Below are 49,871 nucleotides of genomic sequence, written 5' to 3'. Positions count from 1 at the left end.
TTCTATGGAAAAGACAATTGGATAACAAAATAGTGGGCGATATTCACCAGGTAGATTTCTATAAAAACAAAAAACTACAGTATTTATTTACAACTGAAACTCACCTTCAACTGATTGATAGATTGGGTCGAAATACAGCTAATTATCCTATTCGCTTAAGCGCAAAAGCAAGTTCTGGAATAAGTTTATATCAAAAAAGTAAAACAGATACACGTATTTTTGTAGGAACAGAAAAGAATCATATTTTTGGTTTCAACCTCAGAGGAGAACCAATGTCTGGCTGGAGCCCACAGGAAATTAGCGGAAATTTGAATTTCCCTATTCGCTATTTTGTACGCTCAAATAAAACCCAGTTTTTTGGTGTGTCCGATAAGGGCAATTTTTATCGATGGGATTTAAAAGGAAATAAAATAAATAAGAAAATTTACCTGCAAACAAAATTCAGCAATCCTTTGCAAATGCGATTTGGTGTCGACAATGACGACTCCTATCTTATATCAATTGACACTTCAGGAAACACTTTTTTTATCAGCATGACTGATGCAGTTGAGGTGCAACGATTCGGCAATTTTAGTCAAGAGGTGTTTTTTGATTATGTCGATTTGAATGCAGACAAAGAAAAAGATTTAATTTTTGTTGATCAAAGTTCATTTCTTGTATTCTCTAAAGAAGGAGAAATTCTATATTCACTTTCCTTGGAAGCTCCTGCTACATTCCATCCCAAACTGTTAAAAATTGAAGACCACTATCAACTTGCCTACGTAAATAAGGGAATGAATAAGTTATATATGTCGGATCTCAATGGTGTTCCAGAGCGAAATTTTCCGGTAGAATGCAATACGCCCTTCACATTTTTCGATATGAATGGAGATGGTAAACTGGAGCTGATAGCTGGAAAAGACAACAAAATTTATCTATCACGCTTTTAATGTAAAACATGAATATTTCTGATTTAAAAAAAAGCATAGAAGCAAGCTGGGAAAACAGAAGCTTATTGAATAATGAAAAAAGCAAAGAAGATATTCTCTCAGTTATCGAACTATTGGATAAAGGTAAACTGCGTGTGGCAGAACCCAATGCAGACGGTTGGATCGTAAATGAGTGGATCAAAAAAGCTGTTATTCTCTACTTCCCAATTTCAAAAATGTCATCTTCACATGCCGGCCCAATGGAATTCCATGATAAAATTCCATTAAAATCGAATTATGCTGAATTAGGAATACGGGTGGTGCCTCATGCTGTTGCTCGATATGGTGCCTATATTTCAGCAGGTGTAATACTTATGCCATCTTATGTGAATATTGGTGCTTTTGTTGACGAAGGTAGCATGATAGATACCTGGGCCACTGTTGGTTCTTGTGCTCAAATAGGAAAGAATGTTCATCTCAGTGGAGGTGTTGGAATTGGTGGTGTTTTGGAACCTGTTCAAGCAGCTCCGGTTATTATTGAAGATGGCTGCTTTATTGGTTCGCGAAGCATAGTTGTAGAAGGAGTTCATATTGAAAAAGAAGCAGTGCTTGGAGCCAATGTTGTTATTACAAAATCGACAAAAATTATTGATGTAAGTGGAGATAAACCTATTGAGTTGAAAGGTAGAATTCCTGCCAGATCAGTAGTTATCCCAGGCTCTTATCCCAAAAAATTTCCTGCAGGAGAATATCAGGTGCAATGTGCTTTGATCATCGGCAAACGAAAAGCCTCAACTGATTTAAAAACTTCTTTGAATGATGCATTGAGGGAGTTTGGGGTGGCTGTATAAATTGCTTTTAAAACTCACAGGAACTTTTAGCATACCAATCCTAGCTCAAGTTTGCAAATTCTGCCTTTGTTGGTATTATCACCAACAAAATGATAATCTAGAAAACCGTTGGTGATAACACCAACTGAGGCGTAAAAGGCTAAACCTGTGTGGTCTGAAAGTATAAAAACCAATCCTAGCTAAAGTTTGCAAATGGGCGAATAATGAATAAACCAAAATTGCAGATAAATAAAAGGTTTAAGTTGCAAACTTAAACCAGAGTTGAGTGAGAACTTTTAGCATGGGAAACCTATTGACCGCGGTTGTCGACAAAGTTTTAATCTCAATCCTTTTGCCCTTGTTGGTGTTATCACCAACAAAATGACAATCCAGAAAACCGTTGGTGATAACACCAACTGAGGCGTATACACTAATTTAGTTTGCTTTTCAGGTATTTGGCTGTATATGAATCTTTATTTCCAATCAATTTTTCAGGAGGTCCTTGATAAACCAAATAGCCACCTTCTTCTCCACCTTCCTTGCCTAGATCAATGAGATAGTCGGCATTCTTAATAATTTCCAGATTGTGCTCTATTATTAATATAGTATGACCAATGTCTAAAAGAGCATTGAAAGAATTCAGCAATTTATTGATGTCGTGCCAGTGCAATCCAGTAGTTGGTTCATCGAAAATAAACAATGAAGGATCAGCTTTTTTCAATCCTTTAGCCAGAAAACTGGCCAGTTTTAATCGTTGTGCCTCACCACCACTTAATGTGGAAGTGGGTTGCCCAAGTTGAAGATAATCCAATCCAACCTGCACTAAAGGTTCGAGCCCACTGATAATGGCTTTTTGATCAGCAAAAAACTCCATTCCCTCACTGATAGTCATATTAAGTATATCGCTGATATTTTTACCATTATACATGACATCTAAAATATCGTCCTTATAGCGTTTGCCTTTACACTCTTCACAAATCAGGTTCATATCAGCCACAAATTGCATTTCAACAACTATTTTCCCATCACCCTTACACTCCTCGCATCTTCCACCATCTACATTGAAAGAAAAATAAGCAGGTGTGTAGCCGTTTATTTTTGAAAGTTGCTGCGAAGACATCAACTCCCTGATATGATCAAAAATCTTTAAATAAGTGATTGCATTAGATCTACGCGATCTGTCAATACTATCCTGAGATACAAATTCAATATTTCTTATTTTATCAAAGCGTCCACTAATTTCTTTACAATTAACAGCATCGGGTTTTAATGATTCTCCAATATTCTTTAGGCTTTCAAACAAAACCTCCTTGACCAATGTTGTTTTTCCTGAACCAGAAACTCCGGTCACCACACTTATGGCTTGCAAAGGGATTTTTACATCAATATTTTTTAGATTGTATTGAGATGCGCCTGTTATTTCTATAAAATGTTCAAAGTCTGTGATTTTCTTTCTTATTGGAATTTTCAATTCCCCATTTAGGTATTGAGCTGTTATACCGCTACCTTCCTTTTTTATTTTTTCATGATTTCCCTGAAAAATAATATTACCACCAAACCTTCCAGCATGTGGCCCTAAATCAATTATTTCGTCAGCAGCCCGAATAATATCTTCATCATGCTCAACCACAACAACTGTATTTCCCAAATCTCTCAGGCCAATTAATACTTGAATTAACTGGGCTGTATCTTTAGGATGCAAACCAATACTTGGCTCATCTAAAATGTATAAACTTCCCGTTAAATTACTACCTAAAGAATAAATCAATTGTATTCGTTGTGTTTCTCCTCCACTCAAAGAGCGAGATGTGCGATTCAGCGACAAATAACCTAAACCCACATTGACCATCATGTTCAAACGCAAATTAATCTCACGTAGTAATCGCTCAGCAATAGGATTTTTAAGATTTTCCTTGGAAAACTGATCAAAGAATTCCTTTAAATCGCTAACGGGTAATTGCAACAATTCTCCGATGTGTTTCCCTCCAATTTTTACATAGGTAGCTTCTTTTCGGAGGCGCGTACCTTTACAGGATTTACAACGTGTTCTTCCTTTAAAACGTGATAAGAAAATTCGGTAATGAACTTTGTAGGTATTGCTTTCGAGGTAGTTGAAAAAATCATAAATACCTTCCGTTTCATCAAACCCATCCCATAAAAGGTCTTTTTCCTTTTCGGTTAACTCCTGATAAGGTTTAAATATTGGAAAATTCACTTTATCTGCAGAGCGAATAAAGTCTTTTTTCCATTTACTCATTTTCTCACCTTCCCAACAAATAACTGCTCCATCATATAATGAAAGCTGCTTGTTCAGAATTACTTTGTTCTCATCAATGCCAAGTATTTCGCCAAATCCTCCACATTCATCACAAGCACCGTAAGGGCTATTATATGAAAAAAGATCAGGAGTTGGTTCTTCGAATATGATTCCATCTGCTTCAAACTGATTGGAGAAACTGTATTTTTCACTTCCATTCAGTTGCACCAAACATCGTCCGTGCCCTTCGTGCAAAGCCGTTTGAACTGAATCAGAAACTCGTAAATTAATATCCTTGTCGCTAATATCTAAAATCAAACGATCAATTAAAATAAAAGCATTTGATTCTAATGCATCTAATAAATCTGGCTTGATTGTTTTTTCCTCCAAGCTGGATAATATATCTTCAATATCATAATCTTCACTGGAAATTACTATTCTTGAGAATCCTTTTTGAAGAAGAATACCAAGCTCTTCCGGCCAAAGTCTATCTTCTTTTAATTTCAATTCCGCTAAAATACGTATTTGAGAATCCTTTTTCTGCTTAACCAGAAAATCAACAATGTCATCAACACGTTGCCGTTTTACCTCTTTTCCAGAAACAGGAGAATAGGTTTTCCCCAAACGGGCATAAAGCAATTTGAGATAGTGAAACATCTCAGTTACAGTACCTACAGTCGATCGAGAATTCGATGTAGATCTTTTTTGTTCAATGGCAATAGCTGGGGGCAATCCCTTAATATAGTCTATTAAAGGTTTTCTTATTTTTCCCAAAAACTGACGAATGTAGGCCGACAAACTTTCGACATACCTTCTTCGACCCTCTTCGTATAATGTTTCAAATGCTAAAGATGATTTTCCGGAACCAGATACTCCTGTAACAACAACCAATTTTCCGTGGGGTATTGCCAAATCAATATTCTTGAGATTATTTTGATGACCATTCTTAAGTAATAAATAGGATTTATGACTTAAACCTTCTAAATCTCTGGTATTCTTATATGTTTCAACTATTTTTTGCGGCATAATTTCGAACAGCAAATTTAACAAAGCTTCAGCAAACCAACAGTATATGCTTTGCGCGAATTAATTACTTTTTAAATGAATTAATCACTTCCTGCAACACCCTAACTTTTTCAGAACTAAACATTTAGAGCCTGTTAATATGTTCACAAAACATAATATAAAACTAAAAAGAAAACTGCAGGGGAAAAGCAGTGAAACACTTGTTTAGTGGAGCTAAACAAATTTATTGACAAAAGTCTTGGTTTCCGTTAATTAATGTTGTATATTGGTAGTCTAAATTAGTATTTAATAACCTCTAAATTTCACCATTCGAACAACCTCTACACTAAGTAACACATAGTTTTTTCACACCTAAAACTGTAGAGGTATGCGTAAAGCCATTATTAGTGACGAAATGCTCATTCAAAACTATTTGAATGGAGATGAGAATTGTTTAAGACAAATTATTAATCGTCACCAGAGCAAATTATTTTCCTACATTTTATTTCTTATCAAGGATCGTGCATTGGCGGAAGATGTTTTTCAAGACACCTTTGTTAAAGTGATTAATACCCTGAAAAGCGGGAAATACAAAGAAGAAGGCAAGTTTTACCAATGGGTTGTGCGCATTGCCAGAAACTTGGTTATTGATCATTTTAGGAAGGTCAAGAAAATGCCACTGATTACTGATAGCAGTGGAAACGATTTGATGGCATCTTTAAAAATTGTTCAGTATAATCGTGAAGATGAGATCATTCATGACGAAACAATAAGCGTTTTGAAAAAGCTTATTCAAAGTCTGCCAAAAGAACAAAAGGAAGTTTTGATTTTACGACATTATGCTGATTTGAGTTTCAAGGAAATATCCGATTTAACCAATGTAAGCATCAATACTTCATTGGGAAGAATGCGTTACGCATTGCTGAATCTGAGGAAAATGTTGGTTAAACACAATATCAATATATAGTTTTCTGTACTGCCGATATGTTAGGGTAGGCCAGTTATCTTCCACTCATCAACGCTTATTATTTTCATACATAGGTTCAAACTGTCATTTTGCAATTTGCAATCATTAAGTGATTTCTTCTATCTTCGTATTAGCCAAAGGGTTTAATTATGAAGTATATTCCAGAATCAGAGCTTATTCTTAATGATGACAGAAGTGTTTATCATTTAAATCTCAAGCCTGAAGATATTGCTGATACCATTATTTTAGTTGGAGATAAAGACAGGGTTCCGCTTATTAGCCGGTTTTTTGATCGTATAGAAATCAAAAAAAATAAGCGTGAGTTCTACACACATACAGGTTTTTACAAAGGCAAAAGAATAAGCGTAGTTTCTACAGGAATTGGACCCGATAACATTGACATTGTACTGAACGAATTAGATGCTCTTGTTAATGTAGATTTGGAAAATCGGACACTTAAAGAAAAACTAACATCACTGAATTTTATTCGAATTGGCACTTGCGGAACATTGCATGCCGAAATTCCAGTTAACTCATTTATAGTATCTGATTATGGTTTAGGATTTGATAATTTGCTGAAGTTTTACCAAGGAAAATATACGACTGATGAAAAACGTATTTATGATAAATTGAAGGCACATTTACATCAGCATGAAAGCAAAATCTCTTTTTACCTATATGCATGCTCTAAGGAACTTCAAAAACGTTTTGAGAACGACTTTTACCATGGCATAACCATTACAGCTCCTGGGTTTTTCGGCCCGCAGGGACGAAGCGTGCGTGCCCCATTAGCCTATCCTGGCTTAAACGATTGTTTGGCAAAATTCCATTATGAGGATCAAAAAATTCTGAATTTTGAAATGGAAACCTCAGCTATTTATGGTTTGTCGAAACTATTGGGGCATCATGCCATTACAGTTGACTTGGTTTTGGCAAATCGAGCAACAGGTGTTGCTTCCATAAATTATTCTGATAGGATGGAAGAGTTGGCTGTTAAAGTGTTAGATATTGCTATTACACTTTAGTCTATTCTTTTAAACTATTTCACCTGAGTTCTATACAATAAATCTGAGATAGTTTAGTTTTAGCATTGCTAAATAAACTTGTCATGAATAAACTTATAGCTCTTTTTATTTTTCCATTGCTAACATTTATATTACTCTCTTGTGAACGTGAAGTTTATATTAGTAGATATACTAGCAATCAATCTTTTGATACAATTATTATCCAGCAGGGTCGTGCTTCAATACAAATTCCAAGTTTTAATACACTTTTGCACACTGAGGCACTACACTTAAACAGGTTTGTTTCAGAGGCTAAAGATTTTGATACAAATACTTACAATTTTGCTGCAATACAACCTTGGGAATGCTACAGTATTTATAGCAAAAGCGGGCGTTTGCTTATTAAAAAACTAAGTGATAGTGAGAATTGGGATATTGAGATGATTTCTGAAACAATATATAAATCCACTTTTATAATAACTGAAGCTGATTTACAATAAAAAAGCTAATATATTAACACCTTGTGATAGAAATTTTCTCCAGCAAAAGATCCCTTAATTATATAAATACCAGGGCGAAACTCAATTAAATTATAGGGCACTGAATTTTTGCCAATTCCACTTATTTTTTCTTCTTTCAGCAAAGCTCCCGAAACATCATAAACATTAAATAATAAATCAGATGAACCTCGGCTGTAATGTGTTTCGAATACAATTTGTCGTTGTGCCGGAGAACTTCTAATATCAACCCTTGAGTTCGAATTTAGCGAGTCATATTCGTTGATACAACCTGCATTCACCAAATTATCATAGCTTACCAATTCGGATCGATGCGTTTGAATAATTAAGCGCATTCTATCATTTTGTCCTGCTGTAAAAAGCTTCATACAAGCATCATAGGAATAATCCATAAAATCTTCAATCAATCGTGTATTATTGCATTGATTTGGGTGCGGACAGGAGTTTGTAGGATGTGAAAAAAAAGTGGATGAACAGTTTGGGGTATCAAAAATCCCATCATCATCTTTACAATCACCTTCCCCATTTTCATCGCCTCCCCACACATGCATCAGATCGAAATAATGTCCGACTTCGTGTGTACAGGTTCTACCCAGATTATTAAATCCTGTGCCTGTTCTCCCAAAATATTTATAGGTAATAACAATGCCATCACCATTAAAATCAGGCCCACCTGACTGAGTAGGACGATATGCATAGCCTAGCAATTTTGGATCTTTATCAATTGATTTTACAATCCAAAAATTTAGATATTTATGCGGATCCCAATAACTTAAATCTTTGGTCGACATTTCATCTTTAGAGTCTAAATCGGCATAACTTGACTGCAGCCGAACAATGCCTGAAGTTTTTAGGCCATTTGGATCTTTTGATGCAAGACAAAATCTAATTTTTGCATCCTCACCTCTTACATCAATATTGTGAGAACCATAATGTCCAAAATCTTCATTTAATACAGCAATCTGGCTTTTGATCATTTCATCAGAAATATTCTCTATACCACCATCATGAATAACATGAACCACACAGGGAATAATATAATAATCATCTTCGGCTAAGGAAGTACTATTTCTATAAATAGGGTTTCGTCCTTGAACAAAGCGACTTAAGTTGATTTTCGTCATCTCGTGAGTGAAACAACCTTTTTTTGAAAAACTATCGAATGGAATTTCTTGAGCAAATCCAGTCAAAAACAAGAACAAACTCAGAATCGACAAACGATATTTTAACATAAACTTATGCATGCAATAACTTGAAGTAGGCTAAATAAGCCATGAAACCTATAGCAGTTATCAATGCTTTTTCATCTGGATTAAAAGTGGCCGAATGAAGAGGAGATGTGTTCTTCATGTCTTTATTGAATACGCCTAATCGATAGAAAACTGCTGGTTTTTCTTTTGCAAAATAGGCAAAATCTTCGGCTGTCATTCGGAGGTCTAAATCTTCGACCTGCTCAACTCCCAAATAATCATAAGCTGCTTTTTTTACCTCTTCATATAAAAGCTCATTATTGAATAATGAAGGATAGCCATTTCGAATTTCAACTTCAACCGTAGCGCCCTGGGCTTCTGCAGTCTCAGTGGCAATACGTCTGATATGATCGTGTGCTTGCTTCCTCCATTTTTCATCAAAAGTTCTGAAAGTTCCATCTAGTTTCACTTCCTCAGGAATTACATTGTTTGCACCATCACCAATAAAACGCCCAATTGATATAACGGTAGGAATATTCGAAGGAGCCAAACTTTCACTTACTTGCTGAAGATTCAATACTAACTGAGAAGCAATTTTTATTGGATCGATAAGTTTCCAAGGCATGGCAGCATGCCCACCTTTCCCCTTAATTGTTATATAAATTTCATCGCTGGAAGCCATAAAAGGCCCTGCTTTTAGTCCGATTTTGCCACTTTCAAGCTCTGGCAAAACATGTTGTCCGAATATGAAATCTACATCAGGATTGCTCAACACCCCTGCCTCTATCATGGCTTTTGCACCACCAGGTATTTTTTCTTCTGCAGGTTGAAAAATGAGCTTCACACTTCCGTTCAACTCATCCTTTATTTGCATTAATATTTTTGCAGCACCTAATAAACTGGCCATATGCATATCGTGACCACAAGCATGCATAACACCGATATTGGTTGAGCAAAAATCAAAATCATTTTTTTCTTGAATAGGAAGAGCATCCATGTCAGCGCGTAATGCTATAATGTTCGACCTATTTTTACCTTCTATAAATCCAAGCAAACCATTTCCTGCAACCTTTTCAAATGGAATATTTAATTTCTTAAGTTCATTGGCAATGAAAGCATGGGTATTTACTTCATCAAAAGAAAGCTCCGGATTTGCATGTAAATATCTCCGCTGTTGAACAACTGCAGGAAAAAATGCATTTGCAAGTTGATTAATCTTTGATTTCATCTAAAGGATATTCTAATAATTCAGGCAGGTCAATTTTATCTACTACAATTAAAACTGCCTTAAACTTTTCATTCTCTCTTAATGATTCATAAAGCTTAATTGCTTCTGCTTTTGATCGAAAATTCCCAACTCTAACTTTAAAATAGGGTTGGATATAGCTTAAATAAGCTCTCTCCTCTCGATACTCAACCATAAAAGCAGCCTTAACCTGATTGGCAATCGTTCGTTTCGAACCGGAATAAATCTGAATGCGATAGCCATTGATTTGAGGCAAATCTTCATTTTCAACATAAATTCTTTGAACCAGTGTATCCAGCCTCACATCACGAAAAATAGCAACTTCACCTTTTTTAATGCCTTGAAAAGAATCAGTTTGGGCAGAGACAAATTGGGCTGCCAAAATAAATAACATTAGTAAAAGGGAACGGTTTATCATTTTCTTATTTTTAAGATTTAATGATTTGAATACCTGCAGATGTTCCTAATCGATCAGCACCAGCCTTTATTAATGCCTCAGCAAATTTTCTATCCCGAATTCCGCCTGAAGCCTTTAGCTTTATTTTAGCAGGCAAATTCTCTCTCATTAATTGAATATCTTCTACCGTGGCACCACCGTTGTACCCAGTGGATGTTTTAACATAATCAACTTCCACCTCAGCACATATTTCGCAAGCTTTAACAATTTCTTCTTTACTAAGGTATCCAGTTTCAATAATCACTTTCAATGGTTTTGCTTTAAGGCGACAAAATGTTGCGACACTCTCAATGCCATCTTTAACATGACTAAAATCACCACTTTTAAAAGCAGCTACATTCATAACCATATCAATTTCATCGGCTCCTTCTTCAATTGCCTTGCGGCTTTCCTCCACTTTTGCGGCTATCAAATTATAACCCAAGGGAAAACCAACAACAGTAATCACTTTAGGTTTCTTTTCAAGAAGCGCTGCACTAGCCGCTTTTACATAATAAGGTGGAACACAAACACCAGCAAAATCATTTTCAATTGCTTCTTCACAAAGTTTTTCAATATCTGCTTTTGTTGCATCAGCTTTAAGCAACGTATGCTCAATATATTGTGATATAGGTTTCTCTTCTTTATTCTCCATGGCAACTTTTGTATTTTTTCCCACTCCCACATGGGCATGGATCATTTCGACCCACTTTCTTTTCCACTCTAACCGGTACTTTCCTTTCTTCTGCATTGGTAGCTCCAACAGGTGGCTTAGTACCTTCAAAATCCTGAGGTCTCGATTCCTTTAAATTGCTTAATCCTGCTCCTCGTTTTGCTGTTCCTTCTGATACATCGTCAGGATCTTGTGTTAATATATCTCCTTTGAAAATCATTGGAAGAACTTCGCGACTAACTTTTCCCAAAACAGTTTCAAAGAGTTTAAAAGACTCCAGTTTGTAAATTAAGATTGGATCTTTCTGCTCATAAGTCACATTTTGAACACTTTGCTTCAGATCATCCAGTTCACGTAAATGTTCTTTCCAAAAATCATCAATAAGTGATAAGGTTGTCATTTTTTCAAATGACTTTAAAATTTCTTTTCCCTTCGACTTATAGGCTTTTTCCAGATCTACTAATACATCAACAGCTTTCTTTCCATCAGAAAAAGGAACCACAATATATTTAAGCACCTTGCCTCTGTCTTCATAAACTCTTTTTATAACAGGAAATGCTTTTTCTGCAATTGCATTAACCTTCCTGTTGTAAGCTTCCTTCAAATTTACAAATAGTTTGTCAGCTAATATATGCTGCTTCTCTTCTTTAAATTCATCTGCAGTAATTTGACTTTGAGTCGCAAAATAGCGAACAACATCTAAGCTGAATGAGTCAAAATCACCTTCATTTCTGTTCACATCAATAACGTCATCGCAAAAGTCCCTCAACATATTGTTAATGTCAACTTCCAGTCTGTCGCCATAAAGTGCATTTCTTCTACGTGTATAAATAACTTCACGTTGGCTGTTCATTACATCATCATACTCCAATAAACGTTTACGAATACCAAAGTTATTTTCTTCGACTTTCTTTTGAGCGCGTTCGATACTTTTCGATATCATGGAATGTTGAATGACATCACCATCTTTCAAGCCCAGTCGGTCCATGTATTTAGCAATTCGTTCCGAACCAAATAAACGCATTAAATTATCTTCCAAACTCACATAAAACTGTGATGAACCTGGATCCCCTTGTCGACCCGCACGACCTCGTAACTGCCGATCCGTTCTTCGTGAATCATGCCTTTCGGTTCCAATAATGGCTAAACCACCTGATGCAACAACTCCTTCGCGAAGTTTAATGTCAGTTCCCCTTCCTGCCATATTGGTCGCAATGGTTACAGCTCCTGCCTGTCCTGCTTCAGCAACAATATCAGCTTCACGTTGGTGCTGCTTGGCATTCAACACATTGTGTTTAATTTTTTTTCTGGTCAGAATTTTACTTAATAATTCTGAAATTTCTACGGAAGTTGTTCCCACTAAAATCGGCCTTCCAGCATTCACTAATTGCTCTATTTCGTCAACAACAGCATTGTATTTTTCGCGAACAGTTTTATATATCAAATCATCTTTATCATCACGAACAATCGGTCTGTTTGTTGGAATAACTACCACATCCAATTTATATATTTGCCAGAATTCACCTGCTTCGGTTTCAGCAGTACCTGTCATGCCACAAAGTTTGTGATACATCCTGAAATAATTCTGCAAGGTGATGGTTGCATAGGTTTGAGTCAGTTTCTCAATCTTAACATTTTCTTTAGCTTCTATAGCCTGATGCAATCCATCAGAATATCTCCTTCCTTCAAGAACACGTCCTGTTTGTTCATCAACAATCTTAATTCTATTCTCGCCAATAATATATTCTACATCCTTTTCAAAAAGTGTATACGCTTTTAGTAGTTGATTGATAACATGAATTCGTTCTGACTTAAGCGAAAATTCTTTTAAAAGCGTGTCCTTCTGGGATATCTTTTCATTATCGGGTAATTCAGAATCATCAATAGCCGAAATTTCAGCTCCTACATCTGGCAAAACAAAAAATGTAGGATCCTCGCCTTGAGAAGTAATTGTTTCAATTCCCATATCGGTAAGCTCAATGGAATTATTTTTCTCATCAATTACAAAATACAGTTCCTTGTCTATTTCAGGCATATGCTTTGATTGCTCTTGCATAAAATAATTTTCAACTTTCTGCATATAACTCCTAATCCCAGATTCACTTAAAAATTTGATAGTTGCTTTGTTTTTAGGTAGACCTCGAAACGCTCGCAACAGCATCATAGCTGGTTCGCTTGTTTCTTTATGATCCAAAGATTTAGATAGTGCAGATTTGGCAATATTCAAAGCTTTGTTTACATATTCCTTTTGGTACTTTAGCAGTTTTTCAACTCTTGGCTTTAGCTCTAAAAATGTTTCCTGATCTTTTTCAGTGTTTGAAGTAGGTCCTGAAATAATTAAGGGAGTACGAGCATCATCAACCAAAACAGAGTCAACCTCATCAACCATGGCATAATGGTGTTTGCGCTGAACTAAATCTTCTGGATTTCTGGCCATGTTATCTCTCAAATAATCAAAACCAAACTCGTTATTTGTTCCATAGGTAATATCAGCCAAATAAGCATTTCTTCTCTCTGACGAATTGGGTTTGTGATATTCTATGCAATCAACACGAATACCTAAAAATTCATATAAAGGCCCATTCCATTCACAGTCACGTCTGGCTAAATAATCATTCACCGTAACTATATGAACTCCCCGTCCTGAAAGTGCATTTAAGTATGCTGCTAAAGTAGATACCAGCGTTTTTCCTTCACCAGTTGCCATTTCAGCAATTTTACCTTCGTGAAGAACAACTCCTCCAATCAGCTGAACATCATAATGAACCATTTCCCATTTGATTAATCCACCTGCAGCATCCCACTCATTAGCATAAGTCGCCTGATCACCTTGTATCTTTACATAATCTTTAGAAACAGCTAATTCCTTATCCCTATCATTGGCTGTAACAACCAATTGTTTATTTTCTGTAAGCCTCTTGGAAACTTGCTTCATTGTGGCAAATGCCTCAGGAAGTACTTGCTTTAGTACTTTTTCAAGTTCCTCATTTCTTTCTTTTTCAAGCTTATCTATATTACGATACAATTCTTCCTTATCCTCTGGTTGCATATCCAGATCCGTATCAATTGAGTTCTTAATTGTACTAATTTTATCATCAATTGAATTCAGATGCTCTTGAATTTGATTTCTGAATTTCGTAGTATTCTCTCTTATCTCATCATCCGAATAGGAGTGGAATTTCTCATATGCCTCATTAATTTTAATTACTAAAGGCGTTGCTGACTTTACATCCCTGTCAGACTTGTTTCCAAACACTGAGGTTAGAACCTTGGCTAGAGTATTCGACATTGTAATTTTTTGATTCGCTGTATTTTAATAAAAACCATCATTTATAATGAAGCAAAATTAAACATTCTGTATTAACCTGAGCTCGATCATTAACAAGAATGCTGAATTGACAACAACTATACCATTAAAGCTGTTGTCATAGAAGCAAAATAGATAGGAATGACCTAAATTGCACCTGTTTTTGCATAAACAGATTCGTGAGAAAACTTATAAAATTATCATTTAGACATTACACAGGTCCATTTATAATTACCTTTTTTATAGCCCTGTTTGTTCTCGTAATGCAGTTTCTATGGAAATATGTTGACGAATTGGCAGGGAAAGGTCTGGAATGGTATATCATTGCAGAATTGCTTTTTTATGCTTCAGCTCACTTGGTTCCATTAGCTCTTCCTCTTGCTGTTTTACTCTCCTCCATCATGACCTTTGGCGGATTGGCAGAAAACAACGAGCTCATGGCATATAAATCCTCAGGCGTTTCACTGGTTCGCGTTATTTCGCCTCTTTTCTTCAGCATGCTTTTTATTGGGGCAGGTGCTTTTCTTTTTTCAAATTATACACTTCCTAATGCTAATTTAAAATTTGGCACCTTGCTGTATGATGTACAAGAAAAAAAACCCTCCTTTGACTTAAAAGATGGTCTTTTTTATAATGGAATAGATCAATACAATATTCGTGTTGGTCAAAAGGATAAAAATGGTGAAGATATTTATGATGTACTGATTTATGACCATACTACCGGATCGGAAAATTTAATTGTAATTCGAGCAGAGAAGGGAAAAATGAAACATAATGAGGAGGAAAATTTACTGAGTTTAACGCTATACAATGGACATCGTTATGAAGAAATCCGAACTTTAAAAAACTCACACCAAACATTACCTCATAGTCAGCTGGGTTTTGAAGAATATCAAATTGTTTTTGATCTATCATCTTTCAAATTCGACCGTTCGGATGTGCAATTGTTTAAAGGCAATTTTAAAATGCTCAATATGGGCGAATTAACGAATAAGCAAGATTCTGTAAGAATAGAGATGGAAGAGTTGAAGCCTAAAACCCGCGAATACCTAAGGCCATACCTTTATTTTCTGAAAGACAGCTCATTTATGGGAATTTCCGATGATAGCTTGATTATGAATATGGATAGTATGCTTGTTCAGTTTCAACTTAAAGATAAAGAATTGATTTATAGAAGAGCACTTGCAAATTCGAGAACTGCCAAGCATTTGGTGGGATCTCCTGCAAGTACCCTCAACGTTTTAAATGTTGCCATGGTTGGTTATCAAATTGAATGGCATAGAAAGATTATTCTATCAATTGTTATACTACTCTTGTTTCTAATTGGTGCTCCCATGGGGGCTATTATTCGAAAAGGGGGATTGGGCATGCCTACAGTAGTTTCCATTTTTCTTTTCATTTCTTTTCATGTTATTTCAATGACTGGTGAAAAGCTTTCCAAGCAATTAATTGTAGACCCTTGGTTTGGAATGTGGTTGCCTGTTTTTGTGCTTACACCTGTTGCTATTTTCCTAACCTTCAAGGCAAATTCAGATTCCGTTTTATTTAGCAATGAAAAATATGAACGTTTCATGGAATGGATTGCAAACAAATTAAAAATAAACAGTGACCAAATCTAAATTCCTTTAATTTTGCAAATTACAGATCGAATAATCTTTTACAAGTAATAAAATGAATATCCTTCAACTCTGCTTTCGAATGCCTTACCCATTGAAAGATGGCGGAGCTATTGCCATGTATAATTTGAGCAAAGGGCTTGCTGATACTGGCGTAAATTTGACATTACTTGTGCCGATCACAAATAAACATGATATAGATCTGAATAATTTACCAGAATCAATTCAAAAATTGGGTGAGTTTCATAGCCAGCGAATTAATAGTGATATTACGCTGATTGGTGCTTTTTTTAATTTTTTTACCAATAAGCCCTATTACCTTACTCGCTATTCCGATACAGCTTTTAAGTTCAAACTAAAAAACTTACTGAAAAGGAATTCCTATGATATAATTATCATTGAAAGTTTGAAGGTTAGTATGTACTTACCACTAATCAAACAATGCAGCAATGCTTTGGTTGTATTAAGATCGCATAATGTAGAGCACCTCATATGGCAACGGCTAGCCAGACAAACCAGCGGATTAAAAAAACTTTTCCTCAATGTGATGGTAAAGAGGTTGAAGAAATTTGAGATAGGTACACTTAATTCTTTTGATGCCATTGCACCAATTACGGATATGGATGGTGATTTTTTCAGAGACAATGGATGTAAAATCCCATTAATCACCACGCCTTCAGGAATCGATTTTGAACTTTTTAAAGCCGATCCTCAAAAAACAAAACCACAAACATTTTTTCATTTAGGAGCCCTCGATTGGCTCCCAAATCAGGAAGCTCTGGAATGGTTTTTAATGGATATATGGCCATTGATATATGCTGAATTTCCCACATTAACGTTTCAGGTTGCGGGTCGAAACATGCCCAAATCTTTTCTGGATAGCAAACACCCCGGAGTTAAAATCATTGGTGAAGTAGACGATGCTCATGCCTTTATCAAGGAAAATGAAGTTATGATAGTTCCGCTTATTTCGGGAAGTGGCATGCGTATAAAAGTAATTGAAGGAATGGCATTGGGTAAATGTATAATCTCAACTCAGGTTGGAGCCGAAGGAATTGCCTATGAGGATGGGAAAAATATACTGATTGCCGATAGTCCACAAGCTTTTCTTGAAAAAACAAGGTTGCTTCAAGCTGACAAATCACTGGCAGCAAAAATTGGAGCAGAAGCAATTAAATTGGTCCAAACTAAATACAATAACAAAGAGATAATCGAGAATTTTCTGTCAAAACTGCAACAAATTAAACCCATTAATAAGAAGCACAGCTAATTATGATTTGGGAAATTATTTTCATATTAAGCATTTTCTGTATTTTACAGTCCTACCTGTTTTACCCATGGATAATTGCATTTTTGGCTCGTAATAAAAAACAAAATGATCTTGTTTTTCAACCGAATGATATGGAATTACCTAGCGTTTCCATTTTATTGGCAGCTTACAATGAGGAATTAGTTATTGAAGAAAAAATTCGTAAAACATTTGAAAGCAATTACCCTATCGACAAAATTGAATTCCTGATAGGTTCAGATGCATCTACCGATAAAACCAATGAAATTATTAAAAGCTTTGAAGCAAACTATTCGAATTTAAAACTGTTTAAGTTCCCGGGACGAACAGGAAAATCATCTATCATAAACGAATTGGTTAAAAATGCAAGTAACGAAATTTTCATTTTAACAGATGCCAATGTGATTTTTGAAGAAGATACCATTTACCAATTAGTGAAGCATTATAAAAACAATGAGATATCGTTGGTTGGTGGTAATATTATTAATTCACGCTTCAGAAAAGACGGTATTTCCTTTCAGGAAGAAAAATATATCAGCCGCGAAAATTTGATTAAATATCAGGAAGGAATTCTGTGGGGTTCAATGATTGGCGCTTTTGGTGGTTGTTATTCCATTCGCCCGCAATATTATGCAGCTGTTCCTGCTCGTTTTTTCATGGATGATTTTTACATTACCATGAATGTAATCGAAAATAAAGGTGTTTGCATTAACGAGCTTCATGCCATTTGTTATGAAGATATCTCAAACAAAATCAAAGAAGAGTTTAGGCGGAAAGTGCGTATTTCAATTGGTAATTTTCAGAATCTTTTTCGTTATTGGAAGCTAATATGGCCCCTTTATTCTGGTGTTTCCTTTAGTTTTGTTTCTCACAAAATATTACGCTGGCTAGGCCCATTTTTTTTGCTACTTCTTTTAACCTCCAATGTCATGCTTTTTCAGAAAGGACTATTTTTTCAGATCAGCCTTTTTGGACAAATTATATTACTAATTATTCCATTAATGGATACTTTCTTGCGCAGTATTAATCTTCACTTAAATTTGTTGCGTTTTATAAGCCATTTCTATTTGATGAATTTGGCTTTATTGATTGGTTTTTTTAAGTTTATTAAAGGGGTTAAGTCGAATATATGGCAACCCACTCAAAGATATCAGTAAGATGTTAAACAAAGTAACAGAGGCAATAGAGGACATCAAGAAGGGAAAATTAATAATCGTTGTTGATGACGAGGACAGAGAAAATGAGGGAGACTTTGTTACAGCTGCCAGAAATGCTACCCCTGAACAAATTAATTTTATGGCTAAAGAAGGTCGAGGATTAATTTGTGCACCCTTAATCGAATCGCGAGCTGATGAATTAGGCTTGGAACTGATGGTAACCAATAATACTGCTTTACATGAAACTCCTTTTACCGTATCTATCGACCTAAATGGGCATGGATGTACAACCGGAATTTCTGCAGCTGATCGGTCTAAAACAATACAGGCATTAATTGCCCCGGAAACTAAACCTGAAGACTTTGGAAAACCCGGACATATATTTCCTTTGCGAGCAAAAGAAGGTGGCGTATTGCGTAGGTCAGGACATACAGAAGCAACTATTGATCTGGCTCGTTTAGCAGGTTTTGAGCCTGTCGGAGCTTTGGTCGAAATTTTAAATGACGATGGAACCATGGCAAGGCTTCCTCAGCTTTTTAAAATTGCTAAAAAGTTTGATCTCAAAATCATCTCGATAAAAGACCTAATTGCCTACCGATTATCTACTGAATCATTAATTGAACGATTGATTGATGTAGATTTACCTACTGAATTTGGCGATTTCGATGTTATTGCCTACAAACAATTAACAACAAACGAAGTTCATCTGGCATTGGTTAAAGGAAAATGGGAAGCAGACGAACCCATTATGGTTCGGGTTCACTCATCTTGTGTAACAGGAGATATTTTTGGATCATACCGCTGCGACTGCGGACCTCAGCTGCATAAAGCCATGCAAATGGTGGAAGATGATGGCAAAGGTGTTGTTATTTATATGAATCAGGAAGGGCGAGGAATTGGTTTGGTAAACAAACTAAAAGCTTATAAACTACAGGAAAACGGTTTTGATACTGTAGAGGCGAATCTTCATTTAGGCTTTCAACCTGATGAAAGAGATTATGGAGTAGGTGCTCAAATTTTACGCGACTTGAACGTAAATAATATTAAACTTATTTCGAATAATCCTGCGAAACGAATTGGCCTGCAAGGATATGGTCTTAATATTTCAGAACATATACCTTTAGAGATTGAGCCTAATGAATTCAACCAAAAATATCTGAAAACAAAAAAGGATAAAATGGGGCATGACCTGCATGCACAAGATTTAAAATAATTTCTAATCCCTGATACAGCGGACAGAATGGCCAGCAGTATTCATTATCCGCTGTCGATACACATTTCTTTCCTCATTTATCATGCATCTGTAATTTGCCCATTGCATAAGATCTAAATATGGAGTTGAAGTCCACCAAAACCCATAAAATCCAATATTCAAATAAGTTCCATAATACCCATCTCTTGTTCCTGAAGGAAGTGCTGTAAAACCGCTTTCATTATTTGAAAAGTTTGGGGTTTTCCAATGACTTAATCCTGACTCTTTAAGTTTAAAACCTGCCATTTTATTTCCATCAAGATAATCCACTAAAATTTGCCATTCAGCATCTGAAGCAACATGCCAACCTTCAGGGGCAATATTTCTAGAGTCATTTATTGCAAACCAATTGTATAAGCGCCCATAGATTGCGACATTATTTATATCATTATTGTAATTACAATATGCTGCAGAATTAAGATTCACCCAAAGGTGACTATCTGCTACATTCGGAATCGGATCACCATTTCTATATTTTGTGGTTCTTAAATTCTCAAGCATCCAAACTTGAGTTCCTATTGTTACATAGTTATAACTGTTCCCATCCACATCTGAGATACTGGTTGTAGAAAATGTAATTTCTTTTCCATAACCTGTTCCATTAATGTTGGTTGCAAATGCCCTTACATAATAGCTTGTATTTGGAATTAAACCTTTCAGTATACTGGAAAAACTTCCATCTCCACTTCCATTTGTTACAACACTATCCAGAATTGTTGGGTTTTGATTTTCACTCCAACAAACGCCACGAGCAATTATAAACTCACCTCCATTTGACAAAATACTGCCTCCACTAATTGCAGTTGTTGAAGTAATATTAGTAGTTTCACTTGTTTTCAGCCTTGGTATTCTGCCTTCTGTTTCGCAATTACTAAAAATAAGTATCTGGAAACAAAATAAAACAATGAATAAAACATATTGCACTTTATTATGCATACGAATTGCTATTTGAATTGATAGTCAAGTTAGCAAAATTTTTAAATATTTAGAGTGTTTTCAATCCATCTCTCAATTCCTGGATGGCAGTTGCCATATCCGATTTGCTTTCACCACCTGCAGCATTCAAATGTCCACCGCCATTAAAGTATTTTTTCGCCAGCTCATTTACAGGGAATTCATCTTTTGATCGAAACGATAATTTGATAAAGCCATCGTGCTCAACCAGCAAAACTGAGATGATGACATCCTTAATATTCATAGGGAAATTCACCAGATTTTCCGTATCTGAAGCCTTGGTTTTGAATTTTTCAAAATCTTCCTTGGATACGCTAATAAATGCTGCTTTATGTTCTTCGATAAATTCCATTTTTTCTGTCACACAATGCCCCCAAAAACGCAATCTCTTCTCACTGAAATTATCGTACACTTCTCTTTGTATCAGGCTATGTTCTATGCCTGATTCAAGTAATTTTGAGGCAATTTCAAACGTTCGTTTGGTCACCGAAGGGTAGCGAAAAGATCCACTATCAGAAATAATCGCTGCATATAGGCAAGTGCAAATAGTCTGATCCATTAACGAAGTTTCGTCAATGGCATTAATTAAATCAAATACAGCCTCACCAGCTGCACAATATTTTGTACTCCAAACTTCATAGGTGAAACTTGTATCTGGTTCGGGATGATGATCTATCATCAGTTTGGGTATTTCCAATTCAGCTAAATACTTACCCAAATCTGCATTCCTTTTTAAATCATTAAAATCTACAGCAATAATCAAATCTGTATTTTTTAAAAAGGTTTCAACGCTTCCTTTCTTATGTGGATATATCAGGGCATCTTCCACACCAGGAAACCACTTATGATAATCGGCAAAAATGGAAGGAAAAGTTAGCATTACATAATGACCTTTTTTTCTAAGAAAATGCATGAGAGCCAAAGAGGATCCGATGGCATCCCCATCAGGCCGAACATGAGTTGTAATTAGAATTTTGTGTTTCGTACTTAAAAAGTCTATAATGCGTGGGTCAATTATCATTCTTATTTCTTTTTTCCTCAAAAAATTCCTGCAATATCATTCTGCATTCATCTTGTCGAATACCGCTAATAACTTTTAGCTTGGGGTGAATTAATGAAGGTTTATACAGCCTATAACCTTTCTTGGGATCGTCTGCAGCAAATACAAGGCTTTCCAATTGTGCTGCATTAATAGCTGCTGCACACATCGCGCAAGGCTCTAGTGTAACATACAATCTGCAATCTTTCAGATATTTAGATCCCAAATAATTTGATGCTGCCGAAATAGCTATTATTTCAGCATGTGCAGTCACATCATGAAGTATTTCCGTTTGATTATGTCCCCTGCCAATAATTTTATTTTCGGCAACTATAATTGCACCAACAGGAACCTCTCCCTCTTCCAATGCTGCTTGGGCTTCCTCAAAAGCCTTTTTCATAAAATAATCATCATTGAAAGTCGAGGAGATCATATGTTTTAAATATTTCTTTACTAATTAATCATTAGGGTGAATTGTAAAGATAGACCTAAATTTGTTTTTATATAAAATAAATTCGAAGCATGACATTACGTGGCTCCATTATACTTATTTCAATCTTCTTTTTTTCGGGCTTACTACCTATTTCAATTCTGGCTCAAAATTATGCACAAAATAAGCAAATTCAAGAATCCATCCAGGAGATAATCCAGGAAAAATTACGAATTGAACCTGAACAAATAGAAACATTTGTTGAAGCCGAAAGGATTTGGGAAAATGGTCATTCTACTTTCAGACGCTCATTGGGAACCGAAACACAAGTAACAAATAATATTATTGCAGAATCAGAGGTTCATGCCGGACTCAATCCTACAGACTCTAATAACATTGTTCTTTGCCCCATTCGATTGATTCCATTTGGAGGATATACACTACCGATTTATTTCAGCAAAGATTTTGGTAAAAGCTGGAGTGAAAGCAATTTTGACCCTCGTCCGGATGTAAGCAATGCAACTGTTCTTGGTGGAGGAGATCCTGTATTCGCCTATGACGCTGGTGGAAAGTGTTATTATACATGGATAAGCTTATACCGAACCAGCACTACTTCTTATCATTGGGCATTACTTTGGGCTTATTCTGATGACGGAGGAGCTAACTGGCAAACAACCGACTCGAATTATATTTGTTTATCATCTGGAAATTCATTGGGAACCTTGCCCTTAATTTCTGACAAACAATGGATGGCAACCGATCAAAGTAATAGTGCCCATAAAGGTAATTTGTATGTTTCTTATTTACGGGCAAATATGCAGACGGGTAAAATCCGCATAGTTGTTCAACGTAAACAAGCCGACAGTAGCGAGTTTGATTTAAATCCCATTGAAATTTCAAATGGATCGTTTACAAGTGTGCAATTTGGTAATGTAGCAGTAGACCACAACGGCCATGTACATGTCACTTTTTGCGATGACAAACGATCTTTATGGCATAGCAAATCAACAGATGGAGGCGAAAGCTATAGCAGTCCCAAATTGATTACAAATTTCATGATGCCTGACGCAATTACCGGAGTAAAAAGTTCAGGATCAAGTCCTCGGATTTATCCAGCTCCTTACATGGCAGTTGATCAAGGCAAGTCTGCTCATGCAGGAAATATTTACATTACATGGACGGCTAAAGGAATTAATTCAGATGAAAACACGGGAAGTGATGTTTATTTTGCCCGATCCACTGATGCTGGTGTGTCGTGGACAGAGCCCAAGCTTTTAAATGATGACGATAAGCTTTCTCCAAAAGACCAGTTTTATTCAAATATATATGTTAATGAAGAGGGAGTTGTAGTAATAGGATGGTATGATGGCAGGCATTCTGTTTCAAATGTCCAAAATGAAATCACTCAATACTATTTAGCCTATTCTTTTGATGGGGGGCAAAGTTTTACAAGCAATTTTAACGTAAGCTCTGCCTTTACCAACTTTAGCACAGTTGGGAATAAAAATAATCAATTTGGTGTAGGGGAGTATAATCAGGTTTTAGCCACAAAGGGACATGCCATAGCTGTTTGGGCAGATGGCAGAAAAGGAGATGGAGATCTTGATATATATGTTGCTTTTGCCAAATTAGAAAAAGAACCTCAAAGCATAGCAGAAATCAGTCAAGTAGGTGGCAAATTTTCGCTAAAATCGATAAGTCCAAACCCTGCCAATCAAAATATTATAATTAATTACAGCCTTTACGAACAATCCAGAGTATCATTCACAATTCTATCAATAGAGGGGAAAATGGCCCTTCAAAAAGAAGAATTACTTAAAAATGCAAACGACCACAACTGCAATATTGACATTAAAAGTCTGCCTAGTGGTCAGTATATTTTTCTTTTTGATACTGAATTTGGAAGAATATCCCAAAAATTTATGATAAAGAGATAAATTTGCTCCCTCATTGTACATGTTTATTTTGGAATAATAATTGAAAAACAATAGAACTCACGTTCATGAAATGTGAATTCTACAAAATATCACTGAAAAACGAATATGAAAAAATTTGCATTTATTTTAGCCGGAATTATTTTCTACACTGGCTTGTACGCACAGTATAAAAAAATTGAATCCAACACTACTAAGGAAAACAATATTTTCGGATCATTCAGTATCCCTCATGAAAAGTATGAATTGGATAATGGAATGACCGTCATTATTAATGAAGATCATTCTGATCCTGTGGTAAGTCTTAATTTCTTACACAAAATTGGATCATCAGCCAGCTATGCTGACCGTACAGAAGTGATGTATTTGATTTCCTATTTGCTTTATGAAATGAATGAAAGTGTCAATTCTGATTTCTACACCGATTATGGTGGAAAATACGATTGGAATTTGGATATCGACAAAACAAATTGCAGACTTTCTGTTCCCTCCGATTTGTTCGAATCCGCACTTTCCAAAGAATCCAAAAGATTATTTGAGTTCATCCCTGGCGTTTCACAAGTCAGTTTGCAAAATGCCATTGAGGTAATTTTGCAGGAAGAGTTGAATAAACAATCCAATAATGGTTTTGAAAAAGCAGAAATATTTGCGAGAAAAGCACTTTACCCATTTGCCCATCCTTATTCCTGGCAAATAACAGGTAAAACTGAACAATATCAATCAGCTGCACTTACTGACATTAAGAAATTTTACTCCGAGTGGTTTGGTGCCAATAACTTGATTCTTTCTATTTCAGGAGATATTAATACTGAGGATGCCATTAAATTGGTTTCGAAATATTTCTCCAATTATCCTGCTACTTCATTTACATCCGACAAAGTTGGCAATCAAATAGATTTGCTTAATGGTGCTAATGTAGACCCACTAACAAAAAATCGTTATATCACTCATTTTAATGAAAATACAGAACTAAAAACGCCTTTTCTTCGAATGGTATATCCCAGTGTTTCAAAATACACAAACGAAAGTGTTGCCCTTAATATAGCCGCATTTATGCTGGATAATGAAAAAAATGGCAGCTTATCTAAGCTTTTATATTCAGCCAAGCTAGCCGAAGATGTTCATGTTTATCACAAAACCTATAAGCACGAGGGTGAATTTATTATAGAGGTTATTGCAAAACCAGGTGTTAGTCTGGCTGTTATTAAAGACACTATTGAATATACAATCCGACATACTTTCCAACTTCCTGAGCAAGAAATGGATCAAAAGCGCAGAGAGCAAAAAGATGGAGAAGTGATTGATATTGAAAAAATCAGAATGGATTTTGAAAATCGTCAATTTCAGCTGGATAGACGTATGCAATTACTCACTGCAGTTGAAATAGGTAAACTATTGTCTGGATTTGAATTAAGTGCTCACGAAGCAAAAACACTTGCAGATTATGAGTTTTATCTTGGAAACCCAAATAGCTTATCCAATGAGCTTTCCAGCATTCAAGCTATTAATCCAAGTTCAATTTTTGAAATTGCCAACCAATTTCTTGTTGATAAACCAGCTGTTGTCATTAGCGTTTTGCCAAAAGGTAAAGCTGAACTAAAAGCAGGTGTTGATAATCATAAAATTCATGAGTTAGAATCAATTGTGCAACCAACACTTGAAGAGGAAATTGCCAACATAAAAATACCAACTGCAAGTACATACAAGGCTAAATTAAATAAAGTAAAGGCATATCCTTTCCCAATTTATAAAGAAGTAACGCTTGAAAATGGACTTACGTACTTTGTCTCACCGGATTTAACAAGTCAGAATTTTAATCTGACCTTACGGGTTGACTTCAGTAATATTCGCACTTTACTTGAAAATCCAAAAACTGAAGAGATTATTCTCCATTCGATGTACTCCTATATGGAAACTCATATGAATGGGGATATTATGAATCAACTGATACATAGCAATACATCTTTCGACTTTAAATTCCTGAATAATCATTTGATCATCGAAGTAGAAACCTCACCAAACAACCTGAATGTTGTAAAAGAGATTTTACGTGAAATGTTTTTGTCAAATCATCCCATTCATGTAGATATGGAATCAATTGTTGATCAACTTTCCACTGAAAAACAATATTTGAAATTGAATCCTCATCATTTATTTTCAGATTTATTAATAAACAGAATGTTTCCAATGCAAGAAATGCAGAAGCAAGATTATATTACTGATAAAGATGAACTTATGGTAATGGTCCTACGCCTATCTGAAAGATATGTTTATCTTTTCGATCCCATAAACTCCAAGGTATTTATAACTGGAAATGCACCAGAAGGACAAATGAGTGACCTCATTGAAAACTTTAGACAATGGCAATCTGTTCCAACAGGAGATGTTGTAGCAAAAATTCAGGGCGACACTTTGCCTTTTGGGAAACAATTTTATTATTGCGATTTCAAAAGAAATGAAAAAGCAGATGTGTTGGTCAATTATCTAAATCTTCCTGTTGATGTCGATGAAAACACAAGGGCTAAATACTTTAATCATATATTAGGTAAACAAGATGGGCTGTTGAAAGAGTATTTGAAATTGAATTCTAACATCAGTGATTTTGGTTCATTTGAAAAAATTACCGGAAATGTACATTCTTATTATCTAAGTTTCCAGACTGATTACGATAGCGCTGCTAAAGTCATTAATGAACTTTTAAGTCATATTAATGCTCTGGCTACAACAAAATCTAATAAGAAAGATTTAAAACTGTGGACAGGACAATATCTTAGATTGGAAAATTGCAAATATGAATCAAATTCATCCAAAGCCTGTTTGTTAAACTCAATTAATACAGAGAACCTACCAAACGACTATTTTTCAAGTCGTATGAAAGTGGTCAAGAAAACCAAAGGAGGGAAACTTAAAAAATTCGTTTCAGCTACTATCAATCCTGATGAAATGCAGTTTCTGGTCATAGGCAATAAGGAAAAAATTATCAAACAATTTGACAAATCAGGTTTGGGTACAATGAAAGAAGTTTCCCTTTCAGGTAAGATAATTAACAATTAGGATATTTAATTTACAGCAAAATGGCAAAAAGCAAGCTTTTACTAATAATCACTCTTTTCCTTCTTACTTCTACAAGTGTGTTTTCACAAATGCAAGATCCGGTAAATTGGACATTTGAAATAAAAGCTATCGTCAACGATCAGTACGAATTGGTGATGACAGCTAAAATAGATGACAAATGGCATTTATATTCTCAAGATATTGCCAGTGACGATCCGGATGCAATCACTCCTGTTCCGACATCATTTAATTTCGATGATAATCCGGACATTGAGTTTATAGGCAAGGTCGAAGAAAGGTCTGAAGTGCATTCCGATTATGATGAAAACTTCGATATGATTTTGAAGTCGTTTATGCACAAAGCTGTTTTTGTACAAAAAATTAAGATTAAGAATGTTTCAAAAGTTACCGGCTATTTAGAATTTATGGCCTGTGACGATAAGCAATGTTTGTCACCCAAAGAAATTGATTTTGAATTTGATTTTAGCTTTCTTTCAGGGAAAGAAGAGGTTGCAAATACGGAAATTCCTGCAACTGAGCCCACTGAAGAAACCGATTGGGGATTTCTTCTGATAGCTTTCCTAGCAGGATTAGCAGCTATTGTTACTCCTTGTGTTTTCCCAATGATACCAATGACAGTTTCTTTTTTCATGCATGGTGAAGAGGAAAAGAAAAAAGGTATCAGAAAAGGATTATTATTTGGATTTTCAATCATTGCTATTTATACCATATTTGGTTCTGTAATGGCTGTTGTATTCGGTGCCGATTTTGGCAATTTCTTAAGCACACATTGGTTACCAAACATACTGTTTTTCCTGATTTTTGTCTTTTTTGCAGCCTCCTTTTTTGGGATGTTTGAAATTACCTTGCCCAATTGGATGATATCCAAGTCTGATCAAAAAGCAGATCAGGGTGGTTGGGCAGGTCCATTTTTTATGGCATTAACTACAGTATTAGTTTCATTTGCCTGTACAGGCCCCATTGTTGGCTCATTGGTATTTCAATCAGCAGGTGGTGAAATCTTAAAACCGATTATGGGTATGCTTGCATTTGGAATTGCATTCGCCCTACCTTTTACTTTGTTTGCCGTTTTCCCACATTGGTTGGCCAAATTACCTCAATCGGGTGGTTGGTTGAATAATGTGAAAGTAATATTGGGCTTTATTGAACTAGCCCTTGGATTAAAATTCTTATCTGTTGCCGATCAAACGTATCATTGGGGGCTTTTAGACCGCGAAATATATTTAGCTTTCTGGATTGTCATTTTCACTTTAATGGCGTTTTATCTGTTGGGAAAAATAAAATTTGCTCACGACTCTGATGTTCCTCACGTAGGAGTCCCCAAATTAATCATGGCCATTGCTACATTCACTTTTGTGGTGTATTTAGTGCCTGGAATGTTTGGCGCTCCACTAAAAGCACTATCAGGCTACCTGCCTCCACAACATACACATGATTTTGATCTGAATGAAATTATCCGAACCAATGCAGAAATGATTCTTTTAGAAGGAAAGGATGTCACGGAATTAGATAGCAAACAGGCCATGTGTGAAAAACCTAAATATGGAGATGACTTACACCTTCCACATGGACTTACAGGTTATTTCGAATATGAACAAGGGTTAATCTGCGCCAAAGAACAGGGGAAGCCTATTTTTATTGATTTCACCGGACATGGTTGTGTTAACTGTCGTGAAATGGAAGCCAGTGTATGGTCCGATCCCCGCGTTTTAAAATTGCTACGTGAAGAATTTGTTATCATTGCCTTATATGTTGACGATAAAACGATAAAACTGCCAGAAAACGAATGGTATAAGCCAGAAGGTAGCAAGCGTACAATTAAAAAACTTGGTAAGAAAAACACGGACTTTCAGCAAAGAAAATACGAGGTAAACTCTCAACCATATTATGTTATTTTAAATCACGAAGAAAAACAAATGGTTAAAGCACATTCTTACGACAAGAATGTTCAGCATTTTATTGACTTTTTAACAGAGGGTCTAAAGAAATTTAAATCACAGCAAATACCGGAATCTACTTTTTCATTTGAAAATTAAGATGGACGAAATCAAAAAGCAATTAGAAGAAGCCAGAAACTTATTAGATGCTTTTTTATCTAATCAGGATAATTTGAAAAATATTCAGTTAGCTGGTGAACTATTGGTCGATTGTATTAATAACGAAAACAAAATCATTTCTTGTGGCAATGGTGGCTCTATGGCTGATGCCATGCATTTTGCTGAAGAATTAACTGGCCGTTTCAGGGATGACAGAAATGCCATTGCTGCAGTGGCCATCTCTGACCCTGCTCACATTACTTGCGTGGCCAATGATTATGGCTTTGAGTACATTTTTTCCAGATACATTGAGGCAGTTGGTAAAAAAGGAGATGTACTTTTGGCTATAAGCACAAGCGGAAATTCGGCAAATGTGATTAATGCCATACAGGAAGCACAATCAAGAGGAATGAAAGTTATAGCGCTAACAGGAAAAGATGGTGGCGGCATGTCAGATATCTGTGATATTGAAATCAGGGTTGCCCATACAGGCTATTCCGACCGTATTCAAGAAATTCATATTAAGGTAATTCATCTACTGATCGACTATTTAGAGCGAAAGCTTTGGTTGTAAGCAGGTTCTTCTTATACACCATTGCTGAATAATATTTTCAGCATTCACTTATCTTTTTTAATACTTTTGTACAAAACTTAAGCTATGGCTAAAACGTCAACACCCAAAGGATTTAGGGATTTCAATCCGATGGAAACAAGCCGAAGAAACTATATTTTCAAAACGATTGAAAGCGTTTTCAAGCTCTATGGCTATCATTCTATCGAAACTCCGGCCATGGAAAACTTATCGACTCTGACTGGAAAATATGGAGAAGAAGGAGATAAATTACTTTTTAAGGTTTTGAATTCTGGCGATTATTTAGGCAAACTAAGTGATGTGGAATTAGCTTCAAAACAATCGAATAAGCTGACATCAAAAATAGCCGAAAAAGGTTTGCGTTATGATCTAACGGTTCCTTTTGCCCGTTATGTTGTCGAACATTTCAATGACATTACTTTTCCGTTTAAGCGTTATCAAATTCAACCTGTATGGCGTGCCGACAGACCTCAAAAAGGTCGTTACAGGGAATTCTACCAATGCGATGTAGATGTAATAGGCTCCAATTCATTACTGAACGAGGTAGAACTCATTCAAATTATTCATGATGTTTTTGCCAAACTTGGCATTTCAGTTAAAATCAAGCTGAATAATAGGAAAGTACTTCAGGGAATAATGGAAGCAATTGGAGAATCCGATAAATTCATTGACATTACAATTGCTATTGACAAGTTGGATAAAATTGGTATCGATAAAGTAGAGCAGGAGCTAATAGCAAAGGAGCTCAGTCAAACAGCAATTGACCAGCTTAAGGGTTTATTGACATCTGATGAGTCCTCAAACAAAAGCAAAATTGATATGCTCACGAACATAGCCGGCAAAACCGAAATAGGTGCCAAAGGTATTGCAGAAATACAGACAATTATTAATTCGCTGGAAAAGGTAAATTGCGACAAATTGCTTGAAATTGACCTGACACTTGCCCGTGGCCTTAATTATTATACGGGTGCCATTATTGAAGTTGCAGCCAATGATATCCAAATCGGCAGTATTTGTGGAGGAGGGCGCTATGATGACCTCACTGGTATTTTTGGACTGAAAGACATGTCAGGTGTGGGGATTTCATTTGGTGCTGATCGTATTTATGATGTATTGAATGAGTTGGATGCATTTCCTTCAGACCAAGTAGATGCCACCCAATTGTTGTTTGTGAATTTTGGCGAAAAAGAAGCTGAACATTGTTTGCCTTTATTGCAGCAGATTAGAAATGCAGGAATCAGGGCAGAGTTGTATCCCGACAATGCTAAAATGAAAAAGCAAATGAGCTATGCCGATAAGTTGAACATTCCTTATGTGGTGATTATTGGTGATGATGAAATGAAAAATGAGCTGTATTCTCTCAAAAACATGAAAACCGGAGAGCAGCAAAAACTGAATATTCAGGGCGTTATAAATGAAGTCAACGCATAAGGCTTATGTCGATTAAAGTGCTTGAACAATTCCTACCCGATTCAACTTTACCCTATATAGATGAGTTGCTTGACAAGCAGGGTATTTTGATAAAAATCACCAATCCCCGAAAAACCAGACATGGCTCGTTTAGAGCTGGACACAAAAATGTAAGACCAGTTATCCATATTTCAGGCGATTTGAATCCGTATGCCTTTTTGATAACACTCATCCACGAAATTGCTCATCTCAAAACATGGCAAATGCATGGACGAAAAGCAGCCCCACACGGAATTGAATGGAAAAATGTATTTTCTAACCTCATGTATCCTGTGCTTCAAAATGGCGTATTTCCTGACGAATTGAGGTTACACCTCATCAAGCATATGCAAAACCCAAAAGCATCAAGCAGTAGCGATACAGTTTTAAGCAGACTGTTAAAAGAATATGATGATAATCCGAATCAACTGCCTACAATTGAAGAAATTCCCATGGAAAGTGTATTTGAATGGAGAAATGGACGCTTGTTTCAAAAGAAAGAAAAACTCAGAAAACGCTATAAATGCATTGAATTGAAAACGAAAAAAATATATCTGTTTAATCCACTTGCAGAAGTTAAACCTGTTCGGACTTAAATTTGCAAATCAGCATAAGTATATGCCAAAACGCAAAACATCAAAATACCTATACCTGCTTGTTTTATCTCTGCTGATAAATGCTAGTCTTTTTGCTCAACCCATCAAGAAACTTAAAATTATTCAAGCCGATTATTTAGAAGGAATCGATAACAAATCCGGTAAACTTAAAAAACTAATTGGCAATGTTATTTTAGAGCACGAAGGAGCGCTGATGTATTGTGATAGTGCTTATCACTTTGAAAACAAAAATTACTTTGAAGCATATAATAATGTGCGAATTAATCAGGGAAGTGATTTTAACTTAACAGGACATTTTCTACATTATAATTTAGAAACCAAGCTGGCAGAAGTTGACCATAATGTGGTACTTTCTGATAAAGACATGACGCTCAGCACACCTCATCTTACCTATCATATGGAAAGTAAAATTGCGTCATATAGACTTGGTGCAACAATTGTGGATTCAGCAAATACACTCACCAGTAAGCAAGGATATTATTATTCCAACACCAAGGATATGTATTTTAAGCATGATGTGGTTTTAGTGAATCCAGATTTTACCATGCATACCGATTCATTGCGCTACAATGCCAATAATCGGGTGGCCACTTTTCTCGGACCCACCACTATTGATGGAGATGATTCAGAGGTATATTGCGAAGCAGGTTGGTATAACACCAATTCAAAGAAAGCAGAGTTTCGAAAAAACGCCTATGTTTTTAGCAATAGTCGAAAAATATATGGTGATAAACTTCTTTACAACGACAATACTGGAGATGCACATGCAGAAGGAATGGTTCGGATTATCGAAGAAAAAGATAATACTGAAATCAAAGGCAATCTTTCTTTTCATGACGAATTAAAAAATACTACATGGATTACAGATAGCGCACTATTCATAAAATATATGGATGACGACACCCTTTTCATGCATTCTGATACTTTAAAAATAATTAAAATACCAGCCACTGACGATAACATAATTGTGGCTTACTATAAAGTAAAATTATTCAGTACTAACTTCAAGCTTAAGTGCGATTCATTATCCTATCAAACGATTGATTCGTCTTTTCTGATTTATGTTGAACCAGTATTATGGTTTGATAGTTCACAAATCACAGGGGATTTTATTCAGATATATACGAGCAATCAAAATCTTGACAAAATGGATGTGAACGGCTCCTCATTTATGATTGAAATGGTTGATTCGAGTCGTTTTAATCAAATTAAAGGAAAAAATTTACAGGCCTACTTTCTGGAAAACAAGTTGGACAACATTTTTGTAAAAGGAAATGCAGAATCCCTCTATTACCTGCAGGATAGCGAGAAAAAATACATCGGACGAAACAACATTCAATCCAGTACCATCGACATAAAAATGAAAGACAATAAAATTGATGAAATACGATTTAATCTGCAACCGGAAGGAATTGTTCAGCCGGCTAAGAACATGGATAAAAATGATCCTCTGTTGAAAGATTTTCGTTGGAGGCAAAAAGAAAAACCAGTAAAATTTGAAGATATATTTAAACGAGACAATGGCTTAACAAATACAGTTGAATAACAAAATTGAATACAACTCGTTATTAATGACTGGCTATTACTATGAAATTTTTTATTAAAAATATCCTACTAATTATTTCCCTGATTGGAATAAATTTTTCCTCCTCGGGGCAAATTAAGTTTTCTAATTATAGTCATGATTTTGGAACATTATCGAATTGGAGTCAGACTCCTGCAATTTTTGAATACCAGAATGTAGGTACTCAGCCTGAAGCATTTCTGAACGCCATTCGATCGTCCAATGTGCATATTAAATATGCCACAAGCTTTATTCAACCAGGAGAAAAAGGGCAAGTACTTATTTATTTCGAACCATTAACTCTTGGACCCTTCAGCACAAAAATCAAATTATATGTAGGTTCTTCCACCAAAGCATTTGAATTTACAATTAGTGGAAAAGTCACTTCATATTTAGAATGCCCATCCGTGAATATGCCTGCCGATCCGGCCATGCTTTATCACGATCACAAAGGGATTGTAATTGACAGCAAAACAAAGGAAGCCATTCCTAATGCTCAAGTAAAATTCATTAGTTCAGATGGTGAAAAGTTTTCCGCAAAAGCAAACAAAGAGGGCCAGTTCAAAAAAAAGCTAAAACTGGGCATGTATCAAATAATTATTTCAGCAGAAGCTTACAACAACTTGGATGAATTGCTTTATTTAAACAAAAACTCAGCAGAATTGGTTTTTGAATTGGATCCGATTGGAACACAAAAAGAAATTGCTGAAACAACTATTGAAAAAGAAATAGAGCCACTTCATACCGAAGAAATAGATGAAATACAACTTCCAGAAGAAAAAAATACGGTAGAAGAAAAAGATAAAATTCGAATTGAATTTGAAAATGAGGAAATTGAAACTGAGGCGGTTCCCATCGAAATAATTGGCATTGTCCTTAATGAAATGGATTTAACTCCTATTGACAAAGCTTCTGTTATTTTAAAAAGCAAACAAGACCAAACACCATACTATTATAAAACCTATAAGGATGGTAAATTCTATAAAAATCTTGCCGCAGGAGTTTACTATGTTACTGTAAATGCTCCTAATTTCTTTCCGCTTATTGATACCATTGTTATTGAGTCAAATCAGGATATTATAAGCTTGAAAATGAAGCCTGAAAGTTTGCAACAAATTGTAATAGAAGAGGAGTTAAAACCTGCTAAACTTTTTGTTGCCGGCACTATTCTAAATGAAGAAAATAGGGAGCCCGTAAAAAGAGCATCAATAACATTAACACATGAGGATCAGGCAAAATACACCTATCTGACCATGAAAGATGGGAAATATCAAAAAACATTAATAGCTGGTACTTATTTTATTTCCATTCTTGCTGAAGGATATATTCCTTTTAATGATACAGTTCAAATTGAATATCCAACGCATGATCTGGATTTTTTAATGGAGAAAATATTTGTAGAAGAAAAACCAATTGCACTTATAGAAGAAGAAAAACCAATCGAAGCCATACTAGAAAATAACGAACCGATTGAAGAGGCTAAAGGAGTAGTTTTATCTCCTACGCATTATGCAGCAAATAATATTGTATTTCTGGTTGATGTTTCTTCTTCGATGAAGAAAAGAAACAAATTGGATAATTTGAAAACAGCTATGAAAAGGCTGACCGAAGTGCTTCGTGATATTGATCAACTATCCCTGATCAGTTATGCTTCCAAACCCACAACTATTTTTACGGAGTTACCTGCTGATGAAAAAGACACCATTTTTAAAAGCATTGATAGTTTGGCGGCAATGGGATTGACTCACGGGGTGAAGGGTTTAGAAAGAGCATACATTATTGCAGAACTTAACTACATTGAGGATGGCAATAACCAGGTGATTGTAGCAACTGATGGTGTGTTTAATAGTCCCGATCATTCTGAAATTGAATTGATAGCCCTAATCACAAAATACCGCCAAAAAGGAATCATTACTTCGGTCATAGGTTTTGGCAATGATGATAAAGCCATTAGAAGAATGAAGCGAATGGCTAGCCTTGGAAACGGAAACTTCATTCATATACTGGATGAAGAACAAGCACGAACGGTACTCATTGAGGAGATTAGAAAAAACTCCAGAAGAGGTTGAGCGTTTTGACGTCCGAATTTCTCCTGCAAAGAACATAAACCATCAGTCCATTACACTATTCTCTCATTTTTAGCGAATTAACAGATTTCCTCCAAATTGTTTTAATAACTTTGAAAAGAGTTTAAAAAATTTCTAATGAAATCATTTCTAAAACTACTGATAATACTTCCTATATTACTTTATTTTTTTTCTTGTTCTAACGATGAACTCGTTTTTGTAAAAAGCAATATCGAAGGAGAGTGGAGTCTGGTTTCGAAAGGAGATGGTTGGGGAGGTGAACTTAAAAAGGACTTTGACCTGATAACATTTACCTCCGAACAGAATTTTACGATTGTTCAATACAATAATACAATTTGCGCAGGAAAATATCGTCCAAAACCAGATGGACAAGCTGCTATTATTACATTACTTCCAAAATTTGGCAGTCATGAATTAACCAAATACGATCAGGTTATTTATATGGGAGAAGACCATATGAATGTTTCTAATAATGGTTGTGGTGATTGCGAATCGTATTACCTTAGAAAATGTGCTGAATTTGAAGGAGAAATATTTCGTGCAAAAGATACGGTTCTATCGGTATCTACTGATTACTTCAAATTTGGAAATTTCTCTATTCGGAAGTTTAACTTTTATGACGAAATGAATGGCTTTGCTATACAAGGAGGGAATTATATTTTAAAAACGGATAATGGAGGAGCATATTGGGCAACCGTTATTTCAGATAAAGATTCCAGATTTACCGACATTCATATTTCGCCAAACAAGCAAGTATTTGCTTATGGGAAAAAGGACATTGCCATTAACTCAGGTGGATGGACAGAACAACATGGAATAATTTATCGCAGTTCCGATTACGGATTGAATTGGCATGACACCGTTTTCCTTAACGATGGACCTATTTATTCGCTCACATTTGCTACTGATATGCTTGGCTTGTTTTTAACAAATAGCCGGATTTTCAGAACTATTGATGGAGGGAATAGTTGGCACCAGCTTAGCTATAATCCGAGCTCAAGCTTTCAAAAAATTCATTGCATTTCTGAAAATATTTTCTTTATCATTCAGATTGATGGTGCGATCATAAAAACTTCGGATGCTGGAAATAACTGGACGATTGTTCGTAATCCTGATGATGATATTTACGATATGGCTATTTACGATGAAAATACCATGTTGCTGCAAGCTAGGCAAGCAGTATTTTATACAACTGATGGGCTAAAAACCTTGCATCTTTTAAATGGAATTACACATTGCAATTCTGTTCATTTTGTTAATGAGAATACATTTTATACTACTTGTACGAAAATATACAAAGAGGATTATTGTATTCTATATCGCAGCTCATTTAATAAATGCATTAATTGGGGACAAGAATGGATTTGTGAAAAAAAATTCCCTCTAAATATTGATGTTACACACTTTAACAATCAGTTTCTCTATGCTAGTAGTGGCTGGGGTGGGATGTATAAAATAAAGTTTTAACCTATTTCACCAAAACCTTCTCGGTAAACACTCCATCTTTATATTGAATTTTTACAATATAATATCCACTTACAAAGTGATTAAGGTCAATTTGATTTTTCCCCTGATTCAATTCTCGGTTAACCATTAGCTGACCTGAAGTATTATAAATTAATACCATTGCATTTTCTTCATTATTAGCAATAATCAGGTTTTTGGATGCTGTAAATAGCTTGAAATCTTTTCCCTTTTCCTCCACTGCTGAATAGGTTTGGCCTGCCTTAATAGCTTTGCCAGCATGAGATTCATAAGCAAAATCTTTAACAATTATTGTTGAGTCATTAGGAACAGAAAGCCTGATCCAGCCATAATGCCAAATACTATCTCCCTGAAACAAAAACCTAACACCAGCATAGGCATCCTCCTCATTCAACCATTTACCTGCTTTTACATTAAAACTATAGGAGCCATATGCATATTTAACGTTTGCATATAAAATACCATAGGAATTATCTGTCCAATAGCTTTCACTAGGACCAATATTGTCATTTGCTCCTAAAACAGAAGGGACAAACAAATAGGTTGATGATGAGCTTGAAGTAACAATATTTGATTGAATTCCCAAAAACTCATTCGAATCAACAGGAGTAAGTGTCAAAAGGTTATAAATTGAACTAGATCCACTACTAACCGATGAAGAAAAAGTATTTTGGATTTTAAACTCTGCCTTTCCACCATTATTCATATTAATCAACATGGTTTCATTTCTGTTTATTACAGAATCAGGTTCAATATCAGTATATTGAATTTGTGCCTGAACACCTCCAAATGCCAATACACCTGTTGCCAAAAGAGAATAGGATTTTAATTTTTTATCTAGATTAATCATTATTATTCTTTATTGAGTGGTTTTCAAAATTACGAAATAAAGCCTTAGCAATAAAATATTATCAGGCAAAGCTTAGTTTCACCATGTTGGTTTTGCCTTTTTCATCTAGCGGTATGCTTCCAATATGGACAACAATATCGCGCTCACGTATCAAATTTCGTCCTTTCAAATAATCAATTGTAAACTGAATGGATTCATCAGCATTTCCTGTTTTTTCCATTAAATAGGATCGGACTCCCCAAACCAATGACATTCTTCTCAGCAATACTCTATTTTGTGTAAATACAAAAAGTGATGCTTTAGGTCGATAACTGGAGATACGGAAAGCAGAATAGCCTGAATGCGTAAATGTAATTATAGCATGTGCTTTTGTACGGTCGGTAAGTTTTCGGGCAGCATCACACATCGAATCAGCCAAAAAGCGCTTGATATCGTTATGCTCAATTTTACGGTTGTATTCAAAGCCGTTTTCCTCAGTGTAATCAATAATTTTTTGCATATTCCGAATGGCTTCAATCGGATATTTTCCCACAGAAGTTTCACCGCTAAGCATCAAAGCATCTGCTCCATCAACAACCGCATTGGCCACATCAGTAGCTTCTGCCCTAGTAGGTTCAAAATTAGTGATCATACTTTCCATCATTTGCGTGGCTACAATAACAGGTGTAGCTTGCTCAATGCATTTCTTGATAATGTCTTTTTGAATAATAGGCACCTTATCAAAGGATACTTCCACGCCTAAATCTCCACGTGCTATCATGATGGCATCTGCCACATCTATGATTCTGTCAATATCATCTAAGGCCTCTGGTTTTTCAATTTTGGCAACAACTGAAACCTCTTTGCCTCTTTCTTTGATTATTCTTTTTAACTCTTTGACATCGTTGGCATTTCTGACGAAAGATAACGCAATCCAATCTACACCATGATCAAGTGCAAAATGTAAATCGGCTAAATCTTTTTCTGTTAAGCATGGAAGAGAAACCTGTGTATCAGGCAAGTTAACTCCTTTCTTGGAAGACAATTTTCCGCCATTCAAAACAACCGCTTTCACCTCATCATCCTGATTGGTTGAAAGTACCTTCAAACGAATTTTTCCATCATCAATTAAAATATACTCATCAATTTTCACATCTTTTGGAAAATTTTTATAAGTCATGTATAAACGATCCTGCGTGCAATAACACTCTTGTGTTACAAAAGAAACAACATCTCCTTCTTTAAGAACAACATAGGCCTCCTTAAACTCACCAATTCGAAGCTTTGGTCCTTGCAAATCGGCAAGCACAGCCACATTTGCATTCAGCTCTTTATCCAATTCCAATATGTTTTGGATGTTGGCTAAATGATCTTTGTGGCTACCATGCGAAAAATTCAAGCGACAAACATCCACTCCTTCCATGAACATTTGTCGAAGGACTTCTTTGTTAGAGCAGGCAGGCCCAAGGGTTACTATTGTTTTGGTTTGTGATCTTTCGTGACGCATAACTAAGAGTTTTTTCAAAGTTAGCAAACATATATAGGATTTTGAACTGAATTGCCATGCTAAATTACGCTGATTAACAGCCACTGACACTTGCACTATTTGGGAGAGATTCTGATTGGATGTATCCCTGACAGGGTTTGAAACCCTGTCAGGGTTGTTGTATTATTTCAAAAAAACTTTTTCTGTGTATTCGCTAGTCTCATTCTTCACCTTAACCAGGTAGAATCCAGTTTTCAGGCCTAAATCAATCGATTGAAAACCAATACTGGAAGGTATGGATGAATATACTTTTTTACCGAGCATATCATAAACTGAAATGCAATAATTTTCATCCTGAGGAATATTTAAATAAATCAGGTTTTCGGAGGAATAGATTTTTACTTCCTGATTCGCTTCTTCAACTGAAGAAGACTTGGCTGAAATAAACAAACTGAATCTTTCATCAAACTCACCACTTGCTGTTGTGAAGCTATAATCTGTCTCCAAAAGATTGACCGTTATATTCATTTCTTTGTCAACCAATACAATGCTATAGCCATCAAATCTTTCCATATTATCAATATCAATCGTATAGATCCCAGCCTGTTTTGCAAAATATCCCAACTTAATTTCCTTTTCTGATGTTGGAACAGGTAAACCTTGAATGACAAAGTTTCTGTCATCATTTTCGATAATAGAATAGAATGAAAGGTTTTCATTTCCCTGATTCTTAACTGCATCATACAATCTATCATAATCATTTGTGGCTTCTTCAAGGAATCCAATTAAAATATCATTGGAGTAATCATATTCATTATTGGTGAGCTTTAACCACAAGCGCTGTACTTCATTAATAGCTGGAGTATAAAAGTCAGCAGATGCTGTATGAACACGATGACTGTTTTTAAAAATTAGAGTTCCTGCTGAACTTGCCAATACAAAAAAGCCTTGCCCAACTTCAACATAATCATTTGCAGCAGTTGAAGTTCCACCACCGCTACTTCCGGTACTTCCTGTTGTAGTCCATGTTGCATAATCAGCAGTAGAATAACCACTACCTGCAGTATGATCATCAGCCCAATAATATATGGCTCCACTAATCTCAGAGTTATCTCCATCAGTAACAAACGCATCAGCATCTAAACGAGATGGATAGGGATTGCCCACTAAATTATAGGCAGTTCCACTATTGCTCACGGTTACATTTACATTGCCATCATTTAATGTACCTGAAAATACAATGGTTTTATTGTTGTCATAAGCTACACAATATCCACTACCTGCTCCCAATGAGGTAGATGAGAAAACCCTTGACCAAACTGGAGAACCTCCTGGTACATATTTATAAACATTATAGTCACCCAAGTTTTCATCAAGCAAATCTGCAGCAGTTGCATCGCTTATTGATGGAGATACATAATGGACATAGCCATTCGTTCCACCATCTACATAACGTTGAACTGTTTTATCTCCAGTAACAGTTAATGTTCCAGAGTTATTTATATAAGAACCTGTTGAAGTAGCATCTGAGTTAATGATAAAATCTCCAGCAACTGTAAGTGTTTGGCTGCTATTGATGGTTACATCTGCACCAGGATAAATTGTAAAATTATTTGCCGACAATCCAGTACTAATTGTTAAATCCCCATCAACATTGGCACTTTGTGATGAAGTAGGAGTTCCATTACTCCATGTACTTCCATTCCATGTTGTACTATTCGAAAAAATATAGGAAGAACCTGCAGCCCATAGGTAATTCTGGCCAGAAGCATCATGATCCTCATAATATGCACCTGAGATTGCATTATCTCCTGAAATGGCTACTGAATATCCAAAATAATCATCAATAGCCCGATCGGAGGAAACTATTTTTTGAAATTGAGCCCATGTTCCTGTATTGTTTTTGAAAATGTAAGCTGAGCCAGCGGCACTTAGTGTAGCAGATCCTGAAGCATTTTCATCTTCATAACAAGCTCCAATGAAGGCATAATCTCCAGATATAGAAACGGAAAAACCAAAAGCATCTCCTGCACCCCTATCGTTAGCAACAATCTTTTGTATTTGAGACCATGTACCAGAATTATTTTTGAATATATAGGCGGATCCGGCATTACTTAAAAGGTTCGTTCCAGAGACATCATGATCTTCAGTTTGAGCTCCAATAATTGCGTAATCTCCTGAAATGGATACAGATACTCCAAATTGATCGTAAGTATCTCTATCACCAGCTACGATTTTTTGCACTTGAGACCAAGTACCAGCATTATTTTTAAATAAATAGGCAGACCCGGCATTGCTTAATGAATTGGCCCCCAGGACATCTTCACTCTCATAATGTGCTCCAATAATTATATAATCTCCTGAAATGGATACTGAGATTCCGAAAAAATCCGCAGAAGCTCTGTCAGAAGAAACGATTTTTTGTAACTGTGTCCAACTGTCTAAATTATTAGTGAAGATATATGCTGCACCTTCATTAGTTGTATAACTTGTACTTATATCCTCTTGATAGGCACCAACTATTGCATAGTTATCAGAAATTGAAACTGAGTTCCCAAAAAATTCATCCCGTGCACGATCAGAGGCTACGATTTTTTTTATCTCAGTCCATGTTCCTGAAATATTTTTAAAGATGTATGCTACACCCGGATTAATAATATAATTTGAACCGGAAGCATCATAGTCTTCATTAGGGGCTCCAATTATTGCATAATCTCCGTTAATATCAACTGAACTACCAAAATTAGCCGATCCATTCCTGTCAGAAGCAACTACTTTTTGTATCTGTGTCCAGATACCTGCAATATTCTTAAATATGTATGCAGATCCAGCAGATGAAGCTGTATTTCCTCCTGAAGCATCTTCATCTTCTAAGAATGCTCCAACTATGGCATAATCCCCTGAGATGGCGACCTTACAACCAAAACGATCATCTTCAGCTCGGTCAGAAGCTACAGCTTTAGTTATTTGAGTCCAATTTTGTGCATGAATACTGAGTGCAAATAACAAAATAATATGAAGTATGTACAGCTTTTTCATAATTGTGTGTTTTGTGCTTTTCAAAATTAAATCAATTATTAATTAAAACCCTCGTCATTACCAATTAATTAATTGTATAATTATAAAAAATAATATGACAAAATGTAGATATGCATAATTGACATTAATTTGTCGAAAACTAATTTATATTTAAGCACAATGAAGCATGTATGTAATTATATAATGGGTGAAGTCAAAGGGTTGTTTTTGATGGATTTTAGAAGGGAATTTGAAGCATGTAAGAAAATCCAAAATAGATAGGTCAATTATACAGAAACAATACAAATATTCATGCCTGTATTTGTATATATATATGATATTTATTTATTCGAATAATTAGTATTATTTATTTGCTAAACTATTAAAAAAGGGAAACATTACTGCTTCCCTTTTGAATATATACCCTGACAGGGTTTGAAACCCTGTCAGGGTTATTTACTTGTATTACTTACTCTTCCAACTTCACCAACTCTATCATTTCCTTTTTGAAGACTTCAAATTCGCCTGTTTCAGGATCGCGTTTGCAGTTGACATAACACTTCCATTCGTCCTCTTTAAGGTTTGGAAAATCGGTGCGCAAATAATAGCCCGGCCAGCGTGTTTCTTCCCTGAACATCACTGAATGTACATGAGCAAAAGCTTGGCTCATCCGGTGTATATTTTCCCATACCCGCATAAGTTCATGCAAATCTTCAGCAGCCAGTTTTGTTGAATCTTCTTCCATATACGTGAGAAACTCCAAGCCTTTTTCTAAAAGCTTTTGTGAAGTCATAAAGGAGGAACCGGCTCCACCTGCATATTCGTCCATTATTTTTTGTAAACGGAACATAAACATCTTGGGTTTGATGAAGTTCGGGTTTATATCTTTATCTGTAGAATGATCTTTATGTTCTTCAAAAAGTGCTAATGGTTTAAGCATTTCTGCTTTCATTTCTTCGATTATAGCATCATCAAAGTTTGGAAGCGCATTGTTGTCGAGTATAAAATTAACAGCTGCTTTTCCAGCAATTCGTCCTTCGGTAAAAGAACCGGACGAAAACTTATGACTGGATGCTCCGGAAGAATCGCCACAGGCAAAAAGTCCTTTAATTGTGGTCATGTTTGGATAACCCCAATGATATCCTTCCATGTCTTCTGGCCCACTTACCCATGCACCCGAAGCTCCAGAGTGTGAGCTAATGAAATAGGGTTCTGTAGGTGCAATTTCAGATGCTTTTTCTTCTGGGAAAACATCGGTAGATGCCCAAAGTAAAGCCTGACTGATAGTCATATCCAGAAAATCTTCCCATGCCTCGTTTTCCAGATGCTTGAGTTTTCTTTTGGCCGCTTTTTCATCTCCTTCTTCTTCAGCTATTTTTTTAATGGCTTCTGCTGTTTGCATATAAAAAGGACCCTTTCCTTTTCGTTCATCAATCAACATCAGGTGATTTCGGAGGCTCGTTGGAATGGGTTTGGACTTTCCATATACTCCCCACTTCTCCAATTCAGCTTTATTGGTTTCCATATATTCTTCACCAGCAGCATTGGTCGATTTGGCTTTGAATAAAAGATACCAAGCGCCAACAGGCCCATATCCATCTTTAAAACGAATAGGAACAAAACGCACTTCCTGACAAGTCATCTCAGCACCTGCTTTCATTGTAAAATAAGTTGAAGCACCTGAGTTAAATGGAGGATACCAACTACGACCTAAACCTTCGCCAACATTGCGAGGTTTAAATACATGAACAGCTCCTCCCATGGCTGAAATAACTGCTTTGGCTTTGAAAATATAAACTTTCTTTTCACGTACACTGAAACCAATTGCTCCAGCCACTCTATCGCCATCCATAATGGGATTGGTAATGAATACTCTTTCATAATATTCACCATATTCTGCCATTTCGGATAAGGCATTCTTGGCTGCCTCAGCCACTATGGTTTTGTATGATTCACCATTGATCATGACCTGCCAGCGACCTTCACGTACATAATTCCCTTCGTCATCTTTCCAGATGGGCAATCCCCATTTTTCGAACAAATGAACGGATCCGTCTACATGTCGGGCAATGTTAGCAACCAAATCATCACGGGTAATTCCCATGAGGTCGGTCTTCACATATTTCACATAATCTTCTATGGTATTTTCACCATCTTTCAAACCCAGATAAAGGTTGATCGCAGAAAGCCCCATAGCCACTGCACCGCTTCTGTCCATGGCAGCTTTATCTACTACAGTCACTTTCAGATTATTTTTCTTTGCCCAATGAGCTGCTTCAAAAGCAGCACCACAGGCTGACATACCTCCACCAAGAATAAGCAAATCAGTTGTTACCTCAACTTGTTCGAATTGATCTATTATACTCATAAAACTAATTTCAGATTGATCATTATAATTTTTGTAATTCAGATGTGCCTAAAGATTCAGGCTCTGTGCGCAACATCGGACTTTTGATATCTTCAGAGTCCGTTTTCATATCTGCATCTGGCTTAGCACTTCCTTCAGCAATTGTGCGAATAGGAAACTTAAATCGCTTGACCTTTCCACTCCTAAACTTAACCGACCACATAATGGAGTCAGAACTTCTAAGTGGTTGAACCACTCCTCCCATAGGCATAAAATCGGCATATCCCCTAACCTCAACGGCCTGAGTTGGACAAATTTTTACACAGTTATAACACTCCCAACACATTTCGGGAGCCCGATTATAAGCTTTATTTGTTTCTTTATTCAGAAGCATGAGGTCGTTTGGGCATATGTATTGGCAGGCTGTTTTATCCTGTGCTTTACAACCATCACATTTATCGGTAATTACAAAACTTGGCATAAGCTATTTCGTTTAAAACTTAGCTTACAAACTTAGGTCAAATTTTATATTTGGACTGATGGATATGAAAAATCAGAATTAGTCTAAAGTAGAAAAAGAATAGTGGATTTAGAAAATCTCTCTTAACCTTTTATAGCCACTGGCACTGGTCCTTAATTTTGCACCTGATTTTAAAATTACCAAATGCGTGTCTTTGGAATATTGCTCAACAGATTCAATTTGGTTCACGGCCACAATATAACTTCTGTGAATTCGAATGAAGTCTCCCTTCGGTAAATGCTCTTCATAGAATTTCATCGATTTATCCTTCAAATATTTGCCATTTTCAGTATAAATCATAACATAGTTGTCTTGTGCCTCAAAATATTGCAGGCTATCAATAGCTAATACAACTATTTTACCTGCATGTCGAACCACCATCCGATCCAAGCTTTCGTTATTGTTATCTATTTTTTCCCTTAAATCATCCAGACTGGGTTGCTGTTCTTTCAACGTTAATTGCTCTTTTGCCTTTTCCAAAGCTTTCAGAAATCGCTCTTTTGAAAATGGTTTTAGCAAATAATCAATGGCACTCATGTCAAACGCTTTAATTGCGTATTGATCGAATGCTGTTGTAAAAATAATGGCAGGTTTTTCTTCCAATACTTCCAGTAATTCAAAGCCGTTTATTTTGGGCATCTGCACATCCAGAAAAACAAGATCAGGCTTGTTTTTTTGTATAGAATTCAAGGCTTCAAAACCATTTTCACATTCGCCAACAATTTGTATATCAGGAATATCCTGCAAATAGGTTTTTACTAAATCCCTTGCCAACGACTCATCATCAACAATTAAAACGCTAAGTTTTTGCATATCCAGGAATATTAAGTTCCACAATAAAATTATTATCTTGCTTGTCAATGGAAATCAAATCAGTGCGACCATATATAGTTGATAAGCGTTTGGTGATATTGGCCAAACCGGTTCCTGTTCCTTTTCGCTGAACAGAGTCAGGATCGTAATAGTTTTTCACTTCTATATGCAGAAAATTTCCTTCGCATTTTGTTGCGATTATGATTTTACTTTCATTAAGCGATTCATAAACACCATACTTAATAGCGTTTTCAACCAAAGGCTGTAATATCAAAGCGGGTACTTTAAATGCTTCGCATTGCTCATCAATATGGTATTCAATAATTAGTTTTTTTCCAAAGCGTACTTTCTCAATATCCAGATAAAGTTTTACATGGTATAGCTCTTCTTTCAAGTTTATCAATTGTTCATCAAGTTGAGTTAATGAGTAACGCATAAACTCTGACAATTTAATGACCATTTCTTGTGCCTTGGCTGCATCTGAAATAGTTAGTGAGCTGATAGAATTCAAACTATTAAATAAAAAATGAGGTCGTATTTGAGAGCGTAAAGATTTCAATTCGGCTTCACGCAATTGTTCGTTCAATCTGGATTCGTGTTTGATGCGCTCCTCAAGTTCTCTTAAGCTTATAATCAAATAAAAAATGGACATCAAAATGGCATAATACAGAACTCCACTAATGATTCTTGTGGTGCGCGTGCTCATTAAAAATGCCTCATATTCAGCATCAATTTGTAATACTTGCTTCAAAATAAAGAAACCAGCACTCAACCAAACAATTACGGCAACAGTAGTTGCTGTTAAATGATGTATAATAATTTCAATGACTGCTGTTTTCTTAAGATTTGAATACATGGCAATATACCAAAGTCCAATTCCCAGCAAAGCAAACAAGGCATTAAAAACAAGACTGTCGAACACAGCATATACAAAAGGTTTATTATAACCCAAGCCAAGTATAAGCACATGCACAATAGCAACCGCTATCCACAGCGAAAAATAGAGGATTACTGTTTTATTTTTACCTACAGCTGATATCATATGGATGCTAACTTTTTAATTCTCCTCCACCAAAGATAACAACTCCTTTGATAGTTAGCGTTTTATTATTGTTGACTTGTGAAGTTCTACGCTTATCCGAAAAACCACCAAATAAATTAAGTACATCAGATTTAACATTCCAATCAGGCGGAATAATTAAGGAAGCTCCTCCAAACACCATGACTACTTCAAGTATATGATTTCCATCTTCCATTTGTGCATCACGCAAGTCTATTTTTGAACCACCAAACACATAAACCAGGCGTCCTCCTTTAAATGCGTTGGCTGAAACAGTTTTTTCATTGCCTCCAAAAACACAAACTTCATCCATATAGTTTTCGTCTGAGTTGCTTATGTTGATGCGCTTTTTTTTAAAATATCCGAATGAGAATAAAAGAATGGATAAGCCAGCAAAAATTAGAATGATTGGCCAGAATAAATTTTGAATTTCATAGGTGAAACCCCAAAAATCGGCCCCCATAAAAAAGCCCCCAACCAATATCAGGAAAATGCCAAATAAAAAGGAACGTCCAAATAAATTAATGAAGCCAAGAGCAACCACCAGCATCTGCCAGGAAAAGAACACCTCAGAGGCCGAATCAGATAAAATGCCTGTGTTTCTTAATAACAACAACACACCTACTGTTAGTACGGTTATGGCAAACGCCAAAGACTTAAACTTGTTATTACTCTTTTTCTTACAATCTTCAACGAAGCCTTTTTTGCCTTCTGGGTAATTCATTTCACCACGGTCTTTAAATCTATCTCTCATGATTTTACTTTTATACATTGTCAAATTTAGAAATCAAGAACAAATGTAAGTTGCATGGCAAACCAATGAAAGCACAATCTGGTGAATGCAGGATTTTAATCTGTGAACTGCGAAATTGTGCACTAATTAATAGAGCGACATATCAAATCTGCGTCTGTATTTTAGTGTCATATCATGATCGGGGCCTAATAATATAAACAAGGCAACACAGACTTTTCTGGCAACTTCATCCATAAACTCCTTATTGATCATGACAATATTGATCAGGTTTTCAAACACTTTATCAAAGTCAGAATTCTTTGCACCATTTATAGCATTGACTAGCTTTTCTTTAAAAGGTCCCGCTTCTATTGACTCCTCTGAAATTGACAGAAAATCAGCATAGTTGATAATAGCTTCAGCATCTTTATAATAATGACTAAAAGCCTGTATCATTATCACCATTTCTTTGGCAATATTCCCTTCTTCAAATAGAATATTTTTGGCTAACAAAATTCTTGCTTCATCCAATTTGTCGTCCTCGTAAATTAATTTTGCCAGGCGCTGACGAATTGATTTATTAAATCCATGAGTAAGCTCTTGCTTTATTTCGTCCAACTCTTGCTGACTTGCCAATGGAATATTTTCATCCAGCCATTTTTCAATATTGCGTTTTGGCTGGGCACCTGAAAATTCAGCTTTTACCTCGCCATCCACAAAAAGCTTTACTGCAGGAATGCTACTTATGTTGTATTCCTTTGCAACATCCTTAAACTCTTCTGTATTCAGCTTTTTGAACAAAAACTTTTCTTTATTTTCGTCAGCAATGCTTTCAAGCACAGGACCTAATATTTTACATGGCTGACACCAACTGGCCCAAAAATCAACCAATACAGGCCTTTTTTTGCTTTCTTGAATTACTTCTTGTTGAAAATCTTTTATATCAAATGAGTTCTCCATTTTATTATTTTAATTACTCGAGTCAAAGCTAAAAGTATGCAATAAATGATATTCTGCACCTTTTGGCAGAAGTTTCGATTCAAACAAATGACAGTCTTTCACCTCTAAAACCGATGGATTTACTTTGCTGTACTTTAGCTTGGGAAAAGGCTGATCGTTTTGTTTAGGTCGAGCCAATGTTATGTGTGGAATATTTGTATTTCTGATGTGAATATTGAATTCTAAATGATGCTGTTCATACCATTCTTTCAAGTAAGCAAAGGTTTCTTGCACTAAATTATCAAATTGATAGGACTGCTTAAATTTAGCCCATATCATCCGTGGATTTTTCGGTTCTGGCTGATAGATGAATTTTTCAAAATCGATGGAAAAGGAACAAATATTTGAGAAAAAATCCGTTAAATGATTTGCTAAATCAGTCAGATATTTTTGATGAAAATAACCAATGAATATAAGTGTTACATGCCAGTTTTCAGGTTTAATCCAGCGAATTTTGTCGAGTTGCTGCTGCTGAATAAATTCATTACACAGCTTTGTATAATGCAGGTTAATGGGTATCGAAATAAACAGCCTTCTCATATTCCTGCAAATATCCATCATTACATCATGGCAATAGATTCGACTTATCGACAATCTGAATTAATCAAGATGTGAAAGTCTTTTTGTATTTTAGCACTAAATTAAGCCTGTCAGGATATGAAGTGCTTGCAGCATCACATTCAAAAAATCTCAGTAATACTATTTTTTGTAACACTATGTGTTCAATTATTTGCAGATAATCAAGACAAAATAGACAGTTTCAAAAACATTCTGACCTCAGCAGAAACAGAACAAAATGTATTTGCATTAAATAGAATCTCAGAATTTTATTGGGCAATATCAACAGATTCCTCCTTAAAATATGCAAATAAAGCATTACGCATTTCTAAGAATATAAACTTTGATAATGGTATTGCCTCTGCCTATTTACATTTAGGAGGCTCTTACTATTACATAAGTGATTATTACCAAGCAATAAAATATTTCAAGCTTTCTTTAGAGCTATGGCAAAAAATTGGGGATCAAAAAAATGAAGCAGCAATCCTTAGTAACCTGAGTATGATTTATGTTACGATGGGATTATATGAAAAAGCTTTGGATTATAACATCCAATCTCAAAAAATATGTGAAAAAATCAATGACTCAGAGG

Annotated in this window: 38 protein-coding genes; 19 read left to right on the top strand and 19 right to left on the bottom strand. The window is 35.7% G+C overall.

The features are described from left to right. On the top strand, nucleotides 1-929 hold a 929-nt coding region (locus tag HOG71_05330; GenBank protein MBT5990256.1), incomplete at its 5' end, for a hypothetical protein. Nucleotides 930-937: 8 nt separating this feature from the next. Then, complete coding sequence (locus HOG71_05325) at nucleotides 938-1,759, top strand: 2,3,4,5-tetrahydropyridine-2,6-dicarboxylate N-succinyltransferase (protein ID MBT5990255.1); 822 nt, start codon at nucleotides 938-940, stop codon at nucleotides 1,757-1,759. 409 nt (nucleotides 1,760-2,168) lie between these two features. Here the strand turns inward: HOG71_05325 and uvrA are convergent, their stop codons facing one another. Continuing rightward, complete coding sequence (gene uvrA / locus HOG71_05320) at nucleotides 2,169-5,021, bottom strand: excinuclease ABC subunit UvrA (protein MBT5990254.1); 2,853 nt, start codon at nucleotides 5,019-5,021, stop codon at nucleotides 2,169-2,171. Between the two features lie 367 nt (nucleotides 5,022-5,388). Here uvrA and HOG71_05315 point away from each other — a divergent pair, with 367 nt between their 5' ends. The 3 genes from HOG71_05315 (at nucleotide 5,389) to HOG71_05305 (ending at nucleotide 7,471) form a co-directional block, all read left to right on the top strand. Beyond that, nucleotides 5,389-5,967: a sigma-70 family RNA polymerase sigma factor gene (locus tag HOG71_05315; GenBank protein ID MBT5990253.1), complete on the top strand. Its 579-nt coding sequence runs from the start codon at nucleotides 5,389-5,391 to the stop codon at nucleotides 5,965-5,967. A gap of 149 nt (nucleotides 5,968-6,116) precedes the next feature. After that, nucleotides 6,117-6,992: a nucleoside phosphorylase gene (locus HOG71_05310; protein ID MBT5990252.1), complete on the top strand. Its 876-nt coding sequence runs from the start codon at nucleotides 6,117-6,119 to the stop codon at nucleotides 6,990-6,992. Nucleotides 6,993-7,075: 83 nt separating this feature from the next. Next, nucleotides 7,076-7,471: a hypothetical protein gene (locus HOG71_05305; GenBank protein MBT5990251.1), complete on the top strand. Its 396-nt coding sequence runs from the start codon at nucleotides 7,076-7,078 to the stop codon at nucleotides 7,469-7,471. A 5-nt stretch (nucleotides 7,472-7,476) separates the two neighbouring features. Here HOG71_05305 and HOG71_05300 read toward each other — a convergent pair whose 3' ends face one another. The 5 genes from HOG71_05300 to secA are packed head-to-tail and all read right to left on the bottom strand — an operon-like array spanning nucleotide 7,477 to nucleotide 14,323. Then, complete coding sequence (locus HOG71_05300) at nucleotides 7,477-8,733, bottom strand: hypothetical protein (GenBank protein MBT5990250.1); 1,257 nt, start codon at nucleotides 8,731-8,733, stop codon at nucleotides 7,477-7,479. Further along, on the bottom strand, nucleotides 8,726-9,907 hold the full coding sequence (locus HOG71_05295; protein ID MBT5990249.1) for an amidohydrolase: 1,182 nt from the start codon (nucleotides 9,905-9,907) through the stop codon (nucleotides 8,726-8,728). The genes HOG71_05300 and HOG71_05295 overlap by 8 nt, the downstream gene beginning before the upstream one ends. Continuing rightward, complete coding sequence (locus HOG71_05290; protein ID MBT5990248.1) at nucleotides 9,891-10,343, bottom strand: SPOR domain-containing protein; 453 nt, start codon at nucleotides 10,341-10,343, stop codon at nucleotides 9,891-9,893. Before HOG71_05290 ends, HOG71_05295 begins: the two co-directional genes overlap by 17 nt. A 10-nt stretch (nucleotides 10,344-10,353) precedes the next feature. After that, a complete protein-coding gene (deoC, locus tag HOG71_05285; GenBank protein MBT5990247.1) occupies nucleotides 10,354-11,016 on the bottom strand; it encodes a deoxyribose-phosphate aldolase in 663 nt (220 codons plus the stop codon). Continuing rightward, complete coding sequence (gene secA, locus HOG71_05280) at nucleotides 11,006-14,323, bottom strand: preprotein translocase subunit SecA (protein ID MBT5990246.1); 3,318 nt, start codon at nucleotides 14,321-14,323, stop codon at nucleotides 11,006-11,008. Before secA ends, deoC begins: the two co-directional genes overlap by 11 nt. A 197-nt stretch (nucleotides 14,324-14,520) precedes the next feature. On the opposite strand from secA, the gene HOG71_05275 reads away from it, so the two are divergent. The 4 genes from HOG71_05275 (at nucleotide 14,521) to HOG71_05260 (ending at nucleotide 19,615) form a co-directional block, all read left to right on the top strand. After that, the gene (locus tag HOG71_05275; GenBank protein MBT5990245.1) at nucleotides 14,521-15,960 is read left to right on the top strand and encodes a YjgP/YjgQ family permease; all 1,440 of its coding nucleotides are present in this window, start codon (nucleotides 14,521-14,523) and stop codon (nucleotides 15,958-15,960) included. Nucleotides 15,961-16,039: 79 nt separating this feature from the next. Continuing rightward, nucleotides 16,040-17,227, top strand: coding sequence for a glycosyltransferase (locus tag HOG71_05270; protein ID MBT5990244.1), 1,188 nt, complete (start codon nucleotides 16,040-16,042; stop codon nucleotides 17,225-17,227). A 2-nt stretch (nucleotides 17,228-17,229) separates the two neighbouring features. After that, complete coding sequence (locus HOG71_05265) at nucleotides 17,230-18,402, top strand: glycosyltransferase (GenBank protein MBT5990243.1); 1,173 nt, start codon at nucleotides 17,230-17,232, stop codon at nucleotides 18,400-18,402. Nucleotide 18,403: 1 nt separating this feature from the next. Next, complete coding sequence (locus HOG71_05260) at nucleotides 18,404-19,615, top strand: bifunctional 3,4-dihydroxy-2-butanone-4-phosphate synthase/GTP cyclohydrolase II (GenBank protein MBT5990242.1); 1,212 nt, start codon at nucleotides 18,404-18,406, stop codon at nucleotides 19,613-19,615. A 3-nt stretch (nucleotides 19,616-19,618) separates the two neighbouring features. On the opposite strand, the gene HOG71_05255 is transcribed toward HOG71_05260, so the two are convergent. Genes HOG71_05255 through HOG71_05245 form a run of 3 tightly spaced genes read right to left on the bottom strand, consistent with a single transcriptional unit; the run spans nucleotide 19,619 to nucleotide 22,080 of the window. Continuing rightward, on the bottom strand, nucleotides 19,619-20,590 hold the full coding sequence (locus HOG71_05255) for a hypothetical protein (protein ID MBT5990241.1): 972 nt from the start codon (nucleotides 20,588-20,590) through the stop codon (nucleotides 19,619-19,621). Nucleotides 20,591-20,639: 49 nt separating this feature from the next. Further along, the gene (locus tag HOG71_05250; GenBank protein MBT5990240.1) at nucleotides 20,640-21,629 is read right to left on the bottom strand and encodes a bifunctional oligoribonuclease/PAP phosphatase NrnA; all 990 of its coding nucleotides are present in this window, start codon (nucleotides 21,627-21,629) and stop codon (nucleotides 20,640-20,642) included. Continuing rightward, a complete protein-coding gene (locus tag HOG71_05245; GenBank protein MBT5990239.1) occupies nucleotides 21,619-22,080 on the bottom strand; it encodes a nucleoside deaminase in 462 nt (153 codons plus the stop codon). The genes HOG71_05250 and HOG71_05245 overlap by 11 nt, the downstream gene beginning before the upstream one ends. A gap of 89 nt (nucleotides 22,081-22,169) precedes the next feature. Between HOG71_05245 and HOG71_05240 the strand changes: the two genes are divergently transcribed. From HOG71_05240 to HOG71_05200, 9 genes are all read left to right on the top strand, one after another. Beyond that, on the top strand, nucleotides 22,170-24,014 hold the full coding sequence (locus tag HOG71_05240; GenBank protein ID MBT5990238.1) for a T9SS type A sorting domain-containing protein: 1,845 nt from the start codon (nucleotides 22,170-22,172) through the stop codon (nucleotides 24,012-24,014). 105 nt (nucleotides 24,015-24,119) lie between these two features. Further along, the gene (locus HOG71_05235) at nucleotides 24,120-27,065 is read left to right on the top strand and encodes a hypothetical protein (protein MBT5990237.1); all 2,946 of its coding nucleotides are present in this window, start codon (nucleotides 24,120-24,122) and stop codon (nucleotides 27,063-27,065) included. Nucleotides 27,066-27,085: 20 nt separating this feature from the next. After that, nucleotides 27,086-29,122, top strand: coding sequence for a thioredoxin fold domain-containing protein (locus HOG71_05230; protein MBT5990236.1), 2,037 nt, complete (start codon nucleotides 27,086-27,088; stop codon nucleotides 29,120-29,122). Then, nucleotides 29,118-29,696 (top strand): D-sedoheptulose 7-phosphate isomerase, encoded by a 579-nt coding sequence (gene lpcA, locus HOG71_05225; protein MBT5990235.1) that lies wholly within the window; start codon nucleotides 29,118-29,120, stop codon nucleotides 29,694-29,696. The genes HOG71_05230 and lpcA overlap by 5 nt, the downstream gene beginning before the upstream one ends. 84 nt (nucleotides 29,697-29,780) lie before the next feature. After that, nucleotides 29,781-31,145: a histidine--tRNA ligase gene (locus tag HOG71_05220; GenBank protein MBT5990234.1), complete on the top strand. Its 1,365-nt coding sequence runs from the start codon at nucleotides 29,781-29,783 to the stop codon at nucleotides 31,143-31,145. A 5-nt stretch (nucleotides 31,146-31,150) separates the two neighbouring features. Beyond that, nucleotides 31,151-31,759, top strand: coding sequence for a sprT domain-containing protein (locus tag HOG71_05215; GenBank protein MBT5990233.1), 609 nt, complete (start codon nucleotides 31,151-31,153; stop codon nucleotides 31,757-31,759). A 22-nt stretch (nucleotides 31,760-31,781) separates the two neighbouring features. Continuing rightward, entirely contained in the window at nucleotides 31,782-33,326 is a 1,545-nt protein-coding gene (gene lptC, locus HOG71_05210) for an LPS export ABC transporter periplasmic protein LptC (protein MBT5990232.1), read from the top strand. 41 nt (nucleotides 33,327-33,367) lie between these two features. Next, nucleotides 33,368-35,413, top strand: a complete 2,046-nt coding sequence (locus HOG71_05205; protein MBT5990231.1) for a VWA domain-containing protein — start codon at nucleotides 33,368-33,370, stop codon at nucleotides 35,411-35,413. Nucleotides 35,414-35,548: 135 nt separating this feature from the next. Continuing rightward, nucleotides 35,549-36,898: a hypothetical protein gene (locus HOG71_05200; protein ID MBT5990230.1), complete on the top strand. Its 1,350-nt coding sequence runs from the start codon at nucleotides 35,549-35,551 to the stop codon at nucleotides 36,896-36,898. Between the two features lies 1 nt (nucleotide 36,899). Here HOG71_05200 and HOG71_05195 read toward each other — a convergent pair whose 3' ends face one another. The 10 genes from HOG71_05195 to thpR form a co-directional block, all read right to left on the bottom strand. After that, complete coding sequence (locus tag HOG71_05195) at nucleotides 36,900-37,766, bottom strand: T9SS type A sorting domain-containing protein (GenBank protein ID MBT5990229.1); 867 nt, start codon at nucleotides 37,764-37,766, stop codon at nucleotides 36,900-36,902. A 61-nt stretch (nucleotides 37,767-37,827) separates the two neighbouring features. After that, a complete protein-coding gene (gene pyk, locus HOG71_05190) occupies nucleotides 37,828-39,252 on the bottom strand; it encodes a pyruvate kinase (GenBank protein ID MBT5990228.1) in 1,425 nt (474 codons plus the stop codon). A 162-nt stretch (nucleotides 39,253-39,414) separates the two neighbouring features. Beyond that, a complete protein-coding gene (locus HOG71_05185) occupies nucleotides 39,415-42,270 on the bottom strand; it encodes a T9SS type A sorting domain-containing protein (protein MBT5990227.1) in 2,856 nt (951 codons plus the stop codon). A gap of 448 nt (nucleotides 42,271-42,718) precedes the next feature. After that, a complete protein-coding gene (aprA, locus tag HOG71_05180) occupies nucleotides 42,719-44,608 on the bottom strand; it encodes an adenylyl-sulfate reductase subunit alpha (protein ID MBT5990226.1) in 1,890 nt (629 codons plus the stop codon). A 31-nt stretch (nucleotides 44,609-44,639) separates the two neighbouring features. Then, entirely contained in the window at nucleotides 44,640-45,077 is a 438-nt protein-coding gene (gene aprB, locus HOG71_05175) for an adenylyl-sulfate reductase subunit beta (GenBank protein ID MBT5990225.1), read from the bottom strand. A 108-nt stretch (nucleotides 45,078-45,185) separates the two neighbouring features. Continuing rightward, the gene (locus HOG71_05170) at nucleotides 45,186-45,929 is read right to left on the bottom strand and encodes a response regulator transcription factor (protein MBT5990224.1); all 744 of its coding nucleotides are present in this window, start codon (nucleotides 45,927-45,929) and stop codon (nucleotides 45,186-45,188) included. Then, complete coding sequence (locus HOG71_05165) at nucleotides 45,916-46,971, bottom strand: histidine kinase (GenBank protein ID MBT5990223.1); 1,056 nt, start codon at nucleotides 46,969-46,971, stop codon at nucleotides 45,916-45,918. Before HOG71_05165 ends, HOG71_05170 begins: the two co-directional genes overlap by 14 nt. A gap of 7 nt (nucleotides 46,972-46,978) precedes the next feature. After that, nucleotides 46,979-47,743: a hypothetical protein gene (locus HOG71_05160; protein ID MBT5990222.1), complete on the bottom strand. Its 765-nt coding sequence runs from the start codon at nucleotides 47,741-47,743 to the stop codon at nucleotides 46,979-46,981. Nucleotides 47,744-47,869: 126 nt separating this feature from the next. After that, nucleotides 47,870-48,682: a thioredoxin gene (trxA, locus tag HOG71_05155; protein ID MBT5990221.1), complete on the bottom strand. Its 813-nt coding sequence runs from the start codon at nucleotides 48,680-48,682 to the stop codon at nucleotides 47,870-47,872. A gap of 9 nt (nucleotides 48,683-48,691) precedes the next feature. After that, nucleotides 48,692-49,261 carry an RNA 2',3'-cyclic phosphodiesterase gene (gene thpR, locus HOG71_05150; protein MBT5990220.1) on the bottom strand — a complete coding sequence of 190 codons (570 nt, stop codon included), beginning with the start codon at nucleotides 49,259-49,261 and terminating at the stop codon, nucleotides 48,692-48,694. Between the two features lie 117 nt (nucleotides 49,262-49,378). On the opposite strand from thpR, the gene HOG71_05145 reads away from it, so the two are divergent. Next, nucleotides 49,379-49,871: tetratricopeptide repeat protein (locus HOG71_05145; protein MBT5990219.1), on the top strand; the 493-nt coding region annotated here is incomplete at its 3' end.

It is taken from the genome of Bacteroidota bacterium (assembly GCA_018698135.1).
Taxonomy (GTDB): Bacteria; Bacteroidota; Bacteroidia; order CAILMK01; family JAAYUY01; genus JABINZ01.
Note: the sequence above shows the minus strand (reverse complement) of the source record. Positions and strands in the feature narration are given on the sequence as shown.

What these genes read in the sequence shown, in the direction of transcription:
- HOG71_05325 (MBT5990255.1), top strand. Translation starts at nt 938, where the DNA reads ATGAATATTTCTGATTTAAAAAAAAGCATAGAAGCAAGCTGGGAAAAC.
- uvrA (MBT5990254.1), bottom strand. Translation starts at nt 5,021, where the DNA reads ATGCCGCAAAAAATAGTTGAAACATATAAGAATACCAGAGATTTAGAA.
- HOG71_05315 (MBT5990253.1), top strand. Translation starts at nt 5,389, where the DNA reads ATGCGTAAAGCCATTATTAGTGACGAAATGCTCATTCAAAACTATTTG.
- HOG71_05310 (MBT5990252.1), top strand. Translation starts at nt 6,117, where the DNA reads ATGAAGTATATTCCAGAATCAGAGCTTATTCTTAATGATGACAGAAGT.
- HOG71_05305 (MBT5990251.1), top strand. Translation starts at nt 7,076, where the DNA reads ATGAATAAACTTATAGCTCTTTTTATTTTTCCATTGCTAACATTTATA.
- HOG71_05300 (MBT5990250.1), bottom strand. Translation starts at nt 8,733, where the DNA reads ATGCATAAGTTTATGTTAAAATATCGTTTGTCGATTCTGAGTTTGTTC.
- HOG71_05295 (MBT5990249.1), bottom strand. Translation starts at nt 9,907, where the DNA reads ATGAAATCAAAGATTAATCAACTTGCAAATGCATTTTTTCCTGCAGTT.
- HOG71_05290 (MBT5990248.1), bottom strand. Translation starts at nt 10,343, where the DNA reads ATGATAAACCGTTCCCTTTTACTAATGTTATTTATTTTGGCAGCCCAA.
- deoC (MBT5990247.1), bottom strand. Translation starts at nt 11,016, where the DNA reads ATGGAGAATAAAGAAGAGAAACCTATATCACAATATATTGAGCATACG.
- secA (MBT5990246.1), bottom strand. Translation starts at nt 14,323, where the DNA reads ATGTCGAATACTCTAGCCAAGGTTCTAACCTCAGTGTTTGGAAACAAG.
- HOG71_05270 (MBT5990244.1), top strand. Translation starts at nt 16,040, where the DNA reads ATGCCTTACCCATTGAAAGATGGCGGAGCTATTGCCATGTATAATTTG.
- HOG71_05265 (MBT5990243.1), top strand. Translation starts at nt 17,230, where the DNA reads ATGATTTGGGAAATTATTTTCATATTAAGCATTTTCTGTATTTTACAG.
- HOG71_05260 (MBT5990242.1), top strand. Translation starts at nt 18,404, where the DNA reads ATGTTAAACAAAGTAACAGAGGCAATAGAGGACATCAAGAAGGGAAAA.
- HOG71_05255 (MBT5990241.1), bottom strand. Translation starts at nt 20,590, where the DNA reads ATGCATAATAAAGTGCAATATGTTTTATTCATTGTTTTATTTTGTTTC.
- HOG71_05250 (MBT5990240.1), bottom strand. Translation starts at nt 21,629, where the DNA reads ATGATAATTGACCCACGCATTATAGACTTTTTAAGTACGAAACACAAA.
- HOG71_05245 (MBT5990239.1), bottom strand. Translation starts at nt 22,080, where the DNA reads ATGATCTCCTCGACTTTCAATGATGATTATTTTATGAAAAAGGCTTTT.
- HOG71_05240 (MBT5990238.1), top strand. Translation starts at nt 22,170, where the DNA reads ATGACATTACGTGGCTCCATTATACTTATTTCAATCTTCTTTTTTTCG.
- HOG71_05235 (MBT5990237.1), top strand. Translation starts at nt 24,120, where the DNA reads ATGAAAAAATTTGCATTTATTTTAGCCGGAATTATTTTCTACACTGGC.
- HOG71_05230 (MBT5990236.1), top strand. Translation starts at nt 27,086, where the DNA reads ATGGCAAAAAGCAAGCTTTTACTAATAATCACTCTTTTCCTTCTTACT.
- HOG71_05220 (MBT5990234.1), top strand. Translation starts at nt 29,781, where the DNA reads ATGGCTAAAACGTCAACACCCAAAGGATTTAGGGATTTCAATCCGATG.
- HOG71_05215 (MBT5990233.1), top strand. Translation starts at nt 31,151, where the DNA reads ATGTCGATTAAAGTGCTTGAACAATTCCTACCCGATTCAACTTTACCC.
- lptC (MBT5990232.1), top strand. Translation starts at nt 31,782, where the DNA reads ATGCCAAAACGCAAAACATCAAAATACCTATACCTGCTTGTTTTATCT.
- HOG71_05205 (MBT5990231.1), top strand. Translation starts at nt 33,368, where the DNA reads ATGAAATTTTTTATTAAAAATATCCTACTAATTATTTCCCTGATTGGA.
- HOG71_05200 (MBT5990230.1), top strand. Translation starts at nt 35,549, where the DNA reads ATGAAATCATTTCTAAAACTACTGATAATACTTCCTATATTACTTTAT.
- HOG71_05195 (MBT5990229.1), bottom strand. Translation starts at nt 37,766, where the DNA reads ATGATTAATCTAGATAAAAAATTAAAATCCTATTCTCTTTTGGCAACA.
- pyk (MBT5990228.1), bottom strand. Translation starts at nt 39,252, where the DNA reads ATGCGTCACGAAAGATCACAAACCAAAACAATAGTAACCCTTGGGCCT.
- HOG71_05185 (MBT5990227.1), bottom strand. Translation starts at nt 42,270, where the DNA reads ATGAAAAAGCTGTACATACTTCATATTATTTTGTTATTTGCACTCAGT.
- aprB (MBT5990225.1), bottom strand. Translation starts at nt 45,077, where the DNA reads ATGCCAAGTTTTGTAATTACCGATAAATGTGATGGTTGTAAAGCACAG.
- HOG71_05170 (MBT5990224.1), bottom strand. Translation starts at nt 45,929, where the DNA reads ATGCAAAAACTTAGCGTTTTAATTGTTGATGATGAGTCGTTGGCAAGG.
- HOG71_05165 (MBT5990223.1), bottom strand. Translation starts at nt 46,971, where the DNA reads ATGATATCAGCTGTAGGTAAAAATAAAACAGTAATCCTCTATTTTTCG.
- HOG71_05160 (MBT5990222.1), bottom strand. Translation starts at nt 47,743, where the DNA reads ATGAGAGATAGATTTAAAGACCGTGGTGAAATGAATTACCCAGAAGGC.
- trxA (MBT5990221.1), bottom strand. Translation starts at nt 48,682, where the DNA reads ATGGAGAACTCATTTGATATAAAAGATTTTCAACAAGAAGTAATTCAA.
- thpR (MBT5990220.1), bottom strand. Translation starts at nt 49,261, where the DNA reads ATGAGAAGGCTGTTTATTTCGATACCCATTAACCTGCATTATACAAAG.